58 protein-coding genes and 1 riboswitch are annotated in these 57,108 nt (G+C 51.4%); of the genes, 37 read left to right on the top strand and 21 right to left on the bottom strand.

Translation table 11 applies throughout. The annotated features are described in order from the left end of the window. Positions 1–131: 131 nt before the first annotated feature. The 11 genes from accD (at position 132) to ACCI49_RS06820 (ending at position 12,222) form a co-directional block, all read left to right on the top strand. Entirely contained in the window at positions 132–986 is an 855-nt protein-coding gene (gene accD, locus ACCI49_RS06870; protein WP_371838213.1) for an acetyl-CoA carboxylase, carboxyltransferase subunit beta, read from the top strand. A gap of 75 nt (positions 987–1,061) precedes the next feature. Further along, on the top strand, positions 1,062–2,333 hold the full coding sequence (gene folC, locus ACCI49_RS06865) for a bifunctional tetrahydrofolate synthase/dihydrofolate synthase (protein ID WP_371838212.1): 1,272 nt from the start codon (positions 1,062–1,064) through the stop codon (positions 2,331–2,333). Next, positions 2,314–2,973, top strand: a complete 660-nt coding sequence (locus ACCI49_RS06860) for an SPOR domain-containing protein (RefSeq protein ID WP_371838211.1) — start codon at positions 2,314–2,316, stop codon at positions 2,971–2,973. Before folC ends, ACCI49_RS06860 begins: the two co-directional genes overlap by 20 nt. Positions 2,974–3,212: 239 nt before the next feature. Continuing rightward, positions 3,213–3,707 (top strand): CvpA family protein, encoded by a 495-nt coding sequence (locus ACCI49_RS06855; RefSeq protein ID WP_371838210.1) that lies wholly within the window; start codon positions 3,213–3,215, stop codon positions 3,705–3,707. Positions 3,708–3,749: 42 nt separating this feature from the next. After that, positions 3,750–5,237 (top strand): amidophosphoribosyltransferase, encoded by a 1,488-nt coding sequence (purF, locus tag ACCI49_RS06850; protein ID WP_371838209.1) that lies wholly within the window; start codon positions 3,750–3,752, stop codon positions 5,235–5,237. Between the two features lie 102 nt (positions 5,238–5,339). Next, positions 5,340–6,521 (top strand): O-succinylhomoserine sulfhydrylase, encoded by a 1,182-nt coding sequence (locus tag ACCI49_RS06845; RefSeq protein WP_371838208.1) that lies wholly within the window; start codon positions 5,340–5,342, stop codon positions 6,519–6,521. 150 nt (positions 6,522–6,671) lie between these two features. After that, positions 6,672–7,583, top strand: coding sequence for an AAA family ATPase (locus ACCI49_RS06840; protein ID WP_371838207.1), 912 nt, complete (start codon positions 6,672–6,674; stop codon positions 7,581–7,583). Next, entirely contained in the window at positions 7,528–8,574 is a 1,047-nt protein-coding gene (locus ACCI49_RS06835; protein ID WP_371838206.1) for a DUF58 domain-containing protein, read from the top strand. The genes ACCI49_RS06840 and ACCI49_RS06835 overlap by 56 nt, the downstream gene beginning before the upstream one ends. Next, entirely contained in the window at positions 8,574–10,604 is a 2,031-nt protein-coding gene (locus ACCI49_RS06830) for a transglutaminase TgpA family protein (protein WP_371838205.1), read from the top strand. The genes ACCI49_RS06835 and ACCI49_RS06830 overlap by 1 nt, the downstream gene beginning before the upstream one ends. Positions 10,605–10,607: 3 nt before the next feature. Continuing rightward, entirely contained in the window at positions 10,608–11,873 is a 1,266-nt protein-coding gene (locus ACCI49_RS06825) for an MFS transporter (protein WP_371838204.1), read from the top strand. A 55-nt stretch (positions 11,874–11,928) separates the two neighbouring features. Beyond that, positions 11,929–12,222 (top strand): DUF3175 domain-containing protein, encoded by a 294-nt coding sequence (locus ACCI49_RS06820; protein ID WP_371838202.1) that lies wholly within the window; start codon positions 11,929–11,931, stop codon positions 12,220–12,222. 29 nt (positions 12,223–12,251) lie between these two features. On the opposite strand, the gene sppA is transcribed toward ACCI49_RS06820, so the two are convergent. From sppA to arsC, 4 genes are all read right to left on the bottom strand, one after another. Further along, on the bottom strand, positions 12,252–14,120 hold the full coding sequence (gene sppA, locus ACCI49_RS06815) for a signal peptide peptidase SppA (protein ID WP_371838201.1): 1,869 nt from the start codon (positions 14,118–14,120) through the stop codon (positions 12,252–12,254). Between the two features lie 83 nt (positions 14,121–14,203). Further along, positions 14,204–14,551, bottom strand: a complete 348-nt coding sequence (locus ACCI49_RS06810; protein WP_371838200.1) for a DUF2069 domain-containing protein — start codon at positions 14,549–14,551, stop codon at positions 14,204–14,206. Positions 14,552–14,560: 9 nt separating this feature from the next. Beyond that, entirely contained in the window at positions 14,561–15,175 is a 615-nt protein-coding gene (wrbA, locus tag ACCI49_RS06805; protein ID WP_371838199.1) for an NAD(P)H:quinone oxidoreductase, read from the bottom strand. After that, positions 15,175–15,519: an arsenate reductase (glutaredoxin) gene (gene arsC, locus ACCI49_RS06800; RefSeq protein ID WP_371838198.1), complete on the bottom strand. Its 345-nt coding sequence runs from the start codon at positions 15,517–15,519 to the stop codon at positions 15,175–15,177. The genes wrbA and arsC overlap by 1 nt, the downstream gene beginning before the upstream one ends. Positions 15,520–15,646: 127 nt before the next feature. Here arsC and ACCI49_RS06795 point away from each other — a divergent pair, with 127 nt between their 5' ends. From ACCI49_RS06795 to ACCI49_RS06740, 12 genes are all read left to right on the top strand, one after another. Then, the gene (locus tag ACCI49_RS06795) at positions 15,647–17,044 is read left to right on the top strand and encodes a YihY family inner membrane protein (protein ID WP_371838197.1); all 1,398 of its coding nucleotides are present in this window, start codon (positions 15,647–15,649) and stop codon (positions 17,042–17,044) included. Continuing rightward, positions 17,019–17,423, top strand: coding sequence for a TlpA family protein disulfide reductase (locus tag ACCI49_RS06790; protein ID WP_371838196.1), 405 nt, complete (start codon positions 17,019–17,021; stop codon positions 17,421–17,423). The genes ACCI49_RS06795 and ACCI49_RS06790 overlap by 26 nt, the downstream gene beginning before the upstream one ends. Positions 17,424–17,540: 117 nt before the next feature. Then, on the top strand, positions 17,541–18,905 hold the full coding sequence (locus tag ACCI49_RS06785) for an L-cystine transporter (protein ID WP_371838195.1): 1,365 nt from the start codon (positions 17,541–17,543) through the stop codon (positions 18,903–18,905). Between the two features lie 185 nt (positions 18,906–19,090). Beyond that, positions 19,091–19,537 carry a hypothetical protein gene (locus ACCI49_RS06780; protein WP_371838194.1) on the top strand — a complete coding sequence of 149 codons (447 nt, stop codon included), beginning with the start codon at positions 19,091–19,093 and terminating at the stop codon, positions 19,535–19,537. A gap of 101 nt (positions 19,538–19,638) precedes the next feature. Next, the gene (locus tag ACCI49_RS06775; RefSeq protein WP_371838193.1) at positions 19,639–20,163 is read left to right on the top strand and encodes an RNA polymerase sigma factor; all 525 of its coding nucleotides are present in this window, start codon (positions 19,639–19,641) and stop codon (positions 20,161–20,163) included. Beyond that, positions 20,160–20,531: a hypothetical protein gene (locus ACCI49_RS06770; RefSeq protein WP_371838192.1), complete on the top strand. Its 372-nt coding sequence runs from the start codon at positions 20,160–20,162 to the stop codon at positions 20,529–20,531. Before ACCI49_RS06775 ends, ACCI49_RS06770 begins: the two co-directional genes overlap by 4 nt. Positions 20,532–20,550: 19 nt before the next feature. Further along, positions 20,551–20,769, top strand: coding sequence for a hypothetical protein (locus ACCI49_RS06765; protein WP_371838191.1), 219 nt, complete (start codon positions 20,551–20,553; stop codon positions 20,767–20,769). Further along, on the top strand, positions 20,762–21,256 hold the full coding sequence (locus tag ACCI49_RS06760) for a DUF3106 domain-containing protein (RefSeq protein WP_371838190.1): 495 nt from the start codon (positions 20,762–20,764) through the stop codon (positions 21,254–21,256). Before ACCI49_RS06765 ends, ACCI49_RS06760 begins: the two co-directional genes overlap by 8 nt. A gap of 89 nt (positions 21,257–21,345) precedes the next feature. After that, positions 21,346–21,918: a glycine zipper 2TM domain-containing protein gene (locus ACCI49_RS06755; protein WP_371838189.1), complete on the top strand. Its 573-nt coding sequence runs from the start codon at positions 21,346–21,348 to the stop codon at positions 21,916–21,918. 65 nt (positions 21,919–21,983) lie between these two features. Next, entirely contained in the window at positions 21,984–22,301 is a 318-nt protein-coding gene (locus ACCI49_RS06750) for a PepSY domain-containing protein (RefSeq protein ID WP_371838188.1), read from the top strand. A 41-nt stretch (positions 22,302–22,342) separates the two neighbouring features. Next, positions 22,343–23,017, top strand: coding sequence for a response regulator transcription factor (locus ACCI49_RS06745; RefSeq protein ID WP_371838187.1), 675 nt, complete (start codon positions 22,343–22,345; stop codon positions 23,015–23,017). A 12-nt stretch (positions 23,018–23,029) separates the two neighbouring features. Next, a complete protein-coding gene (locus tag ACCI49_RS06740; RefSeq protein WP_371838186.1) occupies positions 23,030–24,382 on the top strand; it encodes an ATP-binding protein in 1,353 nt (450 codons plus the stop codon). Positions 24,383–24,415: 33 nt separating this feature from the next. Here the strand turns inward: ACCI49_RS06740 and ACCI49_RS06735 are convergent, their stop codons facing one another. The 6 genes from ACCI49_RS06735 to ACCI49_RS06710 form a co-directional block, all read right to left on the bottom strand. Further along, positions 24,416–26,218, bottom strand: coding sequence for an acyl-CoA dehydrogenase family protein (locus ACCI49_RS06735; RefSeq protein WP_371838185.1), 1,803 nt, complete (start codon positions 26,216–26,218; stop codon positions 24,416–24,418). A 167-nt stretch (positions 26,219–26,385) separates the two neighbouring features. Next, complete coding sequence (locus ACCI49_RS06730; protein ID WP_371838184.1) at positions 26,386–27,459, bottom strand: MJ1255/VC2487 family glycosyltransferase; 1,074 nt, start codon at positions 27,457–27,459, stop codon at positions 26,386–26,388. After that, positions 27,456–27,962: a phosphatase PAP2 family protein gene (locus ACCI49_RS06725; protein ID WP_371838183.1), complete on the bottom strand. Its 507-nt coding sequence runs from the start codon at positions 27,960–27,962 to the stop codon at positions 27,456–27,458. Before ACCI49_RS06725 ends, ACCI49_RS06730 begins: the two co-directional genes overlap by 4 nt. A gap of 229 nt (positions 27,963–28,191) precedes the next feature. After that, the gene (locus ACCI49_RS06720) at positions 28,192–29,259 is read right to left on the bottom strand and encodes a saccharopine dehydrogenase family protein (RefSeq protein ID WP_371838182.1); all 1,068 of its coding nucleotides are present in this window, start codon (positions 29,257–29,259) and stop codon (positions 28,192–28,194) included. Between the two features lie 144 nt (positions 29,260–29,403). Next, entirely contained in the window at positions 29,404–29,643 is a 240-nt protein-coding gene (locus ACCI49_RS06715; RefSeq protein ID WP_371838181.1) for a DUF1653 domain-containing protein, read from the bottom strand. Positions 29,644–29,657: 14 nt separating this feature from the next. After that, positions 29,658–29,978 (bottom strand): DUF3301 domain-containing protein, encoded by a 321-nt coding sequence (locus tag ACCI49_RS06710; protein ID WP_371838180.1) that lies wholly within the window; start codon positions 29,976–29,978, stop codon positions 29,658–29,660. A 54-nt stretch (positions 29,979–30,032) separates the two neighbouring features. Here ACCI49_RS06710 and ACCI49_RS06705 point away from each other — a divergent pair, with 54 nt between their 5' ends. The 3 genes from ACCI49_RS06705 to tmpT all read left to right on the top strand — a co-directional run bounded on the left by ACCI49_RS06705 (position 30,033) and on the right by tmpT (position 32,544). Then, positions 30,033–30,728 (top strand): SDR family oxidoreductase, encoded by a 696-nt coding sequence (locus tag ACCI49_RS06705; protein WP_371838179.1) that lies wholly within the window; start codon positions 30,033–30,035, stop codon positions 30,726–30,728. Positions 30,729–31,020: 292 nt separating this feature from the next. Further along, positions 31,021–31,575: a DUF1097 family protein gene (locus ACCI49_RS06700; RefSeq protein ID WP_371838178.1), complete on the top strand. Its 555-nt coding sequence runs from the start codon at positions 31,021–31,023 to the stop codon at positions 31,573–31,575. A 330-nt stretch (positions 31,576–31,905) separates the two neighbouring features. Continuing rightward, entirely contained in the window at positions 31,906–32,544 is a 639-nt protein-coding gene (tmpT, locus tag ACCI49_RS06695; RefSeq protein WP_371838177.1) for a thiopurine S-methyltransferase, read from the top strand. 27 nt (positions 32,545–32,571) lie between these two features. Here tmpT and ACCI49_RS06690 read toward each other — a convergent pair whose 3' ends face one another. The 4 genes from ACCI49_RS06690 to ACCI49_RS06675 all read right to left on the bottom strand — a co-directional run bounded on the left by ACCI49_RS06690 (position 32,572) and on the right by ACCI49_RS06675 (position 35,840). Continuing rightward, positions 32,572–32,889, bottom strand: a complete 318-nt coding sequence (locus ACCI49_RS06690) for a GIY-YIG nuclease family protein (RefSeq protein WP_371838176.1) — start codon at positions 32,887–32,889, stop codon at positions 32,572–32,574. 323 nt (positions 32,890–33,212) lie between these two features. Next, positions 33,213–34,295, bottom strand: a complete 1,083-nt coding sequence (locus ACCI49_RS06685) for a PA0069 family radical SAM protein (protein WP_371838175.1) — start codon at positions 34,293–34,295, stop codon at positions 33,213–33,215. A 364-nt stretch (positions 34,296–34,659) separates the two neighbouring features. Next, the gene (locus ACCI49_RS06680) at positions 34,660–35,124 is read right to left on the bottom strand and encodes a hypothetical protein (protein ID WP_371838174.1); all 465 of its coding nucleotides are present in this window, start codon (positions 35,122–35,124) and stop codon (positions 34,660–34,662) included. A 242-nt stretch (positions 35,125–35,366) separates the two neighbouring features. Beyond that, positions 35,367–35,840: a DUF6841 family protein gene (locus tag ACCI49_RS06675; protein WP_371838173.1), complete on the bottom strand. Its 474-nt coding sequence runs from the start codon at positions 35,838–35,840 to the stop codon at positions 35,367–35,369. Between the two features lie 1,143 nt (positions 35,841–36,983). Between ACCI49_RS06675 and ACCI49_RS06670 the strand changes: the two genes are divergently transcribed. The 4 genes from ACCI49_RS06670 (at position 36,984) to ACCI49_RS06655 (ending at position 39,892) form a co-directional block, all read left to right on the top strand. Then, positions 36,984–37,190: a hypothetical protein gene (locus tag ACCI49_RS06670; protein ID WP_371838172.1), complete on the top strand. Its 207-nt coding sequence runs from the start codon at positions 36,984–36,986 to the stop codon at positions 37,188–37,190. 265 nt (positions 37,191–37,455) lie between these two features. After that, positions 37,456–37,635, top strand: coding sequence for a hypothetical protein (locus tag ACCI49_RS06665; protein WP_371838171.1), 180 nt, complete (start codon positions 37,456–37,458; stop codon positions 37,633–37,635). A 679-nt stretch (positions 37,636–38,314) separates the two neighbouring features. Beyond that, complete coding sequence (locus tag ACCI49_RS06660) at positions 38,315–39,559, top strand: cation:proton antiporter (RefSeq protein WP_371838170.1); 1,245 nt, start codon at positions 38,315–38,317, stop codon at positions 39,557–39,559. A gap of 33 nt (positions 39,560–39,592) precedes the next feature. Continuing rightward, positions 39,593–39,892, top strand: coding sequence for a hypothetical protein (locus ACCI49_RS06655; protein ID WP_371838169.1), 300 nt, complete (start codon positions 39,593–39,595; stop codon positions 39,890–39,892). Positions 39,893–39,959: 67 nt separating this feature from the next. On the opposite strand, the gene tdh is transcribed toward ACCI49_RS06655, so the two are convergent. From tdh to ACCI49_RS06630, 5 genes are all read right to left on the bottom strand, one after another. Beyond that, positions 39,960–40,985, bottom strand: coding sequence for an L-threonine 3-dehydrogenase (gene tdh / locus ACCI49_RS06650; RefSeq protein ID WP_371838257.1), 1,026 nt, complete (start codon positions 40,983–40,985; stop codon positions 39,960–39,962). 87 nt (positions 40,986–41,072) lie between these two features. Then, entirely contained in the window at positions 41,073–42,272 is a 1,200-nt protein-coding gene (locus ACCI49_RS06645) for a glycine C-acetyltransferase (protein ID WP_371838168.1), read from the bottom strand. Positions 42,273–42,352: 80 nt separating this feature from the next. After that, positions 42,353–42,568 (bottom strand): hypothetical protein, encoded by a 216-nt coding sequence (locus ACCI49_RS06640; protein ID WP_371838167.1) that lies wholly within the window; start codon positions 42,566–42,568, stop codon positions 42,353–42,355. Positions 42,569–42,627: 59 nt separating this feature from the next. Further along, positions 42,628–42,756: riboswitch (SAM-I-IV-variant riboswitch) on the bottom strand. Between the two features lie 65 nt (positions 42,757–42,821). Continuing rightward, positions 42,822–44,255: an aldehyde dehydrogenase family protein gene (locus tag ACCI49_RS06635; protein ID WP_371838166.1), complete on the bottom strand. Its 1,434-nt coding sequence runs from the start codon at positions 44,253–44,255 to the stop codon at positions 42,822–42,824. 1 nt (position 44,256) lies between these two features. Continuing rightward, positions 44,257–45,885: a 5-guanidino-2-oxopentanoate decarboxylase gene (locus ACCI49_RS06630; RefSeq protein ID WP_371838165.1), complete on the bottom strand. Its 1,629-nt coding sequence runs from the start codon at positions 45,883–45,885 to the stop codon at positions 44,257–44,259. A gap of 278 nt (positions 45,886–46,163) precedes the next feature. On the opposite strand from ACCI49_RS06630, the gene pdxH reads away from it, so the two are divergent. From pdxH to ACCI49_RS06600, 6 genes are all read left to right on the top strand, one after another. Next, complete coding sequence (gene pdxH / locus ACCI49_RS06625; protein WP_371838164.1) at positions 46,164–46,802, top strand: pyridoxamine 5'-phosphate oxidase; 639 nt, start codon at positions 46,164–46,166, stop codon at positions 46,800–46,802. 266 nt (positions 46,803–47,068) lie between these two features. Continuing rightward, the gene (locus ACCI49_RS06620) at positions 47,069–48,760 is read left to right on the top strand and encodes an Hsp70 family protein (protein WP_371838163.1); all 1,692 of its coding nucleotides are present in this window, start codon (positions 47,069–47,071) and stop codon (positions 48,758–48,760) included. Next, positions 48,760–50,169 (top strand): RDD family protein, encoded by a 1,410-nt coding sequence (locus ACCI49_RS06615; protein WP_371838162.1) that lies wholly within the window; start codon positions 48,760–48,762, stop codon positions 50,167–50,169. The genes ACCI49_RS06620 and ACCI49_RS06615 overlap by 1 nt, the downstream gene beginning before the upstream one ends. A gap of 89 nt (positions 50,170–50,258) precedes the next feature. Next, the gene (locus tag ACCI49_RS06610) at positions 50,259–50,510 is read left to right on the top strand and encodes a cupin domain-containing protein (protein WP_371838161.1); all 252 of its coding nucleotides are present in this window, start codon (positions 50,259–50,261) and stop codon (positions 50,508–50,510) included. A gap of 712 nt (positions 50,511–51,222) precedes the next feature. Beyond that, positions 51,223–52,227 carry an alpha/beta fold hydrolase gene (locus tag ACCI49_RS06605; RefSeq protein WP_371838160.1) on the top strand — a complete coding sequence of 335 codons (1,005 nt, stop codon included), beginning with the start codon at positions 51,223–51,225 and terminating at the stop codon, positions 52,225–52,227. A gap of 330 nt (positions 52,228–52,557) precedes the next feature. Further along, positions 52,558–53,499: an IS1595 family transposase gene (locus ACCI49_RS06600; RefSeq protein ID WP_371838159.1), complete on the top strand. Its 942-nt coding sequence runs from the start codon at positions 52,558–52,560 to the stop codon at positions 53,497–53,499. 678 nt (positions 53,500–54,177) lie between these two features. Here ACCI49_RS06600 and ACCI49_RS06595 read toward each other — a convergent pair. Then, a complete protein-coding gene (locus ACCI49_RS06595) occupies positions 54,178–55,020 on the bottom strand; it encodes a M90 family metallopeptidase (RefSeq protein WP_371838158.1) in 843 nt (280 codons plus the stop codon). Then, entirely contained in the window at positions 55,017–55,424 is a 408-nt protein-coding gene (locus ACCI49_RS06590; protein WP_371838157.1) for a nuclear transport factor 2 family protein, read from the bottom strand. Before ACCI49_RS06590 ends, ACCI49_RS06595 begins: the two co-directional genes overlap by 4 nt. Positions 55,425–55,780: 356 nt before the next feature. Here ACCI49_RS06590 and ACCI49_RS06585 point away from each other — a divergent pair, with 356 nt between their 5' ends. Continuing rightward, positions 55,781–56,545 (top strand): substrate-binding periplasmic protein, encoded by a 765-nt coding sequence (locus tag ACCI49_RS06585; protein ID WP_371838156.1) that lies wholly within the window; start codon positions 55,781–55,783, stop codon positions 56,543–56,545. Positions 56,546–57,108 lie beyond the last annotated feature (563 nt).

The following is a 57,108-nucleotide window of genomic DNA, read 5'->3' as shown; positions in this document are numbered from 1 at the left end:
GCCAGAAAGCCAAAAATAGCGGCTGATCTGGCCGAGTTTGTATTTCGCCTTAGTGTTTTAATTCGTAGCCTGAAACTCACTGGTCGGTAAAATGAGCCGGCCTATTGAAAGTATCCGGATTTGGAAACGAGATGAGCTGGTTAGAAAAAATAGTTCCCGCGGTGATTCGCACCGAGCGCCGCGCAGGTAGCAGCAAGGTTCCGGAAGGCGTCTGGAAGAAGTGCGTCAAGTGCGACGCCATGCTTTACCGCCCGGAGCTGGAGCGCAACCTGGATGTGTGCCCTAAGTGCGACCACCATATAAGGATTGGTGCACGTCGACGCCTGGATATTTTCCTGGATGAAGAGGGGCGTGAAGAGCTGGCCACCGATGTATTGCCGGTCGATCGCCTCAAGTTCAAGGATGTAAAAAAATATAAAGACCGCTTGCTGCAGGCGCAAAAATCCACCGGCGAGAAAGATGCCCTTATTGCCATGCAAGGCACTTTGAAGGGTGAGCCTCTGGTGGCGGTGGCATTTGAGTTTGCTTTCCACGGCGGTTCCATGGGTTATGTTGTGGGTGAGCGCTTCACCCGTGCAGCCCAGCGTGCCCTGGAACAGCGCATCCCCCTGGTATGTTTCTCCGCAACTGGAGGAGCTCGTATGCAGGAAGCCCTGATCTCCCTGATGCAGATGGCCAAGACCTCGGCAGTACTGGAAAAAATGAAGATGGCCGGGGTGCCCTATATCTCGATTATGACCGACCCGGTTTACGGTGGTGTATCGGCATCCCTGGCCTTGCTTGGCGATATCAACGCGGCTGAACCCGGTGCCCGTGCTGGTTTTGCCGGCCCCAATATTATCGAGCAGACCATTCGCCAAAAACTACCCAAGGGTTTCCAGCGCAGTGAATTCCTATTGGAGCACGGAGCGATTGATATGATCATCCCGCGCAGGGATATGCGCTCCACAGTATCGCGCCTGCTGGGTAAACTGAGCGGTAACTGATATTCCATCCCCCGTATTGGCAGCCAGTTACAGTACAATCTGGCTGCCCATTTCCTACCAGTGATTTATCCAACTATGCCTTCATTGCAAGATTGGCTCTCCCGCCTTGAGCAGCTGCACCCAACTGAAATTGAGCTTGGCCTGGAACGGGTTTCCAGTGTGGCCGCTACTCTCGGTGTGCAAAAGCCGGCACCTACGGTAATTACGGTGGCAGGCACGAATGGAAAGGGCTCCTGCGTGGCGACAATGGAAGCCCTTCTGTGTGCTGCCGGCCATTCCGTTGGTGCCTATAGCTCTCCACATTTGCTGCGTTTTAATGAGCGGGTGCGGGTCAATGGTGTCGAGATATCTGATCTGGAATTGGTCCGCGCTTTTGAGGCGGTGGAGACTGCTCGCGGTGAAATAAGCCTGACTTATTTTGAGTTCTCCACCCTTGCGGCGCTCTGGCTGTACGAGCGCGCTGGGGTTGAGTTTGCACTATTGGAGGTAGGCCTTGGGGGGCGCCTGGATGCGGTTAACCTGGTAGATGCGGATTTGGCAATTATCACCAGCGTGGCCATTGATCATGAGGATTGGTTGGGAAGCGATAGGGAAGTGATCGGCCGGGAAAAAGCGGGTGTCCTGAGACCGGGAGCCCCGTTTGTCTGTGCAGATAAGAATCCTCCGCAATCCGTGTTGTCTGCGGCAGAAAAACAGGCAAATTCGAGCTATTTTATTGGACGGGATTTCTCTCTTATTGAGAGTGAAGGTGAAGAGAAATACCAGTTTGGCGACCTGCAGCTGACAATACCGCCGATCAGTCTGCCGCGCCCGAGTATTGCTGCAGCAATAACTGCACTGGTGTTACAGGGTGTTCTGTCGGAGGAGGGTGTAGAGAGCGCCCTGGCAAATATAACCTTGCCGGGCCGATGCGAGCAGCTGTTATGGCACGATCGCAATCTGTTACTGGATGTCGGGCATAACCCCGCTGCGGCTGAGCATTTGGCCCGCTGGTTGGATGCGAATCCGGTATCGGGAGAGACTCATGCCCTGGTAGCGGTTATGGCGGATAAGGATCTTGTTGGGCTGTTTGCTCCCCTGAGTAACCAGGTGAGCCGCTGGCACCCAGCTCTTTTGCCCGGAAATGATCGTGCTGCGGGAGCGGATGCACTGCTCAGTGGCCTTGCTGGTGCCGGTGTTGAAGTAACTAAAGTGGACGCCCGCTGTCCAAACGTCGCCGATGGTTTACAGCAGCTGCTAGCGACCACTGGTCCACAGGACAGGTTGCTTGTATTTGGATCCTTCTTTACTGTGGCGGAAGTTCTGCAGCAGATGCGAGATGAGGATAATGGAGAATTGCGAGGATAAGTCTCCCCGTAGGGGACGGCTGAATGATGGCTTCAAGCAGCGTATCGTCGGTGCGCTGGTGCTGGCTGCGCTCGCTGTAATTTTTCTGCCCAGTCTGCTGGACCGGGAGTCGTCAGGCTACATCAGTGAGGTGAGCCAGATTCCAGCGGAACCGGATATCCGCCCTATTGAGATTGCCAAGCCTGAGCCTGTTGCCGATGTGGTGCCAGCCCCGGCGCCTGGAGAGGCTTTCCAGCCGGATGTACCTGAGCAGTTTTCCAATCCCAAGGCGGCAACTGTGATTGAAGAGGTTACGGCAACGGCCGGTGGGGTACAGGACGATAATACTGTGCCTGAGTCTGTCCCCGACCGCTCAGCCCCACAAAAAGGGTCTTCCGCCTTAGTGGATGCTCAGGGTTTGCCCGTGGCCTGGGTGGTGCAAGTGGCCTCTTATCGTGATGCCTCCCGTGCGGATCAGCTGCGTATGCGTCTTATGGACGAGGGTTATCGCGCTTATACTCGGGCGGTTGAAACTAATAAGGGGCGTTATGTGAGGGTCTTTGTGGGGCCTAACGTGGAGAAAGCGGAAGCCCAGGCTCTAAAATCAAAGCTGGACGCCCTGCTGGAAGCCCAAACCTTGGTACTGCGCTTCAAAGCGTAACAGCAATTGCTATTTGTAATCCTTTTTACTGGCCCGGTTGACGTTGTTACCACCGGTGACCCTTGATTTCCAATGCACTTTTATTCGGCATAAGTTCATAGCTGGACCGTCAATCTTCCACGGATATTTGTTCTCTGGGTATTAAATTCCAATCGGTTGGCCTACGGCTTCACGCGCCTAGCCCCTTAAGTTAGAATGCGCGCTCTTCGCGGCAGCAGCCGCCACGCAGGTAGGGTTGAATGAATTGGGCTGACTGGACCATCCTGGCTATTGTGGGTATTTCCACACTCTTCGGCCTTAGCCGGGGTTTTGTGCGTGAGACCCTGTCACTGCTCACCTGGATCGCTGCCTTTATTGTCGCAATGATGTTTCGCGACCAGCTTGCGCCTCTGCTTTCAAATCTCGTCGATACTCCTTCCCTTCAGGTGATTGCCGCTTTTGCCATCCTGTTCTTTGGCACTCTCCTGGCCGGGGCTGTCCTGAATATGATGCTTTCCGCTTTTGTCGAAGCCACCGGTTTATCCGGCACTGACCGTGTGCTGGGTATGGTGTTTGGCTTGGCGCGGGGAGCAATTGTGGTGATGGCACTTTTGATCCTGGCTCCGGCATTGGTGCCGGTGGAGCAGGACAGCTGGTGGAGTGAGTCGGTGTTGATTCCCCATTTCCTTGAGTTTGAGGGCAGTGCGCGGGAGCTGGCCAAGTCCGTGAAGGACTTTTTTGTAGAGTTATTTTAATCGGGCGCTAGCGCCGCTTTTTCGATCAATAGGGTCAAATATATGTGTGGTATCGTCGGTATCGTCGGTAAGAGTGATGTCAATCTACAGCTCTATGATGGCCTCACTCTATTGCAACACAGGGGGCAGGATGCCGCAGGCATCGTAACCTGTGACGATGATCGCCTGAACCAGCAAAGGGCCAATGGCCTGGTGCGCGATGTATTCCGTGCGCGCCATATGGAACGCCTGAAAGGTAATTTTGGTATTGGCCATGTGCGCTACCCCACTGCGGGAGGCTCCGGCCCCGCCCTGGCGCAACCGTTCTATGTGAACTCCCCTTACGGCATTGCCATGGCTCACAATGGCAACCTCACCAATGTACGCAAGGTAATGGACGAAATCTTCCAGCAGGACCTGCGTCATATCAACACTGATTCCGACTCGGAAGTATTGTTGAATGTGTTTGCCCATGAGCTGCACAAGCAGCACAAGTTGCAGCCCAAGGCAGAAGATATCTTTACCGCTATGCGTGCAGTACACAAACGTGTGCGTGGCGCTTATGCCTGTGTGGCCTTGATTGTTGGCTACGGTATCGTCGCTTTCCGCGATCCAAATGGAATTCGCCCACTGGTTTACGGCAAACGCGAGACAGAGAAGGGCACCGAATATATGGTGGCTTCTGAGTCTGTGGCCCTGGATGTACTGGGTTATACCCTGGTGCGGGATGTGGCTCCTGGTGAGGCACTGTATATTGAGCTGGATGGTACCGTGCATTCCGAGCAGTGTGCGGAAAACCCGTCCCTGACCCCCTGTATTTTCGAGCATGTGTACTTCGCCCGCCCGGATTCCATTATGGACGGCGTATCTGTGCACAAAGCGCGTCTGCGTCAGGGTGAGCACCTGGCAGATAAAATTCTGCGCCTGCGTCCGGATCACGATATCGACGTGGTGATTCCAATTCCCGATTCCGCCCGTACTGCCGGCCAGACTGTGGCGCACCGATTGGGGGTTAAATTCCGCGAGGGTATGGTAAAAAACCGCTATATCGGCCGTACCTTTATCATGCCGGGACAGAAGCAGCGCAAGAAGTCTGTGCGCCAGAAGCTGAACGCCATTGAGCTGGAATTCCGCGGCAAAAATGTACTGCTGGTAGATGACTCCATTGTACGCGGTACCACCTGTAAACAGATTATCCAGATGGCCCGTGATGCCGGTGCTGCGAAAGTGTATTTCGCCAGTGCAGCGCCTGCGGTGAAATATCCGAATGTGTACGGTATTGATATGCCATCAGCCAATGAGTTGGTGGCCCACGATCGCACCACTGAGGAGATCTGCGAGGAAATCGGTGCAGATTGGCTGGTTTACCAGGATCTGGAAGACCTGGTAGTGAGTTCCAGTGGCGGCAAGCAGAAAATTGAGCAGTTCGATTGCTCTGTATTCGATGGAAACTATGTAACTGGCGATGTGGATGAGGAGTACCTCAATAACCAGCATGTGGCACGTAATGACGATGCCAAGCGCAAGAAGGCCAATACCAGCGCCTTGTAATTGATCTGGACCGACGCTCTCTTCACGGCAGAAGAGGGCGCCATGCACGGCCGTTTCGGTTAAGATGACCGCTTCCAAAAAATACTGACCAGGAAGCGGTATATGTTTGAAGACGACGGTTACGCTCTGGAAACCCTGGCCGTGCGTGCCGGGCAGGTCCGTTCGCCGGAAGGCGAGCACTCTGAGGCCCTCTATCTTACCTCCAGTTACGTTTTCCCCTCCGCTGCGGAAGCCGCCGCACGTTTTACCGGCGAGAGTTCCGGTAACGTTTATTCCCGCTATACCAATCCCACTGTACGTATGTTTGAAGAGCGTATTGCCGCGCTAGAGGGCGGTGAGGCAGCTGTGGCGACCTCCAGTGGTATGGCCGCGATCCTCAGTATTTGCATGGCTTTGCTGAAAAGTGGTGATCGGGTAATTTGTTCCCGCAGCGTATTTGGTACTACTACCGCACTGTTTGGGCGCTATATGGAAAAGTTCGGTGTGCGCGTAAGCTACGTGGATCTCACCGATATGGATGCCTGGAAGCAGGCAGTGGACGGCTCCACGAAGCTGTTATTCATGGAGACTCCTTCCAATCCCCTTTGCGAGGTGGCGGATATTCGCGCCCTGGCGGAAGTGGCACATAGTGCCGGTGCTCAGCTGGTAGTGGATAACTGTTTCTGTACCCCGGCACTACAGCGTCCGTTGTCGCTGGGCGCTGATATCGTTGTGCACTCCGCAACAAAATTCCTGGATGGCCAGGGGCGTACCCTTGGCGGCGTTGCAGTTGGGCGCAAGGAAATTATGGATGAGTTGGTGGTTTTTTTGCGCACTGCTGGCCCCAGCATGAGCCCTTTCAATGCCTGGGTATTCCTTAAGGGCTTGGAGACGCTGAAGCTGAGGATGCAGGCCCACTGTACTAATGCACTCGATTTGGCCTGGTGGTTGGATGAGCAGGAGATGGTGGAGAGAGTCAACTACACCGGTTTGCCAAAGCACCCCCAGCACCGATTGGCTCGCGAGCAACAGGATGCCTTCGGCGCCGTACTGAGTTTCACTGTGCGCGGTGGCAGGGAGCAGGCTTGGAAGGTGATCGACAGTTGCAAAATCCTGTCTTGTACAGCCAATCTCGGTGATGCCAAGAGCACGATCGTGCATCCGGCCACCACCACCCACGGACGCCTGAGCGATGAAGACAAGGCCCGTGCGGGTATCACCGAAAACCTGATTCGCATTTCTGTGGGGCTTGAAAATGTGGAAGATCTCAAGCGCGACCTAATGCGGGGGTTGTCCCAGCTGTAGGTTGCACTTTTTGGCAGTGCCCCTTTCTACCTATGATTAATATGGGGTAGCCAGCTTATTTGCAGCAAAAAGCTGCCGGTTAGTGCTACCCAAATTGAGGTTGAGGCCGCGTCCGAGGCCTGAAAAAAACAGAGCAGTAATGGATTTGCCGTGCAAAAAATAGTTTCCGCCATAGTTTCCGATATCGGCAGTGTTCTGCTGGGTAAAGAGCGCCAGGTAAAGTTGGCTTTGGCTTGCCTTTTGTCAAAAGGGCACCTGTTGATTGAGGATTTACCCGGCATGGGTAAGACCACCCTGGCCCACGCCCTGGCTCAGGTGTTGGGGCTTTCCTACAAGCGGGTGCAATTCACCAGTGATATGTTGCCGGCGGATATACTTGGCGTTTCCATTTTTGATAGGGAATCGGGTCAGTTCCATTTTCACGAGGGCCCGGTTTTTAGCCAGGTTCTTTTGGCAGATGAGATCAACCGTTCTTCGCCAAAAACCCAGAGTGCGTTGCTTGAGGCGATGGAAGAGTGCCAAGTCAGTGTGGATGGCGAGACCAGGTTATTGCCACAACCATTTTTTGTAATTGCTACCCAGAATCCACTGCAACAGTCTGGCACTTTCGCTTTACCGGAATCCCAGCTGGACCGCTTCCTGATGCGCATCAGTCTCGGTTATCCGACCAGAGAGGCCGAGCGAGCCCTGTATTTGGGCACCGATCCGCGCCAACAGCTTGCTAAGTTAAGGCCGCGTATCGATATCGCAACCCTGAAAAAGATGCAGAGGCTAGTGGGCCAGGTAAAAACTTCCGACAGTTTATTGGATTACCTTGAGCGGCTTGTACTGCATACACGACAGAGCCCGGATTGCGCGGTCGGTTTGTCGCCCCGTGGTGCACTGGCGTTGTTGCGAGCGGCTAAGGCCTGGGCACTTCTTCACAATCGCGGCCATGTGTTACCTGAGGATATCCAATCCGTATTGCCCTCTGTGGCGGGGCACCGGTTACAGGGCGAGGGTGGCAATGGTGATCAGTTGGTGGAGCGGCTGGTACGCCAAGTGGATATTATCGCGGCTTGAATGGATGAGTGTTTTACGCAACCCGGCTCGTTTTCTTACAGATCCCTTGCGTGGCGCCATGCAGCGCTGGCTCAGTCGCCGTGCGCCGCGTTCCCGCAGTATCACCCTCAATCACAGTCGCCTTTTTATCTTGCCCACCCGTGCGGGGCTAGGGTTTCTTCTGGTGATTATGCTGCTGTGGTTACTGGGCACTAATTACGAAAATAACCTGGTATTTGCCCTGACTTTCCTGCTTGTCAGTGTATTTGTAGTTTTGCCAGTGCATACCTTCGCCAACTTGACTGGCTTGCGCCTGCAGTTGCTTGGCACCAGCCCGGCTTTTGCTGGCGACTTTGCCGAAGCGCAAATCAATATAAGCCGTGAGGATAAGCGCGAAAGGGAGTGGATACGACTGTGCTGGCTTCCCGAAGAAGGTGCTTACTTGGATCTTTGTGAGCAGGCCAGCGAGGATATTCGCATTTCCATGCCTGTGGTGGAGCGTGGCCGTGTACAGGCCCCGCGTCTGCGAATTGAAAGCCGCTTCCCCCTCGGCTTATTTCGCTGTTGGAGTCGTATCGACCTGGATGTGGAGTTCCTGGTCTATCCCCGACCGATATCTGCTGGCCCTCTTCCTTTTGGGGGCGTACAAACAGAGGGAGATTTCGGCGAGGTGCGCCATGGGGGTGATGATTTCAGTGCCCTTAAAGCTTATCAGCCCGGCGACTCCCTGCGGCATGTGGCCTGGAAACAATATGCTGCGGGGCGTGATCTTTACAGCAAGGATTATGAGAGCCGCACTGATGTGCGCCTCTGGCTCGATTGGGCACTGCTCGATGGGCGCGATGTGGAAACCCGTTTGAGCAACTTGTGTTACTGGTGCCTGCAAGCAGAGAAGCAAGGCATTGTTTATGGGCTGCGCCTGCCCGGTGTCGTTATCGAGCCTTCCCTGGGGCCGAGCCATCAGCGGGAAATGTTGCAGGCCCTGGCCCTGTTTCCGAAGTGGGGTAGTTAATGGCGACCACCCAGGATTTGCTGCCCCGCGAGAGCTTACTGTGGATCTTTGCTGCACAGTTTGTTGCTCTATTACCCCAGTTTACCCAGTTGCCGCTTTGGGTGCCCCTTGCTTGGGCCTTCGCTGTCTATTGGCGCCTAGAAGTTTTTCGAGGTCGTCGAGACCTGCCTGGCCGCACCCTGAAGCTTCTGGTGATTTTGCTGACGATGGCGGGGTTGGCGATTTCCTACCGGCGCTGGTTCGCGCTGGAACCGATGGTTGCACTGCTTACTTTGTCATTCACCCTGAAAAATCTGGAATTGGTGAGCCGCCGAGATGCTTTTGTCAGCCTGCTGTTGGCATATTTTGTCGCCGCTACCCTTTTTGTGCGTGAACAGACTATTCCTTACGCGCTTTATGGTTTACTCAGTGTTGTCGTGATCACCGCGGCGCTGGCTGCTCAGTTGGGTAGTTTCAGTGCCCGCCCGCGCCGGGCATTGGGCCTCTCCCTGCGCCTGTTGGCCCAGGCCACGCCGTTAATGCTGCTGCTGTTTGTGGTGATGCCGCGCCTGGGGCCCTTGTGGTCAGTTCCCCAGGTCACATCTGCCGGGCGCACTGGAGTCAGCGATTCTATGGCGCCGGGCGACTTTACCCGCCTGTCGAAATCCGATAAGCCGGCATTGCGGATCTCATTCGATGGGCCCATACCGCCGCCGGAGCAGCGCTATTGGCGCGGTTTAGTGTATTCCGAATTTGATGGGCGCACCTGGCGTCAAGGCGTCGGTGTCGACCCGCGCAATGGTGGGCAGGTGTATTGGAAGAGTGGCGAGCGACCGCTGCCGCAGGTGGGCCCTCGCTATCGTTACCAAGTGATCCAGGAAGCAAGCCGCTCTCCCTGGTTGTTTGCGCTGGCCCGCCCGGTTTCCGATAGTAGTGGGGTGGGTGAAACCCTAGATGATCGATTGGTGAAGCACTCTCCAGTGTATAGTCGTTTTGCCTACGAAGTGCGCTCCTGGCCGAGGGGTTCCCGGAACATGTCAGCATCACTCAGTCGTGCTGAGCGCAACCGCAATTTACAGTTGCCACCCTCAGGCAATGAGCGCACCCGCGAGTGGGCCGAAAGCCTGGGCCGCAGAGGGCTGGGTGCAGAGGAGATTTCCGCGCGCTTACTCGCTCGCTATAACCGCGAATTTACCTATACATTGAGCCCCCCGGCACTGGGAAGTGACAGCGTGGATGAGTTCCTGTTCGGTAGTCAGCAGGGATTCTGTGAGCATTTCGCTGGCAGCTATGTATTTGCCATGCGTGCCGCTGGGGTGCCTGCACGAGTCGTCGCTGGTTACCAGGGGGGTGAGTGGGTGAGCGGTGAGCGGTATCTGTTGGTGCGTGAGTACGACGCCCATGCCTGGGCGGAGATCTGGCTTGACGGGCGCGGTTGGCAGCGTGTCGACCCTACTGCGGCAGTGTCGCCAGAGCGGGTGCGCGATGGCCTGGAGAGTGCTGCAGGGGAGGAGTTTATGCAAGATTCCCTATTGCCTTTACACCGTGTTGATATCCTGGTCAAACTGCGCTTGCAGTGGGATATGATTAATTACCGCTGGCACCAGACGGTGGTGAGTTTCGATAGTGAGAAGCAGCGCGATACTTTGCAGCGCCTGCTCGGAGATATTTCTCCCCTGCGTATGGCGTTACTGTTTGCTGTTCCCTGCGCTCTACTGTTCCTGGGAGCCTTGCTGTGGATCTGGTGTAGCGGCCGCGCGCGCAAACTGCCCGCGGCGGAACGGTTCTACCAGAAATTTTGCCAGCGCATGGCTCGCGCGGGTGTGGTCCGTCGCTCCGGTGAGGCTCCGCGAGATTACGCCCTGCGCATCACTCGTGAGAAGCCCCAGCTGGCGAGTTTGACGCAACGGGTAACCAGTGCCTTTGAGCGGGCTGCCTATGGTGGCGACGCTGAAGCCGCAAAAGAATTACGCCGGCTGGTGAAGAGGCATTTTGGACTGCTTGACCTCGCGTCTGTCCAGGTGGATAAGCTTAAACAGGCGGGGCGATAGTTCTTGAATAGCTTATTCCGCAAAATGCCGGTCAGACTACAGAAATTCCTGCTGGGTTACAGTGGCACTTCACTCGCCACTGGCTTGCAGGTGATCCTGCTACCTTGGATTGCGCTTACCGTGGTGGACCTACCAGCCTTGCAGCTCGGCTGGGTGCAGGCATCAGTGCTATTGCCTAACTTGGTATTCCTACTGTTTGGTGGCGCCCTGGCGGATCGGCGCGATCCCGCTCTGGTTTCCACGCTGGCCTGCATTGGTCTCGCACTCTGCCATACGGCGTTATTGCTCTATTACGCCCTGCATATGATCAGCCTGCCGGTTTTAATAGCCTACGGAGTCTGCCTTGGGGTTTGCAGCGCATTCCTGCAGCCTTCGCGGGATAACCTGGTGCAGCGCAGTGCCCACATTGAGCCGGGCAGGGCTTCAGAGAGTCGGGTACAGAAGGCGGTTACCTGGATGATGCTGGCTCAATACGGTGGGCAGGCGGTAGGCATGTTACTGGCCAGTCGCTTTGATCAGTGGGGGCTGCAGACCCTACTGGGAGTGCAGGTAGGAGTATTACTGCTGGCTGCCGCTGCCCTGTTCACCTTGCGCGAGGGCGCGGGGACTGTGCGGGAAGTGGAGAGGCGCCCCCACACTCTGATTCTCGACGGCCTTACGCAGGTATGGCGGCACCCGGTATTGCGCGAACTGACGGCGCTCATGGCCTTTAACGGCTTCGTACATATCGGTGTCTTCCTAGTGGTGCTGCCACTATTGGCCGAGGGTTACGGCCGCGATGCCGGTTATTACGCAACTCTGCAGTTGGCTTTTGTGGCCGGCACAGTGATTGCCACCGTGACCATGTTGCGCCGCGGGCAGGGACCAGAGCCGGGGCGGGGTGTTTTGATGTGCCTACTCTACAGCGCTGCACTATTGATCGCTATCAGCCTGGGCCCCACGCAGCTGGGCTTAATATTACTGTGCCTGTGCTGGGGCGCAGTGGCGGCGGCTTCCGCTGGACTTGGGCGCGGGATAGTGCAGCTGTTGGCACCGGCGAATTACCGAAGTCGGATTATCTCCATTTACCAGTTTGCCCTATTCGGCTCTGCGGCGCTCGGTGCTCTGGCAGCTGGCATTCTGAGTGAATACGCGGCCCCGCTCACCACCCTTTTGTGGGCTGGCATTTTGAGCTTTATCGCTTTTGCCTTGGTGGCGCTGAGCGGTGCCCTGCGTCGTGTGCGGGTCAGTGATTGCTCTGCAAAACCGGGCGACGACCAAGTGCGATGAGATCACCATATAGTTAACAAGTTATTAGTGGAGTTTCCAGAAGCTGGAGGTGCAATTGGACTCGGCTAAAAATGACAACTGGTCGGAGCGGGTGACGCGCAACAGTCACGCCCTTGAGTTACCCGAGGGACTGTTCAGTCTTGATGATCCCAAGGCAATTGCGCGTACCCTGAAAGCTGCCGCTGAGTCCAGTAAGCGGCGCAAATCCGACCCCTACCGCTCAGCGATGTCGATGCTAACTTTCTTTATCAATCGCGCGGGACAGCAGCTACCGGTAAAGAGGCGGCAGGTTCTGGAAGCCGCCAAGGATGAGTTGCGCGAACTCTTTGGGCGTCCACGCCGGCATTGAGCCGGCAGTGGAGAGAGTTATGAAGGGGATCAGGGCGCCTGGCAGGGCAGGCAGCGCACGTAGAGGGCGCGTGGGTCGCGGTAGTTCTGCAACTCGGCGATTGGCGCCAGCACCGGTTGCACGCTATTTAACCAGGCGCCTAAGGGCAGGTTGGCCTCGAGGCTCGCTGCGATACGGGCATCCACACTGTCGCTCAAAGCACGCAGAAATTTTTCGCCGGGGCTCAGCTCCCGCTGGATCTCTACTACGTCGTATTCTTCAACTTCAGCAAGCTGCGCGGCGTCGGCGATGGCATCGTTGAGATTGCCCAGATCATCCACCAGCCCCATTTTCTTCGCGGCGCGACCGGTCCATACCTGCCCCTGGGCAATTTTGTGTACCTCCTTGGGAGTGCTGCCACGGGCCTCGGCAACAATACGCAGGAAGCGCGCATAGGTATTGTTGACGCCTTGTTGCAGGATATTGGCAGCTGCGGGCGAAAGCGCGCGATCCGGGCGCATACTGCCGGCTAAGTCTGAGGTGCCGACACCGTCGGTATAGATGCCGATATGCTCGAGAGAATTTTCAAAGGTAGGAAAAAAACCGAACACGCCAATGGAACCAGTGAGGGTGGCAGGTGAGGCCCAGATGCGATTGCCCCCAGTGGCGATCCAGTAACCGCCGGAAGCGGCGAGACTCCCCATAGAAATTACCACAGGGATATCCGCATCTCGGGTGGCCAGGAGTTCCTGGCGAATGGCCTCGGAAGCGAAGGCGGAGCCGCCGCCACTGTCGATACGCAACACCAGGGCATCCACTTTTTTCTCGCGGGCTTGGGCGATCAGCTTGCCGAGGCTTTCACTGCCGATGCGCCCGGCCGGAGCCTGACCATCGACAATCGCGCCGCTGGCAGTGATCAGGCCGATTTTGTTGGGTTGCTTGATGGGCTTGGCGGCTTCGGCGAGTTTGCGGCTGCGCAGGTAGGTGAGGGCGTTAATGGATTTGTAATCGCGCTCATTCTTTTCATCTTCACCTATGGCCTTCCGCAGTTCCTTTATGGTCTCAATACGGCTGGCCAGCTGGTCCACCAGCTTGTTGGCGAGTGCCGCTTCGGCCCAGCTGCCTTTGTTCTGTTGCAGCTTTTGCGGCAGCTCATTGATAAACAGATCGAGGCTTTCTGCGGGCAGATTGCGTAAGCCGGTCACCTGCTCGCTGTACTCGCTCCAAAGTTCATTTAACCAGCGCTGGTTGTTTTCACGGGAGGCGGGGGACATGTCATCGCGGGTATAGGGTTCAATAAAGTCTTTGTAATCCCCGACACGAAATACGTGGAAGTTCACTTTGAGCTTTTCCAGCGCGCTCTTGTAATAATTGCGGTAGACCCCGAAGCCGGTGAGCAAAACTGAACCCATGGGATTCAGGTAGATCTTATCGGCGTGGCTGGCGAGAAAATACTGTGGTTGAGTGTAATTGTTGCCCACTGCGTAGATCGGTTTGTCTGCAGCTTTAAAACGCTGGAGAGCGGCACCGATTTCATCCAGTTTACTGAGGCTGCCGCCCACCATGTGATCCAGCTCCAGGACCAGTGATGAGATACGCTTGTCCTTGGCAGCACTGTCGATGGCGTCAACAAGGTCTTTGACGCGGACTTCGGAGGGTCCCCTGGCGCCGCCAAAGAAAATAGGTAGGGTGGCTGGCTGGGTGAGTTCATCCACAAGAAAGCCGTTGGGAGCTACGCGCAAGGCCGCGCCCTGAGGCACTACCAGCTGGTCGTCCTTGCTGAAAATAGCAATACCGAGGAACAGCAGCACCAGCAGAAACACTAGGTTGGTGAACACTCGCCTCAGCCAAGTGACAGATGCGCCAATTGCAGCGAGAGCACTGCGGGCAAATCCTTTTTTCCGGGGTGAATCAGTCAAACCTCAAAACTCCTTAGCGCGCTGGGATTCTGGTTACCTGCGCATTTGTTTCTGGAACTATTGACGGGGCGTCCGCCTCGGGATTACTGCATGCGATGCCAACGACTGCTCATCATTGCAGAAAAGAATAGGATAAGGCTCAGGGCTACCATTACGCCATCCTCCCAGCCGCGTGTAGGCATCATTACACCGACAACGCTGGTAGTGATGTACAAGAGCAGGATAAAACACAGCCATAGATAACTGCGGTAACGCTGTTTGATTAAGCCAGGTAACACCAACAGGAGTGGTACAGTCTGAATGACCCACAACTGGATAGAGCCCCCCTCTAGGAGCAGGTTTCTTACCACAAACAACAATAACAGGCCGACATAACAGAACCAGTTGATTCGAAGCGCAATATTCAGTTTGCGCTTTACCGTATCGTTCACTTATTTTTCCTATTTGGCTGAGGGTGTTAGGGACTGCGTCAGCTGACCGATGCGCGCTCCAAGCGCCCTGCACAGAGTGATTTCGTCATCACTCAGTTCGCTGCTGTGTCCCTTGGCCCAATGGGAGGCGCCATAGGGCGTGCCGCCACTTTGGGTGCGCATCAGTGCGGCTTCTGAGTAGGGGATGCCTGCGATCAACATGCCGTGGTGTAAAAGAGGTAGCATCATGGAGGTGAGCGTGGTTTCCTGGCCGCCATGCAGACTGCCCGTCGCAGTAAATACCCCGGCAGGTTTACCCGTCAGGCTGCCCTCCAACCAGATATCACTGGTTTGGTCGAGGAAATAGCGCAGTGGTGAAGCCATATTGCCAAAACGGGTGGGGCTGCCCATCAGGAGCCCGGAGCAATGACGTAGGTCGTCGAGGGTACAGAAGGGAGCGCCCTCACTGGGGACTGGCGGCTGGCTGGCTTCGGTATCGGGGGAGACGCTGGGCACAGTGCGTAAGCGTGCCACAATGCCACTGGACTCCACACCGCGTGCTAGCTCTGCAGCCATGCGCGCGGTGGCACCGGTGCGGCTGTAGTAGAGGATCAGCACATAGGACTCTTCTGAACCTGGGGCCATTAAAGCAGCTCCAATACATTTTCCGGTGGTCGGCCGATAGTGGCTTTGTCATCTTTTACAATGATCGGGCGCTGGATCAGGATTGGGTATTGAACCATAGCGTCAATTAACCGGGTCTCGCTCAGATCCTGGTCTTTCAGATTGAGCTGCTTGAAGGGCTCCTCACCGGTACGCAACAGGTCGCGGGCGTTGATACCCAGTTTGCCCAGGATCTCTGTGAGAACTTTCGCGGAGGGTGGTGTTTCCAAATAGAGAATCACCTCCGGCTCAACACCGTTTTCCTGCAGCAATTGCAATGTCTGGCGGGACTTTGAGCAGCGGGGGTTGTGGTAAATCGTCCACATTGTATCGGCATCCTGTTACTGTTTGGCGTATTCTAACCGAATAACGTTACGGAGTTCTAAGTGGTGGGACGAGTTTGCCAGCTGCTGGGGGCGACTGCACACTGCAAGACAAAATACGGTAACCACCATGAAGGACAAGGTGATTCAATGGCGGCGCTTCGCCACATCGTTGTGGTCGCTGTTTACTGAAAAAGACTGCCAGAAGAGTGCTGCGGCGCTCACCTACATGACCCTGTTTGGCATAGTGCCGCTGGTAACTGTCAGCTACGCAATGCTTTCACTCTTCCCGGATTTTGCCGGTTTACAGAGTAAATTTCAGGAGCAGGTTTTCTCTCACTTTGTGCCCCAAAGTGGTCAAGAAGTGCAGGAGTATATCAACAGTTTCTCGGCCCAGGCCCAGCGCCTGACCGGTGTGGGCATCGCCATGTTGATTATTACGGCCGGGCTGACCCTGCGCAGTATAGAAGGCACTTTTAATTCCATTTGGGATGTCTCTCGTGGGCGCAGTGGAGTTTCAAGCTTTCTATTGTATTGGGCGATTCTCAGCCTGGGCCCGATTTTGTTGGGCTCCGGTCTTGCCGCCAGCACTTACCTTCTCTCGCAAAAGCTGTTTATGGGCGGCGCCGATGGCATTGGCATGATGGCGGTTGCGCTTAGAGTGTTGCCGTTTATCTTCACCAGTATTGTTTTCACCCTCCTTTTTATCGCTGTACCCAATTGCTATGTGCCCCTGCGTCACGGTATTGAAGGTGGCGTGATCACCTCAATCGCCTTTGAAGTGATGAAGTATCTGTTTGGAGTGATTGTTGCGCGAAGCTCAGTGCAGGCGATCTATGGGGCTTTCGCTTTTGTACCGCTGTTCCTTCTGTGGATTTACTTGACCTGGATGCTGGTACTGGCCGGCTGCGTGCTGGTGCGCACATTGTCCGTATACCAAGCGGCAACCCAGGCACGTCAACATTCGGATTTGGTGGCGACTCTGATCGTACTGTGGCAGCTTTATAAGGGCGGCCGGCACGGAAAGCCACTGCGCGAGCTGGATATCTCTCTGATGGGCATCAAATTTGGCCAGTGGCGGCGCCTGCGCGATGTTTTACAGGGGCATAGGGTCATTACTCAGACGGACAGAAATGACTATGTCCTGCTGCGCGACCTGAATTCCGTCTCTTTGATGGAGTTGGCCGGCTGGCTTAGCCCGCAGTGGTTTCCCAATAGCATGCCTGGGGATCTTGAGGGGGTTCAGTGGTATGCCGAAGTAGAACGTCGTTTTGGCAATGCGCGGGATTCAGCCAGGGAGCAGCTCAGCATTACCATTGGTGCCCTGTTCTGGGCTGCCCGGCAAAAGGATGAGGAATCCCGGGAAAAACACAGTTCTGTGCCGGATGACAATAGAAAAAATAATAATACACGGGAGATCGATAAACGGGAGGGGGAGAGTGATGTTTCAAATAGCAATACAGCAACAAGTGAGGAGAACCCTGACGGTAACCTTTCTCTGCTTGGCAAGCGCAATAAGCGGTTGTGATACTAGCAGAGGCCTTAGAAGTGTTAGCGGTGAGGCTATAGCCTCTGAAGGGAAGATTATCCTGATTAACTATTGGGCGGAGTGGTGCAAACCCTGCCGCGAAGAAGTGCCGGTGCTCAACAAGCTCGCGAAAACTCATAACAATATTGTGGTGGTGGGTGTGAATTTTGACCGCCTGCCAGATCCTGTTGTTATGGAGCAGGCGCAAAAGCTAGGCATAGAGTTTCCATTGCTGTCCTCTGAACCCGAAGGGCGTTGGGGGCAGCCTCGACCGGAAGTGTTGCCGACAACCTTAATTATTGGGATTGATGGCAGCTGGAAAAAAACTTTGGTGGGACCGCAGACCGCTGCCGATTTTAAAGCGGCACTACAACAATAAGTCGCACAATCTACAAATAACTATATAAAACTATAACTAAAGCAACTATAGGGCGTTGGCGCATCGCTGATAGCATGCCGCCACTTTCCAGTTTGCCCAGGGTGGGATTTTCAAGCTATGCATGTCAGCTCTTTTTCACTGCTGTTTTTCTTTTTTGTATTGCTCTATGGGCTACATCGCTGGCACAGGGGCAGGAACTCCCAGGCCCCGGCGGTTTTTGCTGGCCTGCTCCTGGGTGTGGTTTTCGGAGGTTTACTGCAGTTGTCTCGAAGCTGGGGCGCAGCACCGCATGAGGTTTTGCCCTGGATCCAGATGCTGGGCGAAAGCTATGTAAACCTGTTGTATATGCTGGTTATGCCTTTGGTGCTCACCTCGATCCTGGTAGCTGTGGTGAAGGTAAGCCATACTCAGGCGCTGGGCAAAATTAGTATTTCCGTGTTGGGCGTTTTACTGGGCACAACCGCGATAGCGGCGCTGATTGGCGTTCTCATGGCGGAGTTGTTTGGTCTCTCTGCCGCGGGGCTTGTTGAGGGAACGAGGGAAGCTGCACGGGTGGAAGTGCTCAATGAGCGAATCGGACAGGTGAGCGATTTGTCCATTCCGGAAATTATTACTTCATTTGTGCCCCGCAATATTTTCCTGGATCTGACTGGTGCCCGTTCCACTTCGGTGATAGCAGTGGTGATTTTTGCCGTTTTGCTGGGGCTTTCTGCCCTCGCGGTACGCCGCGAATTCCCGAAGGAGGGGGCTGCGATCGAGCGTTTTGTCCACGTTGCTCAGGTTTGGGTGATGAAGCTTGTGCGCTTGGTAATGGCGTTTACCCCATATGGTGTAATGGCACTGGTGGCTGGGTTAATTGCCAAATCCAGCTGGGCCGACATTGTCAATTTATTTGGCTTTGTGGTGGCCTCCTTCTGTGCGATAGGCCTTATGTTCCTTGTGCATGGGTTATTGCTGTTATTGAATGGGGTGAACCCGCTGTACTATTTTTCCAAAGTGTGGCCAGTGCTGGTGTTTGCCTTCAGCTCCCGCTCCAGTGCCGCAACCATTCCCTTTAATGTGGAGACCCAGGTCGACCAGCTGCGCAACTCTCCAGCGATTGCCAACTTCTCCGCATCGTTTGGTGCAACCATTGGCCAGAATGGCTGTGCTGGAATTTACCCGGCAATGTTAGCCACTATGGTAGCCGTTCCCATGGGCATCGATGTGTGGGATCCATTGTGGCTCAGCACCCTTGTCGCGGTGACTGTAATAAGTTCCTTTGGTATCGCCGGAGTGGGTGGTGGGGCTACTTTTGCAGCTTTGGTGGTTCTCCCAGCTATGGGTTTGCCGGTCACTATTGCTGCGCTGCTGATTTCTGTGGAGCCCCTGATTGATATGGCCCGAACAGCGCTTAATGTGAACGGTGCTATGACGGCGGGTACTCTTACCCAGCGATGGTTGGGTGATGAGGTGCCCGCTGCGGACGTTGTGGAGGGGTGAGCGCGTAGCCCCCCTCTGGCTGGAGGCCAATTTCCTTCCGGCTTTTCCAAGTCAGTGGTTGGCGCTGTCATCAAAGACCATCGATCAGAAAAATTAGAGGTCTTTGTCAACCGATCGACGGGACGGGCGTTTTAGTCAGTGCTTGTCAATTTTGTTTAGTTTTGTTCTTGGAACTGGAGCAATTTATGAAAAACCTGATAGGACTGTTTTTACTGACTTCCGGCCTGGCTCTACCAATTACTCTGTTTGCACAGAGCGATGGAATCCAACCTCACGATCACGGTGATCATGTAGAGAATCGCCTCGACCAGAAAGGAGACCGTATTGAAGCCAAATTGGATAATAAAGGTGATCGTATAGAGGAGCGCCTTGACAACAAGGGTGACCGCATCAATGAGCGCTTGGACCAGAGGGCGGAACAAGCTGCGGCCAATGGCAATGACAAACTGGCTGAGCGTCTAGATAACAAGGGTGATCGTATTGATAGTCGCCTGGACCAGAAGGGTGAGCGAATCGATCAGCGCCTGGATAACAAGGGCGAAAAAATTAATAACCGCCTTGATAACAAAGGTGAACGAATTGATCGCCACATGGATCGACGAGCAAAATCTAAAAAACGCAGACATGATTGATGGAGTCTGACACTTGTAATTTTATGATGGTTGCGACGGGACTGGTTTCGTAAAGGGACCCTGGAAAGAATTTCTGTGTGTAAGGATTTCAGCCGCCTTTTATGAATCAGTTCCTCGCCCAGGTGGAAAAGCGGGCCTTTACCATGGCGAATTTTGCTGTTGGTAATCGCGATGATGCGTTGGATATAGTACAGGACTCTATGCTAGCGCTGGTTAAAAATTACAGTGGCCGCGATCGGGCCGAGTGGCGCCCTCTTTTTTTTACCATTCTGAATAACCGTATTACTGATTGGCACCGTCATAATAAAAAACTGTCGCGCTGGCAATTGATTCGGGACAAGCTTCCCGGGGCCGCTGATGAGGATGATGTGGTCCCTACGGAGTGGATTGATACACAGGGCTCGACACCACACAGCGCTTTGGTTGGTGAGCGTTTGCTGGTGGCAATAGACGGGGCTATTGGGCTGTTGCCACTGCGCCAGCAGCAAGCATTTATGCTGCGTTGTGTCGAGGGGTTTGATGTAGCGGAAACTGCCCGGGCCATGTCCTGTAGCCAGGGCAGTGTCAAGACACATTTATCCCGTGCTATGCGTAGCTTGCGCATCCACCTGGAGGAATTTCAATGAAGCAGCCAAATCAACTCTTGCGGCGGCAGGATCAGCAGGTGGTGGTAGCTGTGCGGGTGGCTGTGGCGCGTCGAGAAGACGGGATAGATGGGGAGACCCTGTCCCAACTTAGGCGCGCCAGGTCGGCGGCTTTGCAGCAGTCGGTAATGCCGCCTGACCGATCCAGACATAGCTGGTTGTTGGGGTTAGGCGGTGCCTGTGCCGCGTTGCTAGTACTGTTGCTCTGGCCAGGGAGCGGGGATACTGGCCGGGAGGAATTGTTGACTGTCGGCGATTGGCTGCTGTACGAGGAGGTGGATGTTGAAATGATCGAGGACATGGAGTTTTACCAGTGGTTGGCGGAGGAATTGGATGGGCGCTCCTCATAAGGGAGGGAAGGCCCTCTGTTTGACATTGATATTAGCTGGAGCATCGGGTCTGGCTGCGGAAGTCGAATCTCCAGAGGAGGATTTCCTACTGTTTCTCGGGGAGTGGACCGACGACCAGGGAGATGTCCTGGTGCCAGAGGAGTCGGATTTGTGGCTGGAAAAGCCGCAAGGGGAAGTGCGCCGGTGGCGCAGGGTTGATGAGGGCGGGGAAACCCGGGAGGGGCAGAGGGATGAGTAGCAAGGGTATCTTGTATCTCGGCCAATTGGTCGGCCTGCTGCTCTGCTTCTGGGGAACGGCCTCTCTGGCCCAGGAATGGCAAAGTCTCAGTGAGAGTGACCGGCAAATGCTGCAAGGCTTTGAGGGGCGTTGGTCGCAGTTAAATGAGTCCCAGCGGGAGCAGTTACTACGCGGTGCCCGACGTTGGAGTGAGATGAGTTCGCAGCAGCGCAGACAGGCCCGCCAGCAGTTCAACCGCTGGCAGAAGCTTCCCGAAGAGCGTCGCATTCGCCTGCGGGATTCCTACCGCCGTTTTATGGATCTGCCGGAGGAGAAGCGTCAGCGAATCCGTGAAGCGCACAAGAGGTTCCGACAAATGAGCCCGGAACAGCGCCGCCAACTACGGGAGAGGTGGCGGGACAGCGAGGGCGATAGGCGACGGGCCGGTCGGGGCGAAAGGCAGCGGTTGGAGCGCCGCCAGAGGCGGGGTGAGATCGAGAAAGGGTGACACTTTTTGCCTTGTTTAGTTTAATTCAGCGTCTATTCAGATCATTTTATTTAATCTGGCACCCGTTGATGAATAACGGGAGATAGGTTGTGCAACTCTTCAAGCAGTTTATCGCAGGAGCGGCCGTCGCCGCATTGGTAGGTCTCAGCGCGACTGCCAAGGCGGGACCAACAGGTTACCCAGACGCCTACGGCGTTGACAGTTACGACTTTGCCCGAGTCACTGATGTCACCCCTGTGTATACCGATATTGAGGTTCGCACCCCGCGCACAGAGTGTCGCGATGAGCAGGTAATGTATCGTGAACCCGCCTCTCCGGCGGGAACTTTGGTCGGTGGTCTGCTCGGCGCCGCTGTAGGCAACAGCCTCGGCGGGCGCGGTCATCATGGCCGCTATCACCATCGCGGTGGACACCGCGGCGGTGCTACCGTTGCCGGCGCTGTTGTGGGGGCCTTGGTGGGTCACCAGATCAGTCGCGCCAATGCTCAGACTTATTACACCACTGAGTCCCACTGTCGGGTTGTGGACGAATTCAGCATGCGTAGGGAATTAGTCGGATACGATGTGCGCTATCGGTATAATGGTCAGATTTATCTGACTCGCACTGATCATCATCCGGGAGATAGAATCCGGGTTCGCGTCGCAGTCTCTCCGGCATTTTGAGTCGGGGAGAGCGCGGCCGAAAAGAGTTAAAGGTGGAAAATTTGGACATCCACAGGAGCCGCACCGTGAAACTAAGCCGTAATTTGATCCGGCCTATTCTCGTCATTTTCACACTATTCCCAGGGCTGTGCATCGCCTCTTTACAGGGCCTGCCGGCCTACGAGAGAGAAAGTTACAGGTACGAGTACCTACGGGTGCAGGATGGAGAGATCTCCCGCAAACAGGCAGCATCCATTGTGAAGCGTCGCTACGGCGGCAAAATATTGTCCATCTCTGAAACTCGCCGGCAGGGCCAGACGGTGTATCGGGTGAAGGGGCTTTCGGATAAGAGTCAGGTCTATGTGGTCTATGTGGACAAGCAGAGCGGTCGTATCTCCCGTTAAAGGGCCGCAATCCATAGGCACACAGTATTAAGGGAAAGACTATGCGCGCACTACTAGTTGAAGATGAAACTCTACTGCGACAGCAGCTGGCAGAGTCCCTTCGCGGTGCCGGGTACACCGTTGATGAAGCTCCAGATGGAGAGGAAGCCCTCTACTTGGGCCGTGAATACCCATACGACATTGCCGTGATGGATCTGGGCCTGCCGAAAATGGACGGCATCCAAGTGATCCGTACCCTGCGCGGTGAAGATAAACACTTCCCGATTCTGATTCTCACTGCTCGTGGCCACTGGCAGGAGCGGGTGGCTGGCCTTGAAGCCGGTGGTGACGACTACCTGGTGAAACCATTCCACACAGAGGAACTGCTGGCTCGCCTCAATGCGCTGGTGCGCCGTTCCGCCGGTTTTTCGTCCCCCAACATCAAAGCTGGCCCCATCTTGCTGGATACGAGTTCCCAGCGCGTTACTGTGAATGAGGCAGAACTGGAACTGACCTCTTTTGAGTACAAGGTACTTGAATACCTAATGCTGCACCCGGATGAAGTGGTTTCGAAAACTACCCTCACCGAGCATATTTACGAACAGGACTGCGATCGTGACAGCAACGTAATTGAGGTTTTTATCGGTCGTCTGCGCAAGAAGTTTGATACTGCAGCGCAGCTAAAGCCCATCGAAACCCTGCGTGGGCGTGGCTATCGCTTTGTCGCTCCCCAGTGATTGCCATTTTAAATGCGTTTTTTCTCTTATTGGTTGAATTCCCTCAAAGGCCGACTGGCACTGGTGACAAGCCTGGTGCTGATCGGCTTTGTCCTACTTATTTCCGGAGTACTTGAACACGCCTACCGCACCTCCCTTGATGAAGCCAAGCAACGGGAATTACAGCTGTATATCTACACCTTGTTGGCCCTGGCGGAGCCTGAGGGCGAAAGCCTGGTGCTACCGCCGGAATTGCCTGAACAGCGCTTTAATCAGCCGGACTCTGGCCTAGTTGGTGTGGTATTGGACGGTGGGGGACAGATTATCTGGCGTTCAGAGTCGGCCCTGGCCATGCCGGATCTGCAGTTTTATCCGCTGCCCCAGGGACAGCAGTCCTATATGCGGATTGCCCTGCCTGGGGATGATACAAATTACAGCAGTTTTCGCCAGGGTGTGGCCTGGGGACTGGAAAATGAAAACCCTTTTACCTTCGTTGTGCTGGAGGATGCAGGGCCACTCAAGGCACAGGTGGGACAGTTTCGCTCCACTATGTGGCATTGGCTGGGGGTGGGAGCGCTGCTACTGATCCTGGCGCAGTGGCTGGTTTTGCGCTGGGGATTTGCGCCTTTGAATGCGCTGGCGAATGCATTGAAGGATATGCAGCAAGGTGGCAGTGATCGACTTGAGGGTAATTTTCCGCGAGAACTGCGCCCCCTCACTGATAATCTGAACTTGCTGATTGAAAATGAACGCCGCCAGCGGGAGAAGACCCGCCATACACTGGCCGATTTGGCCCACAGCCTGAAGACTCCTTTAGCTGTGCTGAAGGGACTTAGCCTGGAGGGGAATTCCAAGGCTGCAAGCAAAACACTGGTGGATCAGGTACAGCGTATGGACAGCATTATTAGCTACCAGCTGCAGCGTGCGGTTACCAGTTCACCCAAATCAATTCTTCGCGGTATCCCGGTGGCGCCGCTCCTGGATAAAATTCTGGATGCCCTGGAAAAAGTCTATCGCAGCAAACCTAGTGATGTGCGCAGCCAGTGCAGCGAGCGGGCCCTGTTTTATGGGGATGAGGGCGATTTGATGGAGCTTCTCGGTAACTTGCTGGACAATGCTTACAAATACGGTAATGGTGAAGTAAAAGTCACTATTGAGAATGCCGAAGGTGGACGTAAGCTGACGATTAGTGTGAGTGATAACGGGTCCGGACTCGATCGTAAAAAGTGGCAGGAAGTCACCCAGCGCGGGGTGCGTGCCGACCAGCAGCAGCCGGGGCAGGGCATTGGCCTTGCGGTGGTTATGGATATCGTCGAAAGTTATCAGGGGTGTATCAGTGCAATGCCTTTACCTCAGGGGGGGACGGAAATTACAGTGGTTTTGTAATTTCCGTGTACAAGTCAATGGACAGTTTATTATTTAGAACCAGCTCTCCTGCATATCAAATGGAATAGAGTTGCCACTTTTCAACAATGTTATAGATTGCTGAATGTTTGGCAGCTCCCACTCAAAGTAAAAGCGCGCGGTGTGTATCTTGCCGCAATAGAAGTGCTTGTCCTCCTCGCCGGGATTATTCTCCAGTGCTTTTTCCGCAACGATGGCCTGGCGTAGCCAGATCCAGGCAACCAATACGCAGCCAAAAACATCCAGATATAAAGTAGCGTTGCTGAGGCCGCGATCCACGTTTTCCTGCAATTGCCCAAAGAGGGCCATTCCGGTTTCATCCAGTTTGCCAAGGGATTCCTCCAGGGCGTTGGCCATGGATTGCAAACTTTCCTTGTCGCGGGCCCGCATTATCGTATCGCGAATTTCGGCCTGCATCATCTGGTAAGCAGCGAGATTTTGTGCCGGCACTTTGCGTGCGAGCAGATCTAGCGCGTGTATGCCCTCGGTACCTTCATGAATGGCATTCAACCGGTTGTCCCGGTAGAGCTGCTCCAGAGGGAATTCGCGGATATAGCCGGCCCCACCAAGGACCTGGATTGCCAGCTCATTGGCTTTCAAGCAATACTTGGAAGGCCAGGATTTGACCACTGGGGTAAGTAGGTCGAGTAGGGTAGCAGCATTCTGGCGCTGTTCCTCGGTAGGGGCGGTGTGTTGATCCTCATATAAGGAAGTAGCGTAGATGCTCAATCCCAACCCGCCCTCGGAATAGGCTTTTTGCATCAACAACATTCGGCGCACGTCAGCATGCTGGATAATGGGGATCTGCTTTGAACCGGGATCACGGTTGGAGGGCAGGCGGCCCTGCGGGCGCTCTTTGGCATAATTCAGAGAGTAGATGTAGCCCTGATAGCCAAGTACTGAGGCGCCGGCGCCAACGCTGATACGGGCCTCGTTCATCATCTGGAACATATACTTTAGCCCCTGGTGCGGCTCGCCAATCAGGTAGCCGACAGCCCCTTCGCGCTCCCCAAAGCTCAGCACAGTAGAAGTAGTGTTGCGGTACCCCATCTTGTGCAGTAGGCCGGCCAGCTTTACATCATTGCGCTCACTTACCTGGCCGTTTTCATCCAAAAGGAATTTGGGTACCAGGAAAAGGGAGATACCTTTGACTCCGGCAGGAGCCCCTTTGATTTTTGCAAGCACCAGATGCACGATATTTTCAGTCAGGGACTGGTCACCGCCGGAGATAAACATTTTCTGGCCGCGAATGCGGTAACTGCCATCTTCGGCGGGCTCGGCGCTGGTGCGGATATCGGCGAGTGCGGAACCCTGATCCGGCTCTGTCAGTGCCATAGTGCCGGCAAAGCGGCCATCTATCATTTGCGGTAGGAACTGTGCCTTAAGTGAATCGTTGGCAAAAGAGCGAATAAGGTTAGCGGCGCCGATGGTTAAGAATGGATAACTGGCACTGGCGATATTTGCGGCGCTTATATAAGCAAGGGAGGTGCGCATTATAATTTCTGGAAGTTGCATGCCTCCCTCATCGAAATCGCAGTGGGCGGCGAGGAATCCAGCTTCGGCAAAGGTGTCCCAGGATTGCTTGGTTTCTTCAATCAGGTGTACCTTTTCTCCATCAAAGCTGGGCTCATTAGAATCTCCTTTGGCATTGTGATTGGCGAAATATTTTTCGGCGATAGTACGTGCTGTTTTTAGAGTTGCATCGAAAATTTCGCGGGAGTGTTCGCTGTAGCGCGATCTTTGTAGTAGCGCTTCGGTATCGAGAAATTCATAGAGTAAAAATTCGGTGTCACGTTCGTTGAGCAAAGGATGAGCCATACCTGCCTCGTCATTTATTTTTATGGGGTTTCATCGCTTTGGCGTGGCGACAAAAAATAATAATGGGGTTAAATGCCTGCCGCCAGAGCTGGTCACAAGTTAATGCCCAGTTATCCTGCTGGGCAATGACTTATTGTGTGAATGCACTTGGCGATATGGGGAGGGGGTTACTCGGAGACACGTTGGTAGGCGGCGGCACGGCCATTGTTAGGGTTCGGAATCACTTTACGCCAAAGTGAATCGGCGAGCTTAGCAGGTGATTGCTTGCAACCGCCGGCTATCCAGCTCGCGATGGTCTCTGCTACATTCGGCCACTGGATGCGAAGTGGAGGTGGCAGATTCTCCAGCCAGTTTTCGATATTTCGGGCATCAATATGTGGGACTACTGCGGCAAGGCGCAATTGTTCCAGCGCCTTTGCGTTGGCTTCCTGCTCAAATTGAGCGGCGAGGGGGCGACTCAGAATGGGTTTGCCCAAAGCTAGGGCTTCGGCCAATAGTTCGAAGCCACTATTGCAGATGACTGCCTTGGCGTTTGCCAGGTCTTGCTGGAATCCGGTAGTGGAGGGCGCCTTGATTTGGATGTTTTTTGTTGTGGGCAAGTTTTCCGGTACTCCGTACACAAGAAATTGTTGATCTACCTTTGAAAGCTCTTCCAGCATTGGGGCTGGGTGCTCGAAGGGCAGGTATACCAGAATATGATTCCCGAAGTCGCTACTAGGCTGCAGGTTTGAAGGGACAATTGGCGGTAGTATAGGTCTATCAAAATGGTGCCAGTGCAGCCCCAGGCTTTTTTCTGTTGGCGCAAAGGCGCGCAGAATAGTGTGGGATAGCCAGTTAAGCCTGGGCATTGGGATTGAATAAAGGAAGGCGTATTGGTGGCCAATTCCTACACTGGGCTTCTTTTGCAATTTGGCAGCCCAGGCAGTGACGGGTTCGTAGTCACTGACGACCAAATCAAAATCCTTGAGTGGCAGTTCGCGGATATCTCTGATTAAATGGCGCGCCTTTACCTGAGCAACTGTAGCAAGGCTTCTCAGGCGCCCTTCGCGGTGCACAATGGTCATGCCTTCGCGCCACCAGAAGTCACCAAATAGCTCCATGTCAAACAGTTTTTCCTTTGGCCGCCCGGAGAACAGCCACTGAATCTCCAGTTCCGGGTGTTTTTGTAATGCCCTGGCAAGCGTGCGGGAGCGGGCAATATGTCCATTGCCAGTGGCCTGCACACCGTAAAGTATCTTCATAAAAAGACTGCACTCGTAGTTAGTGCGACGCAGGTGCCGAGCAGGGCTCCGGCACAGATGTCGGAAGGAAAGTGTACGCCCAGGCCCACCCGGGCAGCGCCAACCCCGGTGGCCCAGAGGTATCCAATACCCCACATGAGGCTAACCTGTTGGGTCATAAAGGTTATAAACAGAAATGCGGCTGAGGTGTGGCCAGAGGGCAAGCTGAATTTATCGTGGGCGATGATTATTGGGCGCATGCCGGGAATGGCCTGAGGGGGGCGCCGGCGGCGAGCAGTATTCTTGATGGCCCAGTACAAAGAGCGTTCAATGGCTACTCCCGAACAGGCGGCGATAAAGAGCTGCGTGGCGGTATTTAAAATAATATAACTGCCGAGTATGGCAATGGTCAGCCAGCCGTCACCAGACTTGGATAGCCACAGGTAACGTCTGCGCGAGCTGGGGCTTGACGCTCTTTCCAGCATATACAGGACCAGAGACACATCGACACTCTTCAGATTCATGGGTAAGTCTCGCATGCCGACAACATAGAAATTAATTATTGCACGGAGTTGACCAAATGATGTCGCAATAATGAAATCTCAAAAATAGGTAATTTTTACGACTTGTGGAGAGAGGGGTTTGTTTTGGCGGTGATTTCTCTGAAGAATATAATGACAAGTCAATAATTAATGGGCTGCGTCGAAGGACAGGTGGGCAACCTGGGCTGCCCGCGGGGAGAAAAAATATTGCTTATGCGATTCTGATTTCTATATTGCTGGAGCCAGGCAACTTTTCCACCAGCCCAGGGCCGCAGAGCGCTGAAGGAGTGAAATAACCGCCTTCACCAGTGTAAGAGAGGAGAAACTCCATCACTGCCAGAGAGCCCGATACGGTGACGTCGTAGCCATTGGCGGTGAGCACACGACCTACTTTTCGCTCTCCTCGGCGATCATTACGCACTTCTCCCCAGACCCAGGTCTTTTGTCCAGTACGACGCTCTTTATCTGGCCCGTGCACTGACTTTTCTACTTTTGACTTCAGCCAGTTTTGCATCCAGCGGGTGCTCAACAGCCAGCGAATACTGTTCAAGCGCTTCAATTTTTTCGCCCGCTGTGGGCTCATCGGTATATAGGCCTCAATATTCGGGATTCCAGTCGAGTAAAAGGCTGTGGCTACATCTCCCCAGGGGATAGAAACGGCAAACTTGGCGCCGCGGCCAAAATCAATCTCGCGAGTTAGCTCCCCATGGCCGATAGCTTCAATCTTGCCGTTACGGCGTATGGCGCCGCCGGCGCCGAGGCTTTCTATGGAGGTTTTCGCCGTGCCGGGACTGAGGCCTGAGTCTGAGTCAAACCCTAAAGTCAGGTGAGTGGCCGTGGGCATCTTCTTGTGCAATGCTGCTGCCAGACAATCGGTGGGGATCACATCGAAGCCGGTGCCAGGGCACAAAACCACCCCTGCAGCCCTGGCCTCTGCTTCCAGTTTGTGGGCCGCCTCGAACACGGCGATTTCTCCGGTAATGTCCTGGTAGTGGGTTTTCGAATTGATACAGGCTCGCATCATCGGCCCTGCCGTGGTGGAAAAAGGGCCGGCACAATGAATTACCAGATAAATATCTTGCAGGCTACGTTCTAGAGTATCTGTTGACTCAAGGTCAATTACCATGGCCGCCAGATTCAGTTCATCGGTCAGGGGTTGAAGTTTTTGCGGATTGCGCCCGGCGAGAATTGGGCGATAGCCCTGGGCCACAGCTTTTCGTGCAATAAGCTCACCGGTATAGCCGTTTGCACCGTAGATCATGATGTTTTTATTGTTCACCGAGGGTCCTTAAAAGTGGAATTGGGCCTTAGTTCGGGCGGGAAAAGGTTATATCGAGCAGGTGCCCAGGTGCAATTTATTTGACCTTAAGGCCTGTTCGAGCCCTCTCTGTTCTGATTTTCCATCTATTTGATTGGTGGCTGATTATGCTGCAGCCAAATCGCTATCCGTCAGTTCGAAAGCTTTTTCCAATTGAAAGCGGGGCACGGTTTTGCCATTTTTCTGAAGGGTTTCTGTGAACATAGCCAATGGCCGGGCCCAGATTCCGAAATCACCGTACAGGGCACGGTAAGTGACTAGCTTTTCGCCAGTTTCACTATGAGTGGCGATGTGTAGAACTTCGTAAAGGTTTCCTTTGTAATGGCGATACAGGCCGCGTTTCATTCGGGTACTTCCAATTAACTCAAGTGGTGAGGGGACAGCTGTAGCTGCTCGATGCGGCGGCCATGCAGTATGGCGATGCCTGAATATCGGTGTTCTCCAGTGGAGGTAAATTCAAATTCATAACTGCGCTGTAGGCTGATATGGCCGTGGCGATCGCGTTTGAGCCGGGTTCTCACCAGCATAACGGTGTCATCCAGCAGCTGCACACCCAACTGTTTGCAGTGGTTGGAAGCGGCGCGCTTGACCTGTTCCTTTGCCGCCATATTGGCCCAGATATACCAAGCAATGGCTGCCAATAGCAGGAACCAAAAGATATCGCTAGGTGAGTAGTACATGGCTCTATAGTTGCTATGATCGATTTGCGCAAGAATACCATCGAAGGAGTTGAAATGTCTGGCACCATACTAATTACCGGAAGTAATCGCGGCATTGGCTTTGAAATTTGTACCCAGTTCGCGAGCGATGGGTGGAAAGTTTTGGCCTGTTGCAGGGACCTTGATAAGGCTGTTGAGCTCAAGGATCTGGGGAAGCAGTATTCTGAGGTACATCCCATCCAGCTGGACGTAACGGACTATTCACAAATGATTTCCGTGGCTAAGGCGATTCAAGGGGAGCCTATTGATATCCTCTTCAATAATGCCGGTTACTATGGCCCCAAAAGAGTAAGCTTCGGTGGAGTGGATCGTACGGAATGGCGGCGGGTCCTGGAGTCCAACACCATTGCCCCCTACATGATGGCCGAGACTTTCTGTGACAATGTGGCTGCCAGTAGTCATAAGCTAATTGCCATGATGAGCAGCAAGGTGGGTAGTATCGCTGATAATCGCTCTGGCGGGGGCTACATCTACCGGACCTCCAAGACAGCTCTTAACCAAATTGTGAAAAGCTTGGCGATCGATTTGAAGGATCGTGGCATTACTGTGTTGGCATTGCATCCCGGATGGGTAAAAACGGCCATGGGTGGGCCCGAAGCACTTATTTCAGCTGAAGTGAGCGTTAGGGGGTTGAAAAAAATTCTGCTGCAGGCTGAACCGAGTAATAGTGGCCATTTTTACAACTATGACGGCAGTGAGATCCCCTGGTAAGGGCTCCAACTTGTGCAACCTCATTCCTCTGCCGTGTATGTCGCGACTACCCGGGTCGCCAATGTCCCTTTCCATGTACAAATAGTCGCATGACTACATAGTGCTGCTTTTGAGATGCAGTTGCTGCCTGGGAATGGCGCTATATTTCACCTTTTGCAATATTAGGCAAGGATGCGGAAGAAGTCTGATACCGCTAAAGCCTGGAAAACATTGAAAATGCCATTGCTGGGGAGGGTAAGGCAACTTTCCAGCAAATAGTCGACATGGAAGCCGAGAGTATTTTAGGCAAGGAATGAGCAGTCAATATGAGCATGGCACTGACGGAGTGGAATTGATGAAAGGGGCGACTGATAGCGTCGAAGGCGGGAATACGCTAGTCCAGGACCGGCTTGTAACCGGGTTACGCCTGATGCTGGGAATATCTATGGCGGCAGTGACGGCTCTTATTGGAGGGATGCTCGCCTGGGTGGCGGTACTTGGAGTGGTTGCCTATTTCTCCCGGGGCAGGACTCTGGGGTCTGGGGCTTACAATCTGGCCTGTGCTGTTACTGGCTTGGGATTGGGTCTTGCTGCTCAAGCGGTAGTGGCAAGATGGCAACTACAGCCATTTCTTGTGGCACTACCTGCAGCCCTGTTATTTGCGGCAGTTGGTGCCTGGGCAATGGGTCTGGTAACCGGGGTGAGGAATATGCCGAGCTATGCTATCGGTGTTTTAGTAGCTTTGGCCGCACAAAAGGAAGTCTCTCTGGATAGTTATTTGATTTTGATTGCATCGATATCAGTAGGCAGTGTTATTGCTGCGATGATCGATAGGTTGTGGCCTGGGCGCCTTGCCCTGAGCTGTTAAATACACAGCGAGTCATACAAAAAGGTTTCCTGAGGGAATTTTTACTTCATTTTGAATGGAAATAGGATTAATAGGACGGGATAATTGATTGGCGTTTTCTCGCTTTTCTTAATAAAAGCGGAAAAATATTGCTCAGAGGTAATAGCAATGTTGAAGCGCGTTATGTTTACAGTGGCAATGGTTTTTGTTACCGCCTTGGCATTTACAGATCCGGCGACCTCAGGCTCGGGGCCGGATACCGCTCTGAAATACCTGCAACATTGATAGCGGATTTTGCTGGCAGTTAAACTATTGGGAATACTAAGAACTGGTGCACATGGAGAAGCTGACATGGAAGAGAAGTTCTGGCTGGATAAGTGGGAGAGAAATGATATTGGTTTCCATGAGGAGATGGGAAATCCCATGCTTGCCAAGTATTTTCAGAAGCTTTCCCTGGCGCGAGGCAGCCGTTTACTTCTTCCCTTATGCGGCAAAACTGGCGATATTGCGTGGCTCAAGTCAAGAGAATATGCGATTGCTGGTGTGGAACTCAGTGAAATAGCCGTACAGCAACTCTTTGAAGCACTTGGCTTGACCCCAAGAATTAAAGTGATCAATGAACTTAAACGTTATAGCGCTGAAAACATTGATGTATTTGTTGGTGATATATTGGCGCTAAAAGCGCAGGTCTTGGGGCCGGTTGATGCGATATATGATCGGGCTGCTCTTGTTGCTCTGCCCGAAGATATGCGCAGCCAGTATACTCAGCACCTGATGGCAATTACAAAAATTGCCCCACAGTTGTTAATCGCCTTTGAATATGAACAGTCGCAATTAGCAGGGCCTCCCTTCTCGATTAGCTCTGAGCAGGTGTTTGATTATTACCTTGCAGATTACCATCTGAAAATGCTGGGTAGTCGAGATATACCAGGAGGTCTGAAGGGGTTGGTGCCCGCTCGGGAAGTTGCCTGGCTGCTAAGCCGGCGATGAACCGACGTTAGTGTATAGATACTCTGATTAGGCAGTGTCTTTCTTGCTGGCTTTCCTTGGTCCATCCCTCCCGGATAACCCCGGGAGTACTATGCTTCCAGCAATCAGGGATTCTTTTTTTTGCTTGGGCCACTTCTTAATCATTATTTCCAGTTTGAGTGCTGCTGATTTATCAGGGACCTGTTTCTGGTACTCTAACGAGAGGGGGCCCTTGCCCTTCAATGCCTTGGCGGCCCTGGAGCCACTGGAACAGTGCTCTGCAAACCGGCGTTCTACATCCGTGGTGACCCCCGTATAAAGCGAGCCACTGGAAGTGCGAACCAAATAGACAAACCAATAGCTCATTAAGTAAAGCACCGGTTAAAAAGTTTAGTGGTTACTACTATGTAGGAAGTAAAGAAAACACTTCTCTTGTGACATGCTGTAAGTACCCCCTGTATACTCGCAATCGACATCCATACCTCATGCGCTCCCGAGTAAAGTGTATTTTTCCCCTCCTTACTAGCCCGCAAACTAACAAGTTAAAGTGGCATAAAGATATGCCGCTATCGGCTTAGACCGGCGTGAGCCTGCGAAATACCAACAGATTCGGGTATCTGTACGAGTGATTCGTGGGCAACAATGAAATAGATGGGGTTCATCTAATCCAATAAGTAGTTAATAGCAGCCTAAAATAGTGATTGCTGTTCACCAGCTTGAGGTGGAGGCTGAAACAGGCTGCAGTTTAGCGATAATCGACGGTGATTCAAGCCCAGTTTTTTGATGGTGACAATAAAACGTTGGCGTAAAAGCTGGGCGAAAACGCCACTGCCAGTTCGGCGCTGGGAAAAATCACTTTGGTAGTCCTGTCCGCCTCGACTCTGTTGTACCAAGCTCATAACATGTTTAGCTCTTTGCGGGTAGTGCACAGAGAGCCACTCGCGAAACAATGGTGCTACTTCATGGGGCAGGCGCAAAAGTATATAGGCCGCGCGCTCTGCGCCGGCATCACGTCCCGCTTTCAATATACTTTCCAGTTCACAGTCATTAAGGGCGGGAATGATTGGTGCAGCCAATACCGCTGTAGGTACTCCGGCTTTGCAAAGTTGCTCTATTGTGCGAAGACGAGTAGCAGGCTCCGCTGTGCGCGGTTCCAGTTTTCTTTTTAGCGCCTTATCCAGTGTAGTTACACTGACTGCCACTTGGGCCAGGTTGTCCTGAGCCATTTCCGCTAAGATTGGAAGATCTCGCAGAATTAGCTGACTTTTGGTAACAATGGTGACCGGCTGAGCAAACTGTTGCATCACCTGAAGCAGTGCGCGGGTAATCTCTTTCCCCCGTTCCAGAGGCTGGTAGGGATCGGTATTGGCTCCTAGGGCTATTGGACTGCACTGGTAGTTTGGCCTGCGCAATGCTTTTTTCAGTAAGTCTGCTGCGTTGGGTTTAAAAAATATTTTGCTTTCAAAATCCAGACCGGGCGAAAGATCCATATAGGAGTGGGCGGGACGTGCGTAGCAATAGATGCAGCCATGTTCACAGCCCCTATAGGGGTTAATTGATTGAGTGAAGGGGATATCCGGCGACTGATTGGTGGCAATAATAGACTTGGCTTTTTCTTCGATAGCCTCGGTGGGCAAGCGCTCCAGAGGCTCTGGTTCTGTTTGCCAGCCATCATTCTCCAGGATGCTCGAATGGCTGGCAAAACGCCCGGTGATATTACTGGTAGCGCCGCGGCCTTTGTGCAGGCGCAGTGAATTTTCTTTATCTGACATTGCTGTGTGGGGATGCTGTATATATGTACAGCATAGATTATTTTGTCGAACTTGGGAATAGCTTTGTAATTTATTGTTAATGCTGATTACTACTGGGTCAGAAGGAAAGAATACACTGCACTCGATACTCGCTGTGAATACATCCCTGTAAGCTCGTAATCGGCATCCATGCCGCATACGGTCCCGAGCGCAGTGTATTCTTTTCTTCCCTCTTTTTAGTAAATGATGGCATTTCGTGACAGGTCAGTTATGTAGTTGCGATATTTTAGGGGAAGGAATTCGCTAAATATGGAATGGGAGCACCGCTAGCTTCCCACTCCGCCGTATATGCAAAATAATTTGGTGGTACAGTTACGATCTATCTTCAGATGGGTTCAACTATAGCGTCAGGATTATACTTTGAAGGGATCGAGAGGCCCGGTCGTTCATCGTCCCAAATCATATTGGTAATTCTCCAGGATTCTCCATCGTTATAAAGCTGAATACTGTTGATCCCCCTCTTGATAAACTCGGTCTTTTTACTGTCTTTCCAAGCCTCATAAGTACTAAATGCATGTGCAATATTACCGAAGACTTCAATAATATTGTGAATTTCCACTTCATAAAAGGCTTGCCTACCAATTAACTCTTGGAAGTTTTGTGGGTAGTCCTGAATTTCCATTACCAGAGACTGTGGATTGCCATTGTTGTCTACAGAAGTTCGGATAACTTTGGCATAGGTAGTGAATAAACGCCGTTGTCTATCCCAATCTCGTTCATAGTCTTCCGGGCCAGATATTATCTTGTACAATTCTGTAAGAAGTTCTTGTATTTCTTTTTTTGTATTCATTGTCTGGCTCTCTATTCATGATTGCGCCTAAAGGCAACGCAGTAGAGCCTAGAGTGAGGGTGGATAACTTGCTTCACAGTCCATTTTTTAAGAGGCTTAAGCTTCTACAAAAGTTACTGCTGGGTCAGAAGGAAAGAGTACACTGCACTCGTGACGCGCTGTGAATACATCCCTGTAAGTTCGTAATCGGTATCCATACCTTATATGATCCCGACCGCAGTGTATTCTTTCCTTCCCCCTTTTTAGTATGTATTGTTATTAAAACATTGTGTCGAATTCACTGGATCAGATGGCAGCCAGGACAGTATTTTCCATCCTTCCTTGGTGTTTGCCAGTGTATAGGTGTTGCAAATGTAGTCTAAAATGGAGTTTTTCGAAGTGTAGCGCTTTAGTAGTACTGATATGATAGACATGTTCTCGCCAGTGAATTGGGTTTCAAAACTCATCACTTCAGATTTTACATAATCTCTTTCCTTCAGAGCTGTGCGTATATCGGAGAGTATAACCTCTACCTCTGTAGCGCCCTGAGGTGAAAATACTTTAGGGCCAAAAATAAAGTGCGGCGTTTCTATAAAGTAATTGGCTGCTGAGCCTTCAATCGTTTCTGATGAGAAGTTGTCAATAAATTTTGCGATGTGATCTTCAGCCGAGGTTTCAGCATAGGTATTCAAACTGGTACAAAGTAATAAAGCTGCTAATCTGGCTAGAGTGTTCAAACTATTTCCATTAATGAAATTGGTAAAGGTATTGTCACTATAAAATGCACCGTCCGTAAAGGGGTGTCTTAGCAAGAGGGTTCCTTTCGAAGCGTATCTCCTATAATGATATGCTCATAAAGATAATAAATTAAAAGATGTCAGGAAGTAAATATATCTTTGCGTATAGCATTTATTGGTTTTTCGTTGGTGATGTCAATTAGGGCGGAGTCAGCCAATTTGGTATTTTTATCAGGTATGGAACTGGAAGGGCTATGTCATTTATATCTGGTGCTACAGTTGGGTCTGCACTTCTATTAGCAGCAGGTGGTTTTAGTGTTTATCAGTTGTTGGAGATTGATTGCTGAATTTTTCCATGTTTATCGGTCGGCTGCTCGTTTTGTATCATCTATTAGAGTAAAAGATTGCTAGTGAGTAAGGTGAAAGAGACGATATTATTGATAGGTCTCTCCCATGCTTTCCTGACACTTTAAGATTTTTCTGGTAATGGGTTTTGTTTGACAGGCAGGCCATGATGAGGGTATTCAATATTCTCGAGGGGATATTATTGATGCTCTGTACTGTTTACCTGATGTATTTGCAACTTCATAAAGACTGAAAGCGTTTAACTATATTTTTTACTATATATGCGATTCTCCCGAGTAGGTTCCAGCTATTGAGGAAGTTCTTTAATCCACTATGGTTGGCAAATTATCGGTTTATTAGCCTGTAGGTTCTTTATAATTTGAATACGAGAAAGCTGAGGGATTGTAACTTTTAAAAGAATTGGCTCTTATGAATATAGAGTCGTTGACAAGGGAGCATGGGTCGCAAAAAGAATTATTTATTGAGCTAACCAATAGGTCAAATGGGGCCATTTAATTGGTCTCTTTTGTCAGAGCTTGTAAACCCATTGGGCCGGAAATATTACGTAGAAGTTTTGCAGTCTTGCCTCAGCGCCACCCTATGTTGCGGGCGAGGGTGGAGTTTAAAGAGCGGATGACTTGGCACTGTGATGTTCCTTTTGCATCAATTCTATTCAAACTGATTTTTCTTGGTGATCAGTTTGATATTGAGACGGTGTTTCTCAGGGAAAGTATGGATGTATTATTGGTTGAGAAAGTTGCTTAATAAATATCAGTCTATATTACTAGGGGAAACTTGGTGGAGTGGATAGTTATTACGGGTAACCATGTGGCTATTGATGCCCGTTCTACTATGGCTTTGGCTGGGAATCTGGATCAAAACCTGGCTGGAGAAAATGCGGGTATTGAAAGCAATAAGTCGATACCGAAGTCTCTGGAAGACTACCTGAAATTTTCAGAAGCCGATATGGTGCCGATTTACCAGATGGACAACACCGGCCTTTAAATTTCCTTATAGGAAATGCTGCGCCTGCTGATGGTCGTAGGGGTTATTTTTTAATCGCTCAGTGTCTAAAGAAACAGTAATACATCCAAGGGGGCTGGGTAGGGTAAGAAAGATCAAGTTTACTACTATCTATATTGCAATTGCTGTACTGTCAGCATATTGCCTACCAACCTCTAAGCCATGGGCAGAAGTTATGGTACTAATCGATTTGCAAAAGTTTATTTGGCCAACAATAAGATTTGACCGTATTGGATGATTTACAACTGTGTTAATTATGGTTATTTCTCCTGGAGCTTTCTCTAGTGATTTACTAAGTTTTGCCAGAAAAATTCAGGGAAGACTATTTGAAAGTTTGAATCAAAAGCAGTTGTTCCTGGCAGGGTTTCTACAAAGTGAGACATTGGAGAGTATTATCCAAAGAGAAGAGTTTTTTGCGGCAGCATAGCCCACTTTCACCTCTGGTATTTGTGTCTCCAACACCGGTAGTATGGAGTATTTGATGGCATGTCATGATTATCTGGATTGCCCGGGGTTTATGTCGGTGCAAGCACGTGGAGTGCATCCAGTCATGATAGGTTCTACTACAAATAAAACGGAGGGTATATTTTCTTTTGGTTATTGTGAGCCGTTGGCAAGCAGAGTAAGTACGTTAAGGTTTGTCGACCATTATATGGAGATATTGAGGAGCTTGTTGGTTTAGAGTGGTTGGACGATTATTTTTCCTTGCGATTTCTGTAGAAAACCTTTCTTTTTTTCATTTGTGGTATTTGCTTAAAATATTGCAGCTCTCAGTTGTCAGACTGCCATCTAAATCCTTACTACTTTCCTATACTTAGTGAGTAAATTGCCGTGTACTATGACTGATGTTGGTTCGGAGTTCATTTATAAGCTATTTGCTATTGTCTCAGAGAAATTATTGAATATGAATCTGACCTCATAGTCAAGAAAGGGATGTTTTTTATCTGGAGTATTTGAAGGTGTGAGTCAGTGCAAAATTCTTGTAATTTAAACGAAATATATAGAGCAGGATTTACATATTATTGGAATAGATAAGCATCTAGATAGGCATCCCCTCTATGAGAGTACCTTTTGTGGCCGTTTTTGGGCAGTAGGGGAGTAAATGAGTGAATGATGTGATTACCATCGTTGGCCAGGGCCTATATCTGGCTGCGGCGGCGGTTCTGGGGTTAGGTGTTGCCCGTATTCTGAGAATCGATAATACGCTTGGCTGTCTATTAGCTGGTGTGCTGGCGGCCCTGCTTTTACCTGTGATTGATTACGATACCGGATTGCGGGCAACCAGTTTACGAGAACTGGTTTTCTTCGTCATTCTGCCTGTATTGATCTTTGAGTCAGCCTGGCAGTTAGAACCAAAAATATTAAAGCGTTGGATTGCCCCCATCTTCCTGTTCTCCACTTTAGGCCTGGTTATCTGCGCTTTTCTTATCGCTGTAATTACTTACTATGGTATTGGCCATCCTGAAGGATTCCCTTGGATTGCGGCTCTTTTGACTGGTGCAATACTTGCAGCTACAGATCCGGTATCGGTAGTAAACAAGCTACGCCAAGAGAAAACTGGCAGGGATATATTAACTCTCGTTGAAGGGGAAAGTCTTTTTAATGATGCCGCTGCAGTTGTTCTCTATTCTCTGGTACTGGGGCTGGCCACTTATTCCATTGTGGAGGGCTCCGGTATAGGGGCAGAAGCGCCAGCGCTGGGCTTTGGTCCTGTAGCTCTGTATTTTTGCACGATATTTTTTGGTGGCGTGGCTGTAGGATTGGCCTTCGGATTTTTTACAACTCTGGTCATATTATTTCTACACTCTTCTAGCGCTGCGTTGATGGTTCTGGTGATTGCAGCATTTGCTAGCTTTTACTTAGCAGAGAGTGTGTTACATGTATCTGGTATTATCTCCGTAATGACCTGTGCAATTGTGGCTCGTGCTTGCCTAGCTAAACAGAGCAAAAGTTACCTGGCCGACGCCGAAGCTACTTGGGAGTGGTTGGGGTTACTGTTTACGGCGATCATTTTTGTAATTATGGGTCTGGTAATTACCTACGACATGTTTACCCACCAATGGTTGGCCATGATGATTGCAACTGCTGCTGCTTTGGGGGCGCGTGCGCTATCCGTGGTGCTTGTATCCCCATTAACCCGGTTTGTGGGTCCACCTATCCCAAAATCCTGGCGGCTCCTGATGAGTTGGGGAGGTCTACGCGGTGTTATCGCTGTAGCGCTGGTGCTATCTCTACCGGTTGAATTGCCCTACTGGTGGACCATTCAATCCATGGTATTTGGTGTGGTGCTTTTCTCCTTATTGGTACAGGGAACTACTAGCGGACGCCTGATACGGAAGCTCAATTTGTAGTACTAGTCTCTTCCGGACTCGTTGGCTTGTTCAGTGCAGGGCAGTATTGTTTGGGCCTCATTCCCTGTTGTTGAATTATTAATGATGGATCTTAGAGTAACCGTGGGTAGACTTGGGAATACAGGCGGAGTTGCAGACATTAAGTTTTGTGACATGTTTAATACCTTCAATAAAATCACAATATCGCCCCCTGAAATTAAAGACAGTGAGTCGAGAAATGCCCAGGTTGGTATTTATAGTGGCAGGAAAAATACTGGCTGGAGTGGGACAAAAAATCAACGGAAGTATCACGGCCAACCGGGTCAAAATTTGGCTGACCATGGCGATAAATAACCCGGCAAACTAATAACTAAGCGGGTTGGTGGGAAGGGCTGCGGGTTGTCCCGCAGCCTGGGCAGGATTATTTCCAGTTAAGGATAACCTTGCCGGACTCTCCTGAGCCCATGGTATCGAAGCCTTTCTGGAAGTCATCGATATGGAACTGATGGGTAATAATTGGAGTTAAGTCCAGGCCGGATTGGATCAGGCTGGCCATTTTGTACCAGGTTTCGAACATCTCGCGGCCGTAGATACCCTTAATGATCAGGCCTTTGAATATCACCTGGCTCCAGTCGATAGCCATCTCTCCGGCGGGAATTCCCAGCATGGCAACTTTGCCACCGTGGTTCATGGCCGAGAGCATATCGCAGAAGGCGGCGGGTACGCCGGACATTTCCAGGCCCACATCGAAGCCTTCACTCATGCCCAGTTCAGTCGTCACATCGCTGAGGCTTTCCTTGGCAACATTCACTGCACGGGTAGCGCCCATTTTACGGGCCAAGTCCAGGCGATACTCATTGATATCAGTAATTACTACATGGCGTGCGCCAACATGTTTAGCTACCGCAGCAGCCATAATGCCGATGGGGCCGGCTCCGGTAATCAATACATCTTCACCGACCAGATCGAATGACAGAGCGGTGTGTACGGCGTTACCCAATGGATCGAAGATAGAAGCCAAATCGTCGGAAATATTGTCCGGGATTTTGAAGGCATTTAATGCTGGAATAACCAGGTACTCGGCAAAGGCCCCCTGGCGATCTACACCTACACCGTAGGTGTTGCGGCATAGATGGCGGCGACCGGCGCGACAGTTGCGGCAGTGTCCGCAGGTAATATGGCCTTCGCCGGAAACGCGATCACCCATCTGGAAGCCTACGACTTCCTGGCCCATACCAACTACTTCTCCTACATATTCGTGCCCCACTACCATGGGAACCGGGATGGTTTTTTGCGACCACTCATCCCAGTTATAGATATGCATGTCGGTACCACAAATGGCGGTTTTGTGGATTTTGATTAGCAGGTCGTTGTGACCGGGCTCGGGAATTTCCACGTCAGTGAGCCAGATTCCCGCTTCAGAATTCAGTTTCGATAGTGCTTTCATTGTCATTAAAACTACAAATAGGAAGGCGCGGTAGAGCCATACAACAGGCGAGTCCTGCTATGGTGCACCGCCGCGATCAATTGGGCATTAAATAATTTTCAGCTCACGGCCTACTTCGATAAAGGCATCGATACACTGATCGAGTTGTTCACGAGTGTGTGCCGCCGACATCTGAGTGCGGATACGGGCCTGGCCTTTGGGTACTACCGGGTAGAAGAAGCCCACCACATAGATGCCGCGCTCCAGCATCTTGTCGGCCATCTTCTGAGCCAGTGCGGCATCGCCAATCATTACCGGGATAATCGGGTGGTCGGCGCCGGCCAGGGTAAAGCCAGCTTCAGACATGCGCTTGCGGAAATAAGCGGAGTTATCGCGCAGTTTCTCACGCAGCTCACCACCTTCCATCAACATATCCAGCACCTTCAGTGAGGCGGTAACAATTGCTGGGGCCACGGAATTGGAGAACAGGTAGGGGCGCGAACGCTGGCGCAGCATATCGATGATTTCCTTGCGGCCAGAAGTGAAGCCACCGGAAGCGCCGCCCAGGGCCTTGCCTAAGGTGCCGGTAATAATATCGATACGATTGATAACATCGCAGTACTCGTGAGTGCCGCGACCGTGCTCGCCGAGGAAACCTACCGCGTGGGAGTCGTCCACCATCACCAGGGCGTTGTAGCGATCGGCGAGATCGCAGATGGCATTTAAGTCGGCGATTACACCGTCCATGGAGAAGACGCCGTCAGTGGCGATCAGCTTAGTCTTGGCGCCCTCGGCGTCAGCTGCCTGTAGTTGCTTTTCCAGTTCCGCCATATTGTTGTTGGCGTAGCGGTAGCGCTTGGCCTTACACAGACGTACACCATCGATAATCGAGGCGTGGTTTAGGGCATCGGAGATAATCGCATCTTCCGGGCCGAGTAATGTTTCGAACAGGCCGCCATTGGCATCAAAGCAGGAGGTGTAGAGGATGGTGTCTTCAGTGTGCAGAAACTCAGACAGGCGAGATTCCAGGGCCTTGTGGATGTCCTGGGTGCCGCAAATAAAGCGCACAGATGCCATGCCGAAGCCGTATTGATCGAGGCCTTCTTTGGCGGCTTCGATAAGGTCTGGATGATTGGCCAGACCCAAATAGTTGTTGGCGCAGAAATTCAGTACCTGGGTGTCGTTGTTCACCTGGATCTCAGCGGCCTGCTGGGAGGTGATAATACGCTCGCGCTTATAGAGGCCGTCGGCATCAATTTGTTTCAGTTCATCGCGCAGGTGCTCAAAGAATTGTTCTGGCTTTGACATGGTATTGTTTTTAGCTCCTGTCCGGTGCTCGTGGCACTTAGTGATTGGCGCTAAGCAGGTTGGCGCCTGTGTATTCTAGTTTATCCCGCCAGTTCACACGCCTTGTGGGCAGTGATCGGCTGCTCGCTGGCGCGGCAACTGGTGGCGAATTTTAATGCTTCTTCCGCGGTGTCGAATAGCAGCTGCCACAACAATTGCCGATCGGCCCGTCTCACTGCCCTAACCGCCGTACGGTTTCGCTGGTTGGCGATCTGAATTTCTATAACGTCTTTATTGAATTGCGGTGTTGCGGACATGGTCCCTCCAATGAAAAAAACTTTGGAGGGCTGACGTGGAAGCGGCGAATGGGTATTCGCTAATCCGGTTGGATTGCTCTTGTAGAGCCCCATCCTCTCCGCTGGTTTTGTTTTGCCGGCAGAGAGAGAACCACCTTGCCCCGGTCGGCAGGTTGGCGTTGGCGTCAGCCACTCTCGTGATGTGCGGGCAAAGATAGCTGGGAGGGGATTGACAGTCAACTATGTCGCCCCCGTTTGGGGGCGGTGCAGAAGTTTATGCCGGCAGTTGCACGGATTTCAGTTCGATAAACTCGCCGAGCCCGGCATCGCCAAATTCGCGTCCATTGCCGGAGCGCTTGTAACCGCCGAAGGGAGCATCGTAGTTGAACTCGCCCCCGTTGACGAAGCAGAGGCCGGCCTCAATACGGCGCGCCAGTGGCATGGCACTCTCCGCATCCTTGGCCCAAACGCCGCTGGACAGGCCGTATTCGGTATCGTTGGCAATGGAGATAGCTTCGTCCATATCCTTATAGGGTATCAGGCAGGTTACCGGGCCAAAGATCTCCTCGCGCGCGATGCCCATATCGTTGTGAACATCGGCAAATACGGTGGGTTTAACATAGAAGCCTTTCTCCAGGCCCTCCGGTGCCTCGGTACCTCCGGTGACCATACGCGCACCTTCATCGATACCCCGCTGGATATAGCCACGCACGATTTCACGCTGGCGTGCGGAAGAGAGCGGCCCCATAAAGGCGTCTTCTCCGATGCCCACGGCGATTCCTTCGGCCACTTGCTGGGCAATTTCCACTGCTTCATCATAGCGCTCTGCGGGCACCAGCATACGGGTCAGGGCTGTGCAGGTCTGGCCGCTGTTGATAAATACATCTTCGCAGCCCCAGCGTACAGCAGCTTCCAGGTCTGCATCGGGGGTGATAATCAGCGGAGACTTTCCCCCCAGTTCCTGGGTCACACGTTTTACCGTAGGCGCTGCAGCCTTGGCCACTTCGACCCCGGCCCGGGTAGAGCCGGTGAATGACACCATATCGATACCTGGATGGGCTGAAAGCGCCGCACCCACTACCGATCCAGCGCCGGGCACTAAGTTGAAGACGCCGGCGGGTACCCCTGCCTCTTCAATGATTTCCGCCATGATGAAATCCTGCAGAGGAGTAATCTCGGCAGGCTTGGTGATCATGGTGCAACCGGCGGCCAATGCCGGCGCTACCTTGCCGACGAACTGGTGCAGTGGATAGTTCCAAGGAGTAATAAAACCACATACGCCCACTGGCTCGCGGAATAAAATTGAGTGGGCTGCTTTCTCCGTTTTTTCCATCTCGGAAGTGCGCTCTGCGTAATAGCGCATAGCATAGATGGGCCCACCCACGTGCAGCCAGCGGGTGATACGTTCGGGGCACCCGAGGGTTTGGGAAATTGCGAAAGTTAGGTCACCCTTGCGTTTTTCCATTCCATCAGCGATGGCGTTGAGCAGTTCGCGGCGTTTCTGTGCCGTGCTGTGTCGCCAGCTGTGAAAGGCAGTCCTGGCGGCAGCTACGGCGAGATCCACATCTTCGGCAGAGCCCTCGGAAACTTCGCAAATTAACTCTTCGGTGGCCGGGTTGATCACTGGATGTGATCCCGCCCCCAGGGGTTCACGCCACTGGCCATCAATAAACAGCTTGCCGGTTTGCAGTTTGCTGAGATCTGTCATGTCACTCTTCCATTTGTTCTGCGCCTGAGGGCGCGCTGATTTCAATCAGGGTTGGAGTTTTTTGGCTAAAGGCTGCATTTACCGCTTCTGCCAACTGGCCGGGTTGATCGATCCGGCACCCTTTGGCGCCAAAGGCTTTTGCGAGGGCGACAAAGTCTGGAGTGCGCAAGTTTACGCCTTCCTGGGGCACTTCGGCAGCATCCATAAAATCACGGATTTCTCCGTAACCGGCATTGTTCCACACCAGTATCGGCAGTGGCAGTTGTTGTTCCACTGCTACCGCCAGTTCACCCAGGGTAAACATCAGACCGCCGTCGCCAATCAGTGCGACCACATCGCGCTCGCTGGATAGCTTGGCCCCAATAGCCGCCGGCAGGGCGAAACCAAGGGTACCGTAGCCTGTGGTACAGGTAATGTGGCTGCGCGGATGGTAGAGGGGCAGTGCGTGGTTAGTGTTATAGGCCAATTGGGTGGAATCTGTTACCAGGATGCCGTTATCCGGTAGTGACTCGCGCAGGGCTTCCACCCAGGGGAAGCGTTCCTCAGAGCCACTCCACCACTCCTTGCGGCAGTCTTGCAGTATTTTGGCAACCTCTTGTTCAGATTGCTCTTTGGCATCTCCATCGCGTCGAGGCAGAACCGCATTTAATTGCTGCAGACTCTCTGCGGCATCGGCACAGATGGCCAGATCGGGGTTGGCGTTACATACCAGCTGTGCAGCATCTATATCGATACGAATTAACTTGCCGGAAAAGGCGTAATCATCCCGAACCAGGTTGCGGTCCGTCTCGGAAAGTTCGGTACCCACTGCCAGTACGACATCTGCGTTTTCTACCCGCTTGCGTACGCAATCGAAGCTCAGGTTGGCACCGCCGCACAATGGGTGGCGCTCGTCCACTACGCCTTTGGCAGCCAGTGACAGGAAAACTGGAGCGGCAACTTTTTCGGCTATTTGAGTAGCTGCCTCACCTGCAGACTGAGCCCCTCCGCCCAAAAGAATGACGGGGCTCTGCGCGTTTTGCAGCCAATGAGTGGCAGTGGTGATAGCGGTGCTGTTGGCGCCTGGTGGCATAGCTGCCGCAGCGGCGCGATAATCTACTAATTGGCCGGGCATGGGTGCCGGGAACAGGTCGATGGGAATCTCGATATGTACTGGCCCTGGGCGGCTCGACTGCAGTAGCTGGAAAGCCTTTGCCATTACTTCCGGCAATTGCTCGGCCTGAGTCAGGGAGTGTTGCCAGATACAAAAGCCTCGGCTGGCATCACTTTGTCGGGGCAGTTCATGAAGGCGCCCGCGGCCCATGCCCAGATCTTCGCGGCGATTCACTGCGGAGATAACCAGCATGGGGATGGAGTCGGAGTAGGCCTGCGCCATTGCGGTGGCGGCGTTGGTGAGGCCGGGGCCGGTGATCAAAAAACATACGCCGGGTTTGCCGCTGGCACGTGCGTAACCATCCGCCATAAAAGCAGCACCCTGTTCATGGCGCGGAGTGATATGTATCAGGTGGCTGCCTGGCAGGCCGCGATACAGTTCGATTGTGTGTACACCGGGAATGCCGAAGACTTTTTCCACCTGGTATTCGCGCAACAGGTGCATCAGCACCTGGGCACATGTGGGTGCAGAGGACATAACCACCGTTTTCCTTATGCGTGTAAAAATGCAGTGAGCCTAGCGGCCCATAAAATACTGTGCAAGCGCCCGCAGAGTCTGCATCTGCAGTAAAAAAATCGCAGGAAAATTGAGATTCCCCGCCTGTCGCGACAGGAAACTTTGTGCGCCGGTCGTGTTTTCGTTTGCCTCTGAAGAGGTGCCTGGGAAGGGGGGATTGACGAGTTGCTCGCGGAAAAATACCTTTGCCGCAGCTCGCCAGATACACTTTGAGCTAGAACAATTTAGGAGGTAACACCATGGAAATCGATCAATGGCGCCGAGATTACCTGCTCGGCGGTTTGCGCCGCTCTGAGCTGAAGCCCACCCCGGTGGAGCAGTTTCGCCAATGGCTGGAAGAGGCCGTGACAGGGGGGATGAAAGATCCCACTGCAATGTGTCTTGCCACGGCAGATGCTACAGGCCAGCCCTCCCAGCGTATTGTTTTGCTGAAAGGGTTCGATGAGCGCGGCTTTGTGTTCTACACCAACCTGGAGAGCAAAAAGGCCAGGGATATGGCAGATAATCCCCAAGTATCTCTTTTGTTTCCGTGGCATTTACTGGAGCGTCAGATCATTGTTTACGGCCAGGTGGAGCGGGTATCCCGTGAGGACGCGGTAGCTTACTTCCAGTCTCGACCATTGGACAGCCAACTGGCTGCCTGGGCATCCCGCCAAAGCCAGCCCCTGTCTTCCCGCGAAGAACTGCAAAAGCAGTTTGAAGAAGAAAAAGCACGCTTTAATGGTGGTGAGGTTCCCCTGCCGGATTTCTGGGGTGGCTACCGGGTTGTGCCACATTCAGTAGAGTTTTGGCAGGGGGGAGCAAATCGCCTGCACGATCGTTTTGTTTACCATTCTGATGATAGCGGTAGCTGGTCAGTGGGACGCCTTTCTCCCTGATTGATTCTTATCAATTTCTCGGCTGCAGTTCGTTAGTGGGCTGTGGCTTCCCTTTTCTGAATGAGCAGAATTTCTACTGAAAGCCACTCCTTATCACCTTCAATTATTCTGCTAAAAACCTCGCTTTCGTTCGCTTGCACCGGCTGGCCATTAATGTACCTAGCCGCTTAGAATATTGCGCCATAAACACAGCAGAAAGTCGTTTGCAAAAATTGCGGGTTCGATATTTTTGCTTACTAAGCCTTAAAAAATAGGTAGAGGGTACTATGGCCATTATTGGGATTGATCTGGGGACCACTAATAGCGCTTGCGGAATACTGACGGACGATGGGGTGAAGCTGGTTCCCAATCGCCTTGGAGTGACCCTGACTCCATCAGTTGTCGGTCTGGACGAGATAGGTAAATTGGTGGTGGGAAAAACGGCTAAAGAGCGCTTGATCAATCACAGTGATACCACAGTTGCTGCCTTTAAGCGCTTAATGGGCACTGACCATAAAATCAAGCTGGGCCGTCAGCAATTTAGCGCAACTGAACTTTCTTCAGTGGTTTTACGCTCTCTGAAGGAAGATGCCGAGGCTTTCCTGAATAAAGAAATTACCGAGGCTGTGATTAGCGTGCCAGCCTATTTCAATGATAACCAACGCCAAGCAACAAAACAGGCTGGGGAATTAGCCGGCCTGAAGGTAGAACGCCTGATCAATGAGCCCACTGCGGCAGCTATAGCCTACGGTTTGCATGATAAACGTGAAGGTAATTTTCTTATTTTGGATCTGGGCGGCGGCACCTTCGATGTCTCCATCCTGGAATTCTTCGATGGCATTATGGAAGTACATGCCAGTGCCGGGGATAACTACCTTGGCGGTGAGGATTTTGTCGAAGCGATGATCGACAGTGTTTTGGAAGAATTAAAACTGAAAAAATCCTCACTGAAACCACGCGAACTGCAGAACCTGTATATGCAGATGGAAACGGCCAAGCGCCGTATCAGCCAGCAGGCAGGGCAGTTACTTAAATTAAACCTCAGTGGTCGTGAAGTTGAGTGGAAAGTGACTTCCGAATGGTTTGAGAAACTCAGCACTCCGCTGCTGCTGAGAGCCAAGCGCCCGATTGAGCGCGCCATGCGCGATGCCGATTTGCCGTCTGCTAAAATTGACGAAGTAGTATTGGTGGGTGGCTCCACCCGCCTAGCCCTGTTCCGCTCCATGGTGGGGCGTATGTTCGGTCGATTGCCCTCATGCCACCTGGATCCAGATACCGTAGTGGCATTGGGGGCGGCCATCCAGGCAGGTCTCAAAGAAAAGAATTCGGCCCTGGACGATATAGTCCTCACCGATGTCTGCCCCTATACCCTGGGAACGGGGATTGTGAATGAAGATAGCCCCCAGCTCGGCAGCTATTTCCTACCGATTATTGAGCGCAATACCGTTGTGCCCGTAAGTATTGTCCGCAGTGTTTGTACCGCGCGCGATAACCAAACTGAAGTATGTGTGGATATTTACCAGGGTGAGAATCGCTTGGTAAAGAAAAATGTTTGCCTTGGTGAGCTGACTGTTCCGGTGCCCAAGAAACCCAAGGGTGAAGAAGTTGTGGATATTCGGTATAGCTACGATATGAATGGCCTACTGGAGGTGGATGTGACTGTGCTATCCACCGGCAAGACTTTTAATAAGCTGGTGGAATTCACCCCCGGTGCATTGAGCGAGCGGGATAAGGCCGCCGCTCTTGAAAAGCTTGCCCAACTCAAATTCCACCCCCGAGAAGAGGAAGAAAATAGGGCTTTGGTTGCCAGAGGAGAAAGGCTTTATGAGGCCAGCCTGGGGGAGCAGCGTGATTATATATCCAAGTTGCTCGCTAATTTCGATCGTATCCTTGAGCGCCAAAATCCAGTTAAAATTGGTAAGGTACGTGCAGAGTTAAATAAGATTTTTGATCAGCTCGACAGTGAGGATTGGATTTAATGAACCCTTGGGAAATTCTCGAGATTGATCCCTGCAATGATACTCGTACAATCAAACGAGCTTATGCAAAACAGCTGAAACAAACCCGGCCAGATGAAAAGCCCGAAGAATTTCAGCAGCTTCATACTGCCTATAAGTGGGCGCTGAAGCTCGCGGAGGAGATGGAGGAGGATGCTGCCCCACGAGAAATATGCGATTACGAGAATGGTGCTGAAGCTGAGATGCGGGAGGCTACTATTTCTGAGCATCAGCTCAATGAGTTGAATAAAGACTCGAGCTTATCCTTGGAGGAGTCAACTTCTATTCGGGGATCTGCGAATGAAATGGTGGTGCAGTCCGTTGAGGCTACAGATGAGTCGCCCACTGAATCCACAAAGAAAAAGGAGAGTAGCCGCCAGGAGCTGACCACTTCTACTCAGCCCGTCTCGGAGGAAGCGTTAGAAAATCAATGTGAGTCCGAGTATGGTCAGGAGGAGTCTACTGTAGAGGAATTATACCAGGAGGAAAATGATCCTGAGCGTGAGAGAAAAATTGCGGAATACCACAAAGTGCTGGGGCAGGTAGGTGAACTTTTACAGAATCCGCGGGAGATTAATGTCGAGAAAAATTGGCACTTCCTTACCGATACGCCCTATATGCTTGATGAGGAATACAACTGGAATCTAGGGTTGTCTATTTTTGAGGGCTTCGCTCGATTTAATCAACAAGCCATACAAAGTTCTTCCAAAGGGAAAGATCAAGTACTGATACCTCCAAATATCTTGCATTACTGTAATGGTTTATTCGATTGGAGTGGAAATGTCTCTCATTTATATAGCGCTTTGGATGAAGAGCTATGTGAAGTTATTTTCAGTGCCTTGCAAAACGATACTCTTGAAATGGATCCTCTTCAAGGTCTTCGTGGCGGTCGCAAGGTGGTTCGGAAAAAGGTTGTTGAGCCAACAGAAACCTATGATCAATATTATTTCGGCCACTTGCTTGCTCGTGGGATTGCAGTTCTACTGGACTTGTTACTGATCTATGTAGCCGTTGGTTTTATTTCCTCCATAGTTATCATGAAAGTCTACAAAATGCCGGAAAGCGCAGCTACAACTATATCATTGGGGGGCTGCTGTTTGCTTTACTTGGTAATGGCATGGATAGCCGAAAGCTCAAAATTCCAGGCAACCCCTGGTAAATACCTGATGGGCTACAAGGTCACCAACAAAAAATTTGAGCGCATAGGCTATGGCCACGGTCTCTGGCGTGTATTGAGCTTCACCCTCACCTTGCTACTGGGCAAGATCGCCTGGCTGATTAACTGCTTTTTAGGTGGAAACCTGATGCACGACCGCCTCAGCTCAAGCCATGTCATCAATATGCGTAAATCCCGCGAGGAGTATTTGCGTAGATTGCGGGGGGAGGAGTGATGCCAGTAGTCTCAAAAGAAAATGCCGAACACTACTCCTGGGGAGAGGGTTGCGATGGCTGACACCTGGTAAAAACTGATTCTCTAAGTGTGATTCAGGAGAGAGTGCCTCCTGGCTGCTCAGAAGTTCGACATCTGCACCGGCAATCTGAACAGTTTTTCTTTGTATTGCAGGGCACGGCGACTATTAAATGTGGCGGCGAAGAACACTCCCTTTCTCCCGGTCTGGGACTGCATATAGCGGCTGGAATTCCTCATGAGTTGCTCAACAAGGCCTCTATAGACTTGATTTTTACCGTTACTTCAACGCCGCCTAGCCATGGGGATCGGGTGGAGTTGTAGTTTTGTGTCCAGTTGTTAAATAGGTTTTTTGGTTGGGACCGTTGCTGTATCAATGGGCCTTTATCGTACTAGGACTAGTAAAAATATACTGCAGAGTCTGACTGCATGTGGTATACCATTCTTTACGGTTGCTGTGGGTTTGGCTTCCTGGTTGGACCTCTTATCTGCCATTCCTTTCGATTTTCTGTATTTGTTGGCAAGTGTCACCTCATTACCTCTAGTATTATTGTTGGGAGATATATTGACTGCGCGTGCAAGGGAGGAAACTGCATCAATGAGCGCAAAAATTGCATTAGTTATTGCGGCCGTCCCCTGCTTATTAATTATTTAAATTTCCAGAGATCTCGGAGATAAAAAGCTAATTAATAGGGTGTTATTTCTCAAGATTTGCTGTGCAGTTGATGAAGTTATTAGTTTTTCTGATGTGGTTGAATTGTGATGCTCATTAGGTTATAGAAGTGCATTTTTTAACTGTTAGATAATGTTGAATTTTGAGGGTGCTCTTTTTAGTTGGATGGAAAATTCTTCCCTGAGAGTTACTTTACCCCATCTGATTCTCGTCTTACCTCAAAGTCAGTGTTCTACCCAGTTATTTATAATAAAAGAACTTTAAAGTCTGAGCTCTGTGTGGTTGTCTTGAACTTTATTACATGACTTGTTAGTCAGGTGTTGATGCTTCTAACCGCGTTTTTAACTTAAATTGGGTGGGCGTATGTTAAATCTAGAACGGTTTAAATTTTTTCTAGCAGGCTTTGCTCTTGTTTATTTTGCGGGCAACGCCTTTGCGGAACAGGTTAAGTATAAGGGCTGGATGGGTAGTAATGGTGCAGAACTGTACTTAGAGGTTTCTGGCCATGATGCTTCTAAACCTTTAATTCTTTTTCTACATGGCGGTCCGGGCGATGTGGAGTTGGGGCTGGTTCCCTTTCAGGTAACTATTGGTCGGGCACTCGAAGAAAAGTATTTAGTTGCATATCTTCATCAAAGAGGAGCCGGTAAGTCCCTTGAGGTGAGTGATGACACATTAACGATAAAGAATAATGTTCAAGATGTGCACAATGCAGTCGCTTTTCTAAAAAAGCACTATAAGAAAGACAAGGTTACTTTAATTGGCCACTCGTGGGGTGGGGGGCTTGCAGCTCTTTATGCTAGCGAACATCCTGAAGGATTGGAAAAGTTGGTATTTATCTCCTCCTTCCAGGATGCGGAGGTGCAGGCAAAAACCAGTTTAGAAGCAACACTGCAATGGGCGGAGAAGGAAGGCAATCATTTAGCTAAACAAGAGCTGAAGAAATATCAAGAGTCTCCCGCTGAGCACTTCCAGCTTCTTTTAAATTGGGCGAGTAGGGCAAATGGTGGTATCGCAAACGGGGCTGATATTCGTGGCTTTCTAGCAGCCGAAAATATTGATGAAAAATTCCCTGGGTGGCAGAGTCGGCGGGGAAGACTCGCGGACAAAATGAATAATGAGCTTCAAATCATGAGTGTAAATGGGGGTATCGATAACCTACAGATACCTGCTCTATTTGTAGTTGGCCAGAATGATACAATTACCACACCCTTACAGGTAAAGGCAGATTATAAAAGGTACAAAGGGAGTAAGTGCTTCTCGGTATTAAAAGATAGCCATCACCTTCCTTTTATGGATGCTTCAGAAAGGTTGGAGAAGACAGTGTTACTCTTCTTAGAGAAAAGTAAATGTGATAGCTCTGTATAGCGAGTAGTCAGCTACTGTAGCGGTTTTTTGATATTGCATGTCGAAGTTTTTGGTTAAAATGCCATGCAAGCATCCGTGGAGCCTGCATCTGCAGAAAAATCGTGGGAAAATTGGGATTCCCGACCTGCCACGACAGGGAACTTTGTACTGCAGTCGTGTTTTCGTTTGCTCCTGAAGGGGCATTCAGACGAGTTGCGAACGAAAAAATATCTTTGCCGCATCTCACTGTCCACACTGTAGTGGCCAAAAATACTCCTAATTACCACTCTTGCTAAGCAATGAATCTGTATATAAATACAGTTATCTGTTTGATCTGCAAGGAAATCCATCATGGCTCGCAACAAGGTGCAGTTTCAGAAGGGTATTAGTTTTACCCAATTCCTTAAAGAATACGGAAGTGAAGAGCAGTGCTTCAACGCGCTCTGCCAATGGCGTTGGCCAAATGGCTTCTGTTGCCCCCGCTACGGACACGACAAGCATTGCGATTTGTCTTATCGCAAGCTCAAACAGTGCAATCGGTGGCGACGTCAAACGTCGGTCACCTCTCGTACAATCTTCTACTCCATAAAGCTAAGCCTTACTACTTGGTTTCTCGGGATTTTTCTCATCACTCAGGATAAGAAAGGCATTTCTTGTATGGAGTTGTCACGTCATTTGGGTATCTCTTACAACGCAGCTTGGCGTATGAAGCAGAAACTCATGCAAGTGATGATGGAACGAGACCACCAATACAAATTGTCTGGTTTCGTTGAATTGGATGAAGCCTATCTTGGTGGAGAACGTACTGGATGCAAGCCTGGCCGCGGAGTCAAGGGTAAAACCCCCTTTGTGGCTGCCGTCGAAACCACCAGGGAAGGACGCCCCATCCGTATCAAGCTCTCTGTTGTCAAAGGCTTCAAGAACAGCGAAATCTCTACGTGGAGCAAGAAGCATCTCTGCAGCGGTAGCACAGTAATTTCCGATGGTCTTGCGTGCTTCAATGCCGTGAAAGACGCTGGCTGTGCGCATGACAAGATTGTTTGTGGTGGCGGCCGGGCTTCTGTTTATGAACCTGAATTTTATTGGGTGGATACTGTGCTTGGTAATTTAAAGAGTGCTCTGCGTAGCGCCTACCATGCGATTAGGGTGAAATATGTGCAGCGTTATTTGGCTGAATTGCAATATCGGTTTAATCGAAGATTTGATTTGTCAGCGCTCATTCTCCGACTTATTTTTGTCTCACCCTGCACACCACCAATGCCGGAAAGGTTGCTGAAAGTTGGCTTAGCATAGGTGGTAATTAGGAAAATATTTGACCACTACATCTGGTAAGTTAGCTTAATTATCAACGTCCGCCACGAAGTAGAAGTGATACATAAAGTGGCTCTTAGAAGAGGTTGTGTGAGGTTGAGCAAGCGGCTCATGGATGGCCGTGAGTCAGTCAAGGCTCGCATAGAGAAAATGGGCGAGGCACGACGAGTGTATGCCAAAAATGCCGTGGAGGTGCTGATGAAAGCCGACACAGGTTCTACGTATTTATAATTGCCAATGCCGGCACGGATACATTGGTGAGCCCTGAGTATCATGGCAGTGCTATGGTCATAGCTTTTTTATTCAGTATCTAACATCTCTCGGATTGGCTGGCAGTGAGCTCGAATACATCAGACTCTGGCTGGGGGGTTGCAGAAGCATATTGGTTTTTACCAAGTAAAAAGCCTTAAATACTCAATATTAAATCTCTTGGTGCTTAATTTTTATGGCATTTTCAGGCTTGGTTGGGGGCAAGCGTGCTCTCGACTGGACTTAGAATAATGACAATTGCGAGCATATAGAGATGTATTCACGGCGTCCTGGGAGAGCAGTTTATTCTTTGCTCTCTACCCAGTAGTAAATAAGTTATTATCCTATTTTTTGGGATTGTAAATTTATTGTGCTTTGAGTTGGCTTTTGGTGGATTCATAATCCTGAGTTTTATACGCTTTTGCTACTCATAAGTTTGGCTGGATCGAGGCGATAGAATCGGCTTAATTCTCCGTAGAGTTCGGGGTGTAAGGTGCGCATAGTGACAGGGATTGTGTAAAAGCTCTCGGTTGCTACCGCAAAAAACTCGGCTGGTGAATGGGCGCCGTATAAATCTAGCACAGAGGGATTGTCTCCAGGGAGTTGGCCGTACTCGGCTCTTTGTCGCAAGCGATAAAATTCATGGCTCATCACCTCGGCCCAGTTCGCACCTTCCTCTGCCTTTTCAAATAGAGGGCGGCCATCAAAGTAACCATCCTCTTCATCTACCTTGTGAGCAAACTCATGTAGGGCAACATTGTGTCCACGCTGGGGGAATTGCAAATCTTCCTCCAGGTCGCCCCAGGAAAGTACAACCGGCCCTCGGTAGTGAGCCTCTCCCTCCCGCGCACTGTGTTTAGCAGTTTCTACAAACCCCTCCCTGCGGGTTTCGTTGGCTACATAGGTATCCGGGTAGAGCAGCAGGCTGTAAAGATTGGGGTAGCACTCATTTTTACGGCCTAACACCAGTAAGCAGGCATAGGCAGCGATAACAACCCTCATGCGCTCGCTTACCTGTAGGCCATCACAGCCGACAAATTCCTTGTCATGCAGGAAAAGGGCTATATTACTGCGCAGTTCTTGCTGTTGATTGGTATTTAGGTATTGATATAGAGGGAGTGTTTCTTGCAACAGCTGCAACTGCTCCTGAGTTAATGGCCGTGAGCGGCGGTACTTGATACGCCAGCGGCGATAGAAGAGAGGTACAAGCCAAACTGCTAGGGCGAGCAGAATAATACCGATAAAAGTGCTCATAGGCATATTACCGGCTGTTTTGCTGAGATGTTCTCGCCTATTTCAGAGGCTTCACAAGGCGTGGCTTGGTGGTACTTCATTTGCCATTGGTCCTTGTTTAACCCCCATATTGAGGAACGCTTACAGAAGTTGGAATAGTTTCCCTGTTGGTTGCAGTGAGCGGCGCGATAAATTAGTAGCCGTACAGATTCAGAAAGTACTATACATTGGTAAACTTGGCTGTGAATTTTCCATCTGCTGTTATCTTCAGACGGCATCATTGTGATTATCGATTTAAAATCGAAACTGCGGCCGGATTTTCCCACTTCATGAAAATCCGAACTTAGTAGTTTCTCTACTATTGCCCGATTTCTGCGAATTTCTGTACAGTGTAAGGCAGTTTCGTATTCAATTAATAGCTCCATATTGGATATCATCCTTGGGTTACCTTCCAGATTTTAACCTTATGAATTTTCCTACAGAAATGAGGTATACCAATTCGTGCATTTTGCAAGTTTGACCTAGTAGTCCCACTGTGGATAGGGGGTTTGGTCAAACAGGCTGATGGTTTCCGCTCACTTATCGGTTTCTGTTTCAATGACTTGAGGATTGGGGAGTTGAATGACACTTTCAAGCCCTTGAGTAAATAGAATCTGCTGATGACGTAGGATCGTCGGGGTGTGAGATTTCCCATTAGTTGATTGTCACGACTTGAAAAATGACTATATGACGCCAACACTTAGGGCGTGTGGGTGATTTTTCTGTCGCTTTGGAGATGGTTATGCGCATGCGTTCCCTTATTGCTGTTCTTGCATTATTGCTCAGCACTTTTGTCCAGGCAGTCGCCCAGTCGGGTGGTACGCCATTGAAAGTGGCGATTGCCGGGGATGCCCCTCCCTATGTGATCAACAATGCTACTAGTGGCCTAGAAGTGGATATTGTGCGGGAGGCGCTTCCTGGATATTCTCTGGAATTTGTACAAATGGGCTTTGCGGAAACTGCCCCGGCTCTTGAGCAGGGCAAGGTGCAAGCTGCGGTCAATGTGATGAAGAAAAACGATGGCCTTTTTTACTCCGATAAAATGATCAGTTTTGCCAATTACGCTATTACCAAAGCCAGCGATAAAATGAAAGTTGGCAGTATCGCGGACCTTGCCGGCAAGAAGGTGATTACCTGGCAGGGCGCTCCGATGGATTTGGGACCTGAGTTTGAAAAAATGTACGGTCCAAATGGCACCCAGCGTCAGAATATTGTTCAGGCACCGACAGCCCCCGACCTGGTTGCGCAGTTCTGGAAAATGAAGGATGTCGTAGCCGTTGTGGATATGGAGCTGTTTAAGTACTTCAGTAATAGAATGGGACATAAAATGGATCAAGTTGATCTATTTCAGATTTTCCCCTTAATGACCGACTTTCGTGTGGGCTTCCGAGAGCAGAAAGTGCGAGATGATTTTAATCGCGGTTTGGCCGAACTGTGCCGTACTGGTCGCTATAAGGAATTATTGAAAAAATACAATGTGGTACAGAAGCAAGATATTTGTAATTAGATTTATTCTTTAATAGGCAGGCGATAGAGAAGAGTGAAAAGATCTGGATTCTCTCTGGCCCTCTCCGCTAACGTGACTAAAAAGGGGGAGGGACGGAGTACACTGCGCTCGGACCGTATGAGACATGGATGCCGATTACGAGCTTACAGGGATGTGTTCACAGCGCATCTCGAGTGCAGTGTATTCTGTTCTACTGATCCAGTAGTAAGTCTGTCTCATTAACTATTCTCGGATTAATCTTAGGTTTTAAATACTAGGTATCTGTCGGTCACGATCATTCTCGGCAATATTTAGTCGGCCCTGAAAAAAACCAAACACTTGCCTCCAGCACGGTGTAATGAGGGTTTACGGGGCGATTCGGACTAAATCCACCTTCCAAAACGTAAGTAAAATATCCGCATTATTAGCCGGAACGGATTTGAGATCATAAAAATAGGTGAAAACGATTTTTTAGGGCACAAAAAAACGCCTCCAGCGCCCTGATCATCCATTTTCTCAAATTCCAGGCACACGCAGCCATGAGGAGATTTATCGCATCACCCACTGTGCCTTTGAGGAAGTTT

The organism is Microbulbifer epialgicus (genome assembly GCF_041447265.1).
GTDB classification, from domain to species: Bacteria; Pseudomonadota; Gammaproteobacteria; order Pseudomonadales; family Cellvibrionaceae; genus Microbulbifer; species Microbulbifer epialgicus.
Note: the sequence above shows the minus strand (reverse complement) of the source record. Positions and strands in the feature narration are given on the sequence as shown.

Excerpts from the sequence above, each read along its gene's own strand:
- tmpT (WP_371838177.1), top strand. The coding sequence starts at position 31,906 with ATGGAAGAGAAGTTCTGGCTGGATAAGTGGGAGAGAAATGATATTGGT.
- ACCI49_RS06845 (WP_371838208.1), top strand. The coding sequence starts at position 5,340 with ATGTTTGAAGACGACGGTTACGCTCTGGAAACCCTGGCCGTGCGTGCC.
- ACCI49_RS06760 (WP_371838190.1), top strand. The coding sequence starts at position 20,762 with ATGAGTAGCAAGGGTATCTTGTATCTCGGCCAATTGGTCGGCCTGCTG.
- ACCI49_RS06705 (WP_371838179.1), top strand. The coding sequence starts at position 30,033 with ATGTCTGGCACCATACTAATTACCGGAAGTAATCGCGGCATTGGCTTT.
- ACCI49_RS06775 (WP_371838193.1), top strand. The coding sequence starts at position 19,639 with ATGAATCAGTTCCTCGCCCAGGTGGAAAAGCGGGCCTTTACCATGGCG.
- ACCI49_RS06725 (WP_371838183.1), bottom strand. The coding sequence starts at position 27,962 with ATGAATCTGAAGAGTGTCGATGTGTCTCTGGTCCTGTATATGCTGGAA.
- ACCI49_RS06615 (WP_371838162.1), top strand. The coding sequence starts at position 48,760 with ATGAACCCTTGGGAAATTCTCGAGATTGATCCCTGCAATGATACTCGT.
- ACCI49_RS06740 (WP_371838186.1), top strand. The coding sequence starts at position 23,030 with ATGCGTTTTTTCTCTTATTGGTTGAATTCCCTCAAAGGCCGACTGGCA.
- ACCI49_RS06780 (WP_371838194.1), top strand. The coding sequence starts at position 19,091 with ATGAAAAACCTGATAGGACTGTTTTTACTGACTTCCGGCCTGGCTCTA.
- ACCI49_RS06635 (WP_371838166.1), bottom strand. The coding sequence starts at position 44,255 with ATGACAGATCTCAGCAAACTGCAAACCGGCAAGCTGTTTATTGATGGC.
- ACCI49_RS06645 (WP_371838168.1), bottom strand. The coding sequence starts at position 42,272 with ATGTCAAAGCCAGAACAATTCTTTGAGCACCTGCGCGATGAACTGAAA.
- ACCI49_RS06685 (WP_371838175.1), bottom strand. The coding sequence starts at position 34,295 with ATGTCAGATAAAGAAAATTCACTGCGCCTGCACAAAGGCCGCGGCGCT.
- purF (WP_371838209.1), top strand. The coding sequence starts at position 3,750 with ATGTGTGGTATCGTCGGTATCGTCGGTAAGAGTGATGTCAATCTACAG.
- ACCI49_RS06835 (WP_371838206.1), top strand. The coding sequence starts at position 7,528 with ATGGTGATCAGTTGGTGGAGCGGCTGGTACGCCAAGTGGATATTATCG.
- ACCI49_RS06785 (WP_371838195.1), top strand. The coding sequence starts at position 17,541 with ATGCATGTCAGCTCTTTTTCACTGCTGTTTTTCTTTTTTGTATTGCTC.
- ACCI49_RS06595 (WP_371838158.1), bottom strand. The coding sequence starts at position 55,020 with ATGAGCACTTTTATCGGTATTATTCTGCTCGCCCTAGCAGTTTGGCTT.
- accD (WP_371838213.1), top strand. The coding sequence starts at position 132 with ATGAGCTGGTTAGAAAAAATAGTTCCCGCGGTGATTCGCACCGAGCGC.
- ACCI49_RS06680 (WP_371838174.1), bottom strand. The coding sequence starts at position 35,124 with ATGAATACAAAAAAAGAAATACAAGAACTTCTTACAGAATTGTACAAG.
- tdh (WP_371838257.1), bottom strand. The coding sequence starts at position 40,985 with ATGAAAGCACTATCGAAACTGAATTCTGAAGCGGGAATCTGGCTCACT.
- ACCI49_RS06605 (WP_371838160.1), top strand. The coding sequence starts at position 51,223 with ATGTTAAATCTAGAACGGTTTAAATTTTTTCTAGCAGGCTTTGCTCTT.
- ACCI49_RS06600 (WP_371838159.1), top strand. The coding sequence starts at position 52,558 with ATGGCTCGCAACAAGGTGCAGTTTCAGAAGGGTATTAGTTTTACCCAA.
- ACCI49_RS06860 (WP_371838211.1), top strand. The coding sequence starts at position 2,314 with ATGGAGAATTGCGAGGATAAGTCTCCCCGTAGGGGACGGCTGAATGAT.
- arsC (WP_371838198.1), bottom strand. The coding sequence starts at position 15,519 with ATGTGGACGATTTACCACAACCCCCGCTGCTCAAAGTCCCGCCAGACA.
- ACCI49_RS06585 (WP_371838156.1), top strand. The coding sequence starts at position 55,781 with ATGCGCATGCGTTCCCTTATTGCTGTTCTTGCATTATTGCTCAGCACT.
- ACCI49_RS06640 (WP_371838167.1), bottom strand. The coding sequence starts at position 42,568 with ATGTCCGCAACACCGCAATTCAATAAAGACGTTATAGAAATTCAGATC.
- ACCI49_RS06795 (WP_371838197.1), top strand. The coding sequence starts at position 15,647 with ATGAAGGACAAGGTGATTCAATGGCGGCGCTTCGCCACATCGTTGTGG.
- wrbA (WP_371838199.1), bottom strand. The coding sequence starts at position 15,175 with ATGGCCCCAGGTTCAGAAGAGTCCTATGTGCTGATCCTCTACTACAGC.
- folC (WP_371838212.1), top strand. The coding sequence starts at position 1,062 with ATGCCTTCATTGCAAGATTGGCTCTCCCGCCTTGAGCAGCTGCACCCA.
- ACCI49_RS06590 (WP_371838157.1), bottom strand. The coding sequence starts at position 55,424 with ATGGAGCTATTAATTGAATACGAAACTGCCTTACACTGTACAGAAATT.
- ACCI49_RS06745 (WP_371838187.1), top strand. The coding sequence starts at position 22,343 with ATGCGCGCACTACTAGTTGAAGATGAAACTCTACTGCGACAGCAGCTG.
- ACCI49_RS06710 (WP_371838180.1), bottom strand. The coding sequence starts at position 29,978 with ATGTACTACTCACCTAGCGATATCTTTTGGTTCCTGCTATTGGCAGCC.
- ACCI49_RS06770 (WP_371838192.1), top strand. The coding sequence starts at position 20,160 with ATGAAGCAGCCAAATCAACTCTTGCGGCGGCAGGATCAGCAGGTGGTG.
- pdxH (WP_371838164.1), top strand. The coding sequence starts at position 46,164 with ATGGAAATCGATCAATGGCGCCGAGATTACCTGCTCGGCGGTTTGCGC.
- ACCI49_RS06855 (WP_371838210.1), top strand. The coding sequence starts at position 3,213 with ATGAATTGGGCTGACTGGACCATCCTGGCTATTGTGGGTATTTCCACA.
- ACCI49_RS06830 (WP_371838205.1), top strand. The coding sequence starts at position 8,574 with ATGGCGACCACCCAGGATTTGCTGCCCCGCGAGAGCTTACTGTGGATC.
- ACCI49_RS06690 (WP_371838176.1), bottom strand. The coding sequence starts at position 32,889 with ATGAGCTATTGGTTTGTCTATTTGGTTCGCACTTCCAGTGGCTCGCTT.
- ACCI49_RS06730 (WP_371838184.1), bottom strand. The coding sequence starts at position 27,459 with ATGAAGATACTTTACGGTGTGCAGGCCACTGGCAATGGACATATTGCC.
- ACCI49_RS06630 (WP_371838165.1), bottom strand. The coding sequence starts at position 45,885 with ATGTCCTCTGCACCCACATGTGCCCAGGTGCTGATGCACCTGTTGCGC.
- ACCI49_RS06735 (WP_371838185.1), bottom strand. The coding sequence starts at position 26,218 with ATGGCTCATCCTTTGCTCAACGAACGTGACACCGAATTTTTACTCTAT.
- ACCI49_RS06700 (WP_371838178.1), top strand. The coding sequence starts at position 31,021 with ATGAGCAGTCAATATGAGCATGGCACTGACGGAGTGGAATTGATGAAA.
- ACCI49_RS06715 (WP_371838181.1), bottom strand. The coding sequence starts at position 29,643 with ATGAAACGCGGCCTGTATCGCCATTACAAAGGAAACCTTTACGAAGTT.
- ACCI49_RS06620 (WP_371838163.1), top strand. The coding sequence starts at position 47,069 with ATGGCCATTATTGGGATTGATCTGGGGACCACTAATAGCGCTTGCGGA.